Here is a 57,671-nt window from a genome sequence, read left to right as displayed (position 1 = left end):
GAGACGCCCGAAGTCGCGCGCCGCGAGGCGCTCGCGGTGCTGGAGCGGGTCGGCATGGGGCATCGCGCGAAGCATCGGCCGGGCGAGCTGTCGGGCGGCGAGCGGCAGCGCGTCGCGATTGCCCGCGCGCTGGTCACCAAGCCCGCGTGCGTGCTCGCCGACGAGCCGACCGGCAACCTCGACGGCGGCACCGCCGACACCGTCTTCAACCTGATGCTCGAACTGTCGCGCACGCTTGAAACCAGCTTCGTGATCGTCACGCACGATCAGGAACTGGCCGGCCGCTGCGACCGCATCATGCGGCTGCGCGACGGCGTGCTGCACGAGGAACCGCCGGTGCCGGTGTGAGGGCGGCATGAGTCGTGGCCTGAAGAGCGGCATCAGGCGCGGCATGATCGTTGCGCGCTGACACGCACTTGCGGGCGCCGCCGGCGCGAGCCGGGCGGCGCCTGTTCCATTGCTAGCGAGACCGCTCATGTGGATCGACACCCACTGTCATCTGGACGCTTCCGAGTTCGACCCCGACCGTGACGCGGTCGCCGCGGCGGCGCGCCGTGCCGGCGTGTCGCGCATCGTGATTCCGGCGATCGGGCGACAGAACTTCGCGGCCGTGCGTGAGTTGGCGCATCGTGTCGACGGCGGCGCGTACGCGCTCGGCATTCATCCGCTGTTCACCCCGAACGCCGCGGATAACGACCTCGACCTGCTGCGCATGGAGATCGAGGCGAGTCTCGACGATCCGCGCTTCGTCGGTATCGGCGAGATCGGGCTGGACTTTTTCGTCGAGGGGCTCGACGACGCCCGTCAGCAGTTTTTCTATAACGGCCAGTTGGAGCTTGCGCGCGAATTCGATCTGCCGGTGATCTGCCACGTGCGTAAATCGCAGGATCAGGTGATCGCGGGGCTGCGCCGCCATCAGATTCATCGCGGGATCGCGCACGCGTTCAACGGCAGCTTCCAGCAGGCCCAGGCTTATCTCGATCAGGGGATGCATCTGGGCTTCGGCGGCAATCTGACCTTCGAGCGCGCACGGCAGATCCGCCGGCTCGCCGAGCAATTGCCACTCGACGCGCTGGTGGTCGAGACCGACGCGCCGGACATCGCGCCGTCGTGGATCTACAAGCAGCGCAACTCTCCCGAGCAGATTCCCGCGATCGGCGCGGGCCTCGCGCAACTGCGCGGCCTCACTTCCGACGCAACGGCCCTTGGCACAACGGCTAACGCGCTCGCCGCGCTGCCGCGACTCGCGCTTTCGTCTGCATAATCGATCGGTTGGTCGAAGGAATACGCGCCGGGCGATTCCACGCCCGGCGGGCTCGCTGTTGCCTGTTTGCAAGCCTGAACGCCAGCGCGTGACGAAGCCGGCGCCAGCGGCGCGGAGGGCGAATGCGGACGGTGTGGAGCGGGTTTGCGTTGGGGGTGTTCTGGCTGCAGCGGCAGGCGGCGTTGCCGGAGGCGGGCGGCTGGTGGGTGCTCGGGGTGGTTGGCGGTGTGGCGGTGGGTGTTGCGGTGTGGGGGTTGCGTGGGGAGGTGGCGCGTGGAGTTGGCGGCGAACTTGCAGGCGGGTGCGGGGTAGCGAGCGTTAGCGACGGCGGACGCGAGGATTGGCGCGGGTTCGAGGGCGCGGGCAAGAGTGAGCCCGGGATTGGGCGTGGAGCCCAAGGTGGCGACGAAGGCGGACGCACTGGCGGGTGCCGGGGCGCAGGCATCGGCGAGAGTGGACGCGAGGGCGAGCGCGTCAGTGGTAGTGAACGCGGAGCCGGAAAGAGTGGCGAGAGTAGGCAACTGACGCCTACCGCTGCGTCTGCGCGCCGCGTTTGGCTTGCGGCTGCCCGCATGCGCCGCGCCGCCGGCTGGTTTGCGCTCTGCTGCGCGGCAGCGTGCATTGGCTTCGGCTACGCGGCGCTGCGCGCGCAGGCGCGCCTCGCGGTGAATCTGCCGCCCGCGTGGGAAGGGCGCGATATCGAGGTCACCGGCAGCATCAAGGGTTTGCCGTCGCGCGACGAGACGGGCGCGCGCTTTCTGTTCTCGGTCGACTCGAACGACGCGCAACTCGCCGCGTTCCCGCCGGTGATCCGGCTGTCGTGGATTATCCGTGATACGCCACCGCCCGCGCTCGAACCCGGCGAGCGCTGGCGTCTGCCGGTACGGCTCAAACGCCCGCACGGCAACGCGAACTCCGGCGTGCGCGATGCCGAAGCGAGTTTGCTCGCGCGCAATGTGCGGGCGACTGGTTACGTGAGTACGCCCGACCGCGCGATGCGGCTCGCCGGTCGCGAGCAAGGCGTCGCAGTGTCGATCGACCGCTGGCGTGCCGCGTTGCGCGCGAGGATCGATAGCGTGCTCGCGGGCGCGCCGCATCGCGGCATCGTCATCGCGCTGGCGATCGGCGCGCAGGACGACATCAGCGATGCCGACTGGCAACTGCTACGCGCCACCGGCACCAGTCATCTGGTGGCGATCTCGGGGCTGCATATCGGTATCGTCGCGGGACTGACCGGCTGGCTCGCCGCCGCGCTGTGGCGACGCTCGGGCTGGCTTGGCCGCAACTGGCCGCTGCGGCTGCCCGCGCAACTCGTCGGCGTGACGGCCGGCGCGCTGTTCGCGGTGCTGCACGCGGCGCTCGCCGGCTTCAACGTGCCCGCGCAGCGTGCGCTGTGGATGGCGATGCTGGCCGCGCTGGCGTTCGTCGGCGGCCGCCAGCTCGCGCGCTCGACGGTGTTCGCGTGGGCGCTCGGTCTCGTGCTGCTGGTGGATCCATGGGCGGTCGTGTCGGCGGGGTTCTGGCTGTCGTTCTGCGCGGTCGGCGCGATTCTGTACGCGCTGTCGGGACGGCCGCGCGTGGGCGTGAAAGAGCAGACCGAAGCCGCTTTGGATCAGCCGCGGCGCGAGCAGGATGACGAGCGGCAGGATGGGGCGCGACAGGATGAGGCGCGACAGGATGGGCGGCCGCGCGAGCGAGACGACCACCGGCAGTCCGGTCAGCGGGGCGAGCAGCACGAGGCGGCGCCGCCGCCGCGCCCGACTCTGCGCGGCGCAGCGCTCCGGCATCTGCGCGCTTTGTTCGAACGGTTGCGCAGCGCCGCGTACGTGCAGTTCGCGGTGACGATCGCGCTCGCGCCGTTGACCGTCTACTGGTTCTCGCAGATTCCGCTCGTCGGGCCGCTCGCGAACGCGTTCGCGATTCCGTGGGTGAGCGTGCTGGTCACGCCCGCGGTGCTCTTAAGTGTCGCGCTGCCCGCGCCGCTCGACGGATTCACGTGGCATGCCGCGCACGCACTTATCGAGTGGCTGATGGCGGGCTTGCAACTGCTGTCAGGGCCGAGCTGGACCGTCTGGTGGCTGCCGCAACCGTCCGCGTGGGCGCTCGCGACGGCGGCGCTCGGCGTGCTGTGGTGCCTCGCGCCGCGCGGCTGGCCGCTGCGCTGGGCCGCGCCGCTGACATGGCTGCCGTTGCTGATTCCCGCCACGGACGGCGCGCCGGCTTTGCCGGCCGGCGGCTTTCGCGTGACCGCGCTCGACGTCGGCCAGGGCACCGCGGTACTGGTGCAGACCGCGCATCACGCGTTGCTGTTCGACGCGGGGCCGGGTCCCGAATCGAGCCACGCGGGCGAACGGGTGGTCGTGCCGTTCCTGCGGGCGCACGGGGTGACGACGCTCGATACGCTGATCGTCAGTCACTCCGATTCCGATCACTCGGGCGGCGTGCCGGCGGTATTCGACGCAATCGACGTGCGGCAGATGGTGGCCGCGCTCGCGGCGGATCATCCGCTGTGGTCGGGCGCCCGGCAGCACGGCGCGCAGACCGTGCCGTGCGCGGCCGGGCAGCGCTGGCAATGGGATGGCGTCGAATTCGCGATGCTGTGGCCGGACCCGGGGCCGCTGTCCGGCAAGCCGAACGAGCATTGCTGCGTGCTCAGCGTGCGTACGGTGGCGGCGGCCGCGAGCGGCCCGCAAGGGCCGCAGCCGCAGCCGCAGAAGCAACCGCAGCCGCAGAAGCAGCAGCAACCGCAGCAGCCCGGCAACGCCCCGACGCGCTTCGCCGCGCTGCTGAGCGCGGACATCGAAGCGTCCGCCGAACGGACGCTGCTCGCGCGCGATCCCGCCGCCTTGCGCGCGCAACTGCTGATCGCGCCGCATCACGGCAGCAGGACCTCGTCGACCGAACCGTTCCTCGACTCTATCGATCCGTCCATCGCGGTATTTCAGGTAGGCTACCGAAATCGCTTTCATCACCCGCATGCGGGCGTGTATGCGCGTTACGTCGCGCGCGGCATCGAGCTGGCGCGCAGCGATCAGCACGGCGCGGTGCGGGTCGACGTGGACCCGGGCGCCGAAGGTCCGGCATTGACGCTCGAGCGTTATCGCGAGACGCAGCGGCGCTACTGGATGGACCGCTGAGCGGGGGGCGACAGAGCGCAACGCAAGCAACACCCACGGGCAGGCGGCGGCGCTGGCATCCCCGAATGCAAAAATTCGCGGTCCCCGCGCACGGCAAAGAACACAAAGAAAACACAACGAGAACACCACGGAGATAGCCGCAGTTGAAAAACATCATCCATTTCTCGCATGCGAACGGCTTTCCGGCCTCGACGTACCGGACCATCTTCGCCGAGCTCTCCGACGACTACGAGTTGCGTTCGATCGAGCGCATCGGCCATGACCCGCGCTTTCCGGTCACCCAGGACTGGCCGCATCTGGTCGAACAGCTGCTCGACGACATCGGCCGCGCGTACGAGCAGCCGGTGTGGCTGGTCGGCCATTCGCTCGGCGGTTATCTGTCGTTGATGGCGGCGCTGAAAAAGCCGCAGTGGGTGAGGGGCGTGGTGATGCTCGACTCGCCGGTGATCGCCGGCTGGCGCAGCAGCATGCTGCGGGTCTCGCAATGGACCGGGCTCGACGAGCGGCTCTCGCCGGCCGCCGCGACGCGCACCCGCCGCACCCACTGGGCGAGCCGCGACGAGGCGTGGCGCCATTTCCATTCGAAGCCCGCGTTCGCGCGCTGGGACGAGCGGATGCTGTCCGACTACATCGATTTCGGCATTCCGCAAAGCTCGCCCGACGGCGGCCGCGCGCTCGCGTTCGACCGCCGCACCGAATATCAGATCTACCGGACGCTGCCGCACACGCTCGGCTCCCGGCTTGCGCGCGGCGCGCCGGTGCCGGTCGGTTTCATAGCCGGCACGCGCTCGAAGGAAATCCGCCAGGCCGGGCTCGACGCGACCCGTCGCGCGACCGGCGGGCACGTCGAGTGGATCGAGGGCAGCCACCTGTATCCGATGGAAAAGCCGCTCGAAACCGCGCGCGCGGTGCAACGGATGTTGCGCGAACTGGAGCGGGGCGCCTGACGGCGCGGCGCCGCTCGCCGCGCCGCTTATAGCTATCTCGACTCGCGACGGCGGATGCCGCGCGAGGTGGATCGACGCGTGCGGGTCGGTCGTTTTTTGCTGGGTCGGGCCCTTGCTTTACGGTATAATCCGTTTTTCCCGCGAGCATCCAGCGATGACCAAATATGTTTTCGTCACCGGCGGCGTAGTATCTTCCCTCGGCAAGGGTATTGCCGCCGCTTCCCTCGCCGCGATCCTCGAATCGCGCGGTCTTAAAGTCACCCTCCTCAAGCTCGATCCGTACATCAACGTCGACCCCGGCACGATGAGCCCGTTCCAACACGGCGAAGTGTTCGTGACGGAAGACGGAGCGGAAACCGACCTCGACCTCGGCCACTATGAGCGCTTCATCAGCACGAAGATGCGCAAGGCCAACAACTTCACCACGGGCCAGATTTACGAATCGGTGATCCGCAAGGAACGCCGCGGCGATTATCTCGGCAAGACGGTGCAGGTGATTCCGCACATCACGAACGAAATCCAGGCTTTCGTCGAACGGGGCGCGGCTTCCGCGACCTGCGGCGAGCCGGATGTCGCGATCGTCGAAGTGGGCGGCACGGTCGGCGACATCGAATCGCTGCCGTTCCTCGAGGCCGCGCGTCAGATGAGCCTGCGCCTCGGCCGCAACAGCGCGTGCTTCGTGCACCTGACGCTGGTGCCCTGGGTCGCCACGGCCGGCGAACTGAAGACCAAGCCGACCCAGCACAGCGTGCAGAAGCTGCGCGAAATCGGTATTTCGCCGCACGTGCTGCTGTGCCGTGCCGACCGCCGCATTCCGGACGACGAGCGCGCGAAGATCTCGCTGTTCTCGAACGTGCCCGAAGACGCGGTCATTTCGGTGTGGGACGCGGACAGCATCTACAAGATTCCGCAGATGCTGCACGACCAGGGTCTGGACGCGATCATCTGCGAGGAGCTGAAGCTCACGCCGAAGCCCGCCGATCTGTCGATGTGGTCCGACCTCGTCGAAAAACTGCAGAACCCGAAGAACGAAGTGACGATCGGCATGGTCGGCAAGTACGTCGATCTGACCGAGTCGTACAAGTCGCTGATCGAAGCGCTGCGCCATGCGTCGATGCATACGTCGACGCGCGTGAACATCGAGTACATCGACTCCGAAGAGATCGAAACGCAAGGTGTCGAAAGCCTTCGCCATCTCGACGCGGTGCTGGTGCCGGGCGGCTTCGGCCGGCGCGGTACCGAAGGCAAGATCGCGGCGATCCGCTATGCGCGTGAAGCGAAGGTGCCGTACCTCGGCATCTGCCTCGGCATGCAGCTCGCAGTGATCGAATTCGCGCGCGACGTGGTCGGCCTGAAGGACGCGAACAGCACCGAGTTCGATCAGGACACGAAGAACCGCGTGGTCGCGCTGATCACCGAGTGGTACGACCGCGAAGGCCGTGTCGAGAAGCGCACCGAAGAGTCCGACCTTGGCGGCACGATGCGCCTCGGCTCGCAGCGCTGCCCGATCAAGCCGGGCACGCTCGCCGAAGAGATCTACGGCAAGGACGTGAACGAGCGCCATCGTCACCGTTATGAAGTGAATAACCGTTTCGTGCCCCAGCTCGAAGGCGGCGGCCTCATCATTAGCGCCCGTACCCCGAGCGAGGATCTGCCGGAAATGATGGAACTGCCGCGCAGCATGCACCCGTGGTTCGTCGGCGTGCAGTTCCACCCGGAATTCACGTCCACGCCGCGTGACGGTCATCCGCTGTTCAAGTCGTTCGTCGAAGCGGCGCTTGCGCATCAGCAGTCGCGGGTCGAGGAGAAAGCATGAAACTGGGCGATTTCGAAATCGGGCTCGACAAGCCGTTTTTCCTGATCGCCGGTACCTGTGTCGTCGAATCCGAACAGATGACGATCGACACGGCCGGCCGCCTGAAGGAAATCTGCGCGAAGCTGAACATTCCGTTCATCTACAAATCGTCGTACGACAAGGCCAACCGCAGCAGCGGCAAGTCGTTCCGCGGTCTGGGCATGGACGAAGGTCTGCGCATCCTGTCGGAAGTGAAGCGCCAGCTCGGCTTGCCGGTGCTGACCGACGTGCATGCCGAGCACGAGATCGAGCAGGTCGCGTCGGTGGTCGACGTGCTGCAAACGCCCGCATTCCTGTGCCGTCAGACCGACTTCATCCACGCGTGCGCGCGCTCGGGCAAGCCGGTCAACATCAAGAAAGGCCAGTTTCTCGCGCCGCACGACATGAAGAACGTGATCGACAAGGCGCGCGACGCCGCGCGTGAAGCGGGTCTGTCGGAAGACCGCTTCATGGCGTGCGAGCGCGGTGTGTCGTTCGGCTATAACAACCTCGTGTCGGACATGCGTTCGATCGCGATCATGCGCGAAACCAACGCGCCGGTCGTGTTCGACGCGACGCACTCGGTGCAGTTGCCGGGCGGCCAGGGCACAAGCTCGGGCGGCCAGCGCGAATTCGTGCCGGTACTCGCGCGCGCCGCGGTCGCGGTGGGGGTTGCGGGTCTGTTCATGGAAACGCACCCGAATCCGGCGCAGGCAAAATCGGACGGGCCCAACGCGGTGCCGCTCAATCGCATGGCCGAGCTGCTCGAAACGCTGGTCACGCTCGACCAGGCCGTCAAGCGCGGTCCGTTCCTCGAGAGCAACTTCAACTGATTCAGGCGAGCGCCGCGTGTCACGATTTCCTTCGATAATCGGCTCGCGGCGTTTTCGCATAATGGTCGTCGAACGTATCGGCGCGCAGGTTGTCTGTCGGGGAGACCGGCAAGTGCGCCATACCGTGTCACAGTAAAGAATTCAACGTCATTTCCTTGAGGAAACCATGAGTGCTATCGTAGACATCATCGGTCGAGAGATTCTCGATTCGCGAGGCAACCCCACCGTCGAATGCGACGTGCTGCTGGAGTCGGGCACGATGGGCCGCGCCGCGGTACCGTCGGGCGCGTCGACCGGTTCGCGTGAAGCGATCGAACTGCGCGACGGCGAAGCCGGCCGTTACGGCGGCAAGGGCGTGCTGAAGGCCGTCGAGCATATCAACACGGAAATCTCCGAAGCGATCATGGGCCTCGACGCTTCCGAACAGGCCTTCCTCGACAAGACCCTGCTCGAGCTCGACGGCACCGACAACAAGTCGCGTCTCGGCGCGAACGCGATGCTGGCCGTGTCGATGGCCGTCGCGAAGGCCGCCGCTGAAGAAGCCGGCCTGCCGCTGTACCGCTACTTCGGCGGTTCGGGCGCAATGCAACTGCCGGTGCCGATGATGAACATCGTCAACGGCGGCGCGCACGCGAACAACAGCCTGGACATCCAGGAATTCATGATCGTCCCGGTCAGCCAGCCGACCTTCCGCGAAGCGCTGCGCTGCGGCGCCGAAGTGTTCCATGCGCTGAAGAAGATCCTGTCGGATCGCGGCATGAGCACGGCAGTGGGCGACGAAGGCGGCTTCGCGCCGAACTTCGGCAGCAACGAAGAATGTCTGTCCACGATCCTCCAAGCTATCGAGAAGGCAGGCTACCGCGCCGGTGAAGACGTGCTGCTCGCGCTCGACTGCGCGGCCAGCGAGTTCTACCACGACGGCAAGTACCAGCTGGCGGGCGAAGGCCTGCAACTGTCGTCGACGGAATTCGCGGACTACCTTGCGAACCTCGCCGACAAGTTCCCGATCGTGTCGATCGAAGACGGGATGCACGAAGGCGACTGGGAAGGCTGGAAGGTCCTGACCGACAAGCTCGGCAAGAAGGTTCAACTGGTCGGCGACGACCTGTTTGTGACCAACACGCGGATCCTGAAGGAAGGCATCGAGAAGGGCATCGCGAACTCGATCCTGATCAAGATCAACCAGATCGGCACGCTGACGGAAACCTTCGCGGCGATCGAAATGGCCAAGCGCGCGGGCTACACGGCAGTGATCTCGCACCGCTCGGGCGAAACCGAAGACTCGACGATCGCTGACATCGCGGTCGGCCTGAACGCCGGCCAGATCAAGACCGGTTCGCTGTCGCGTTCGGACCGCATCTCGAAGTACAACCAGCTGCTGCGCATCGAGGAAGATCTCGGCGATATCGCCAGCTACCCGGGCAAGTCGGCGTTCTACAATCTGCGCTAAGTTTTCAGCCAGTTTGTTCACGCGATTCGATGAGCCGGTTTTCCTTCGTTTCTGATTGACCTCGCCGCCCTGCGTATAGCGCAGGGCGGCGCGTATTTATTGTGCTTACTTCATGCGGCTTGTCACTGCTGTACTGATTGTTCTGCTGGCGCTGATCCAGTACCCGCTCTGGTGGGGGCACGGCGGCTGGCTGCGCGTGCATGAGTTGCAACAGCAGCTCGCGCAGCAAATGCAGAAGAATGCCGACTCGAAGCTGCGCAACGAGCGGATTCAGGGCGAAGTGCAGGATCTGCAGAACGGCACGGCCGCGGTCGAAGAGCGGGCGCGCTACGAAATGGGCATGGTCAAGGACGGCGAAGTGTTCGTGCAGTTCGTGTCGCCGAATCAGCCGTTGCCGGTGCCGAGTGGTCCGTCGGCGAATACGTCGACGCGTGGCGAGGTGTCGGCCGCGCCGCTGCATGTGGTGCCGAATCCGGAATCGCGCGCGAAGCCGGATCGCCGGCATGGCGCGAAGGCGGCGGCGAAGGATAAAAAGCCGGCGCACTGATGCGAAGGTGGTTCACTGTGTCGCCTGGCCTGGTCTGGTGATAGCAGAAGACGTAAAAAAGCGCGGTTCATTTGAACCGCGCTTTTTCTTTTTGGGCGTGACCGGCGAGGCGCTTGCCACTGCCCGTGGCGGCGTCACGAAGCCCGCTCACCAACCCCAGTACGGCCCGAAGCCGACGCCAATACCGGTCCCCCAGCCGCGTCCCCAGCCACCGGTCGAGAAGCCACCGGTGAACATGACCGGCGGCGGCGCCGAGTACTGCCGCGACCAGGCGCGCGCGGCGGCGTCCGCGGCCATCGTTTGATCCTGCTCGAACAGCACCTGACGGTCGATCGCGTCATAGCGCGCGCGATCTTCGGGCGTGAGCGGTTGGCCGTGGCTGACCGCTTCCGCCTGATCGGGCGGCAAACGGCTGAGGATCGGCGACGGACCCGGCGGATCGATCGTGCAGCCGGCCAGCGCGGTGCCGCCGGCGACGATGGCCAGTACCGCGAGCGCGCGCAGCGGGCGCAGCAACGAAAGAGAATGCTTCATGTTCGAATCTCCATCGGTTCGATGCCTGAGATTACCTGAGCGGCGTCCGGGACACCCGTATCGCGTGCATCGTTGATGATTTTACGCAAGGAGCGGCGGGCAGCGGCGCGCGGGCGAAGGCCGAAGACAACACTCAAAAGCACCGCCCAAAAGCACCGCGCCGCCCGAGCCATAACAAGGCAAAGGGCGGCGCGGTGAGGATCATCGTCAGTGAGCGCGGTCAGTCAGCGGTCGTGAAGCCGTTCCGGGCGACCGTGTGCGAGAGCAAGCGCAAGAAGCGCATTAATGCCGCTGCTCGGCCGCCGGCGTCACACCCTGCGACAGCCCATCGGCGACGAAAAGCTGCGCGACGTCGACCGGATCGAACTCATAGCGCTGATTGCAGAACTCGCAATGAATCTCGACGTGGCCGCGCTCCTCGATCACGCTATCCACTTCCTCGCGACCGAGCATCTTCAGCATCGCGCCGACTTTCTCGCGCGAGCACGTGCACTCGAAGCGTGCGCCGACCGGCTCGAAATGCTGGACGTTCTCTTGCCAGAAGAGCCGCCGGAACACCGTCTCCGGTTCTTCCTTCAGCAACTCGTCTTCGGACAGCGTGCCGCCGAGCGTGCACACGCGCTCCCAGGTGTCGGCGTCGAGTTCGCCCGGATGCGGGACGATGCCGCCGTCGCCGGGCAGCTTCTGCAGCAGCATGCCGACCGCGCGCTCGGTGTTCGCCGCGAGCCACATGCGCGTGTCGAGCTGCTCGGAGTGATGCATGTAGTGCTCGAGGACCTCGCCGATCGACTGCAGCGGACCGTTGACGCCCGCGAGCGGCACGATGCTCTGGTACGGCTGCTGACCGGGCTGCTTGTCGGTCGGGTCGAGCGTGATCACGCAGCGGCCGTGACCGCTCGCGTTCAACAGATCGACGAACGGTGTGTCGTCGTCGATCAGATGGCTGCCATCGGCCGACAGCTTGGCGGTCGCGCGCATCGTCAGATTCGAGCTGCACTGCACGACCAGCATCTTGACCGGGCCGTCGCCGAAGATCTGCATGACGAGCGTGCCGTCGAACTTCAGGTTCGCCGACAGCAGCGCGCACGCGGCCATCATTTCGCCCAGAATCGTCCGCACCGGCGCCGGATAATCGCGGCGCGTCAGCACCTCCTGCCACGTATTGCGCAGGGAAACGATCTCGCCGCGCACCGGCGCCGCGCTGAACATGAATTTTTGCAACTGGTCGTTCACAACTTTTCCTCGGTGGAGTGACGCGGCCGATGCCGCGTCGTGGCGCGCCCCGTGCGCCGGCCGTCTAGCCGATGCGTACGAGCTGCGCCTTGAAGTACTCGCGGCGCCCGGCATAGCTTGCCGCGCCGCGCTGCATGTTGGCGATATCCGCTTCCGTCAGTTCGCGCACCGCCTTCGCGGGCGCGCCCAGAATCAGCGTATTGTCGGGAAACACCTTGCCCTCGGTGACGACGGCGCCCGCTCCGACCAGACAGTTGCGGCCGATCACCGCGCCATTCAAGACCACCGCCTGAATGCCGATCAGCGAGCCTTCCTTGATCGTGCAGCCGTGCAGCATCACCTGGTGGCCGATCGTCACGTTCGCCTCGACCGTCAACGGGAAGCCCGGGTCGGTGTGCAGCACCGCGCTTTCCTGCACATTGCTGCCGGCGCCGATCGTGATCGGCTCGTTGTCGCCGCGCAGTGTCGCGCCGAACCACACGCTCGCGTTTTCCTCGAGCGTCACGTTGCCGATGATGTTCGCCGAATCCGCAACGAACACGCTTTCATGGATGATCGGGGCGGCTTCGCCCAGCTTGTAAATCGTCACAATGTCTCCTGTTGATCGGTCGCCGCACGCGTGGCGCGGCGGCTTGCGCCGGCACGCGAGGGTGGGTCGGGTGTTGCCGTCCTGCCAATCGACCGACGCGTTTGTGGGCACGCCGGTCAGTCGAATCGGGTATTGTAAACGGTTGTGCGCTCCGGCCGCTTGGCGTGGCTGTGCGGCGGTTAATGGTGCTTGGGTGGGTGCTCAGGTGGGTGGCTCAGGCGGGTTTTGGGCGCTCGAGCGGTCCCGCCTCAGCAGGCTCGCCACCCGTTCCGGCCGTCGCATCCCGCCTCACAACGTTTCCCGTGGCGTTTTACGCGCGCCCACTTGATCCGTTGCCTGTCCTACTTTCCTTGCAGATCCGCTCTTCATGACGTCCGCCGCTTCGCCCGTTTGCTCCGCTTTCTCCGCATCGACTCGCGCGCAAGCGCCGTACTGCGCGCGTAGCGCCGCGCTCGCCGCGTTGTGCGAGCGCGATCCGGCCACCAAGGCGGCGGCGACCCGCGACCTTTACGCGGCGGTGCTCGACCGCCGCGCGGTCTGTCACGCGGACCTTGAACTCGCCGAACCGGCCGGTCTGCCCGGTCGTCCCAGCCGCCCCGAACTGGTCGAAGCCCGCCAGCTTGGCCGCCGCAGCATGCAGTCGCCGCAAGGCCGCGCGGTGCTGCTCCACGCGCTCGCGCACATCGAATTCAACGCGATCAACCTCGCGCTCGACGCGCTCTGGCGCTTCGTCGGCATGCCGCCGACGTTCTACACCGACTGGCTCAAGGTCGCCGCCGAAGAGGCCTACCATTACTCGCTGCTCGCCGCGCGGCTTGCCGAATACGGCCACGCGTACGGCGACTTCCCGGCGCACGGCGGGTTGTGGGACATGTGCGAGCGCACCCGCGGCGACGTGCTCGCGCGCATGGCGCTGGTGCCGCGCACGCTCGAAGCGCGCGGCCTCGACGCGTCGCCGCCGATTCGCGCGCGTTTGCAGCAGGCGGGGGACCACGAGTCCGCGGCGATTCTCGACGTGATCCTGCGCGATGAAATCGGCCACGTGCTGATCGGCAATCGCTGGTTTCGTCACCTGTGCGACGGCAGCGGGCTCGATCCGCATCAAACCTATCTGCGTCTCGCGGATCAGTATCACGCGCCGAAACTGCGCGGCCCGTTCAATTTCGAAGCGCGCCGCGATGCCGGCTTCGACGAGGCCGAACTCGCCGCTCTGGCGGGTCTGGACGCTGGGTCTGTTGAGCAACAAGCCTCGCGGCAAAACACACAGTAAGCCCGCAACGAGCGCGCACGGGCACGCAACGAGTCCGCAACGAGCCCGCCGCCAGCATCGCCGCCAGCATCGCCACCAGCATCGCCACCAGCATCGCCACCAGCATCGCCGCCAGCATCGTCGGCACCCGCCCACCGAGCCGCGCCTCGATAAACCGTTACCACTTCCGGCACGGCTATCCCTATAATCGAACGACCATTCTTTTTTGTGGGTGCGCCGTACATGAATATTTCCCGCTCTGAGTTCGTTGCCGCGCGCGGCGTCCGTCTGCATGTGCGACGGTGGGGCCGTCCCGACGCGCCGATGCTGTTCATGCTGCACGGCTGGATGGATGTCGCGGCGTCGTTCCAGTTCGTCGTCGATGCGCTCGCCGGCGACTGGCAGGTGATCGCGCCCGATATGCGCGGTTTCGGCCTGTCGGACTGGCCGGTCGCCGAGCGTGGCGGCGGCAGCTACTGGATCCAGGACTATCTCGCCGACCTCGACGCGCTGCTCGACCACTATGCGCCGGACGGCGCGGTGAACCTCGTCGGTCACAGCATGGGGGCGAACGTCGTGTGCGTGTATGCGGGCGTGCGGCCGCAGCGGGTGCGTCGGGTGGTCGATCTGGAAGGCTTCGGGCTCGCGCCGTCGCATCCGGCGCAGGCGCCCAGACGTCTGCTCAACTGGCTCGACGAGCTGCGCGATCCGCCGCAGCTGAAGCGCTATGCGTCGCTCGACGCGGTCGCCGCGCGGCTGATCAAGACCAACCCGCGGCTCGATCCGCGGCGCGCGCAATTTCTCGCGCAGCACTGGTCGAAGCCGGACGGGCAGGGGCAGTACATGCTGCTGGCCGATCCGGCGCACAAGCTGCGCGGCCCGACGCTGTACCGCATCGATGAAGTGATGGCGGTGTGGCGCAAGGTCAGCGCGAAGGTGCTGCACGTCGAGGCCGCCGGGTCGCCGACGCTCGCGCAGATCGCCGGCGAAATCCCGCTCGACGAATTCAAGGCGCGTTTCCAGGCGTTCCCCGATTGGCACGAAAAGATCATCGACGAAGCCGGTCACATGGTGCATCACGACCAGCCGGAGCAGATCGCGGCGTTGATCGAAGGCTTCTGCGCGTAACGGCGATTGTCCGGGCGGCGGTGCCTCGCCGCTGAATCGGCCTTGAATCCGCGCTGAATCCGCCCGCCAGCGGTCCTGAACTCGCGCGACGCCGACGGCCGGAACCCCCGTCGCGCGATACCCCTGCGGACCCTTACTGCGTTGCAGTAAAATGGCCGCAGAACCTTTTCAGGACCACGATGAACGCCGATCTTCACTGTCATTCCACCGTTTCCGACGGCCAGTTCGCGCCGGCCGACGTCGCGCGCCGCGCGCATGCGAACGGCGTGACGCTGTGGGCGCTCACCGATCACGACGAAGTGGGCGGCCAGCACGAGGCCCGCGCCACTGCCGAGGCGCTCGGCATGCGCTATCTGAGCGGCGTCGAGATTTCGGTCACGTGGGCGGCGCGCACCGTGCATATCGTCGGACTCGGCATCGATCCGACCAGCCAGATCCTGATCGACGGTCTCGCCCGCACCCGCGACGGCCGCGCCGCGCGCGCCGAGGCAATCGGCGAGCAACTGGCCACGCTCGGCATTCCGGATGCGTACGAAGGCGCGCTCAAATACGTATCGAATCCCGACATGATGTCGCGCACGCACTTCGCGCGCTTCATGGTCGATCACGGCCACTGCGCGACGACCCAGGAAGTGTTCGACCGCTATCTCGGCGACGGCAAGCCGGCCTATATCGCGCACCGCTGGTCCAAACTCGCCGACGCGCTCGGCTGGATCAAGGCGGCGGGCGGCGTCGCGATCGTCGCGCATCCGGGCCGCTACGCCTATTCGCAGCTCGAATTCGACGCGTTTTTCGGCGAATTCATCGACCTCGGCGGCAACGCGATCGAGGTCGTCACCGGCAGCCATACGCCCGCCCAATACCGCGAATACGCGGACGTCGCGCGCCGCTACGGCTTCGAGGCGTCGCGCGGTTCCGACTTCCACGCACCCGGTGAAGGGCGCATCGAACTCGGCGCGTTGCCGCCGCTGCCCGCCGATCTCAAGCCCGTCTGGGAACGCTGGCTGTGACGCCGGCTCGTGCCGTCGCGGCACGTCATGCGCGCGGGCCGGCCGGCTGCGGCGTGCGCTCTGCCCACCTTACGCCGTAGTCCATCCGTCGCCGCGCTTGCGCCGCCATCGTGAGTCTCCATGTCCCAATACTTCCGGCTTCATCCCGACAATCCGCAGCCGCGCCTCGTCAAGCAGGCGGTGCAGATCATCAACGACGGCGGCGTGGTCGCCTTGCCGACCGACTCGACGTACGCGCTCGCCTGCCATCTCGACGACAAGGACGCGGTCGAGCGTCTGCGGCGCATTCGCGGGCTCGACGAAAAACAGCTGCTGTCGCTGCTGGTGCGCGATCTGTCGGAGCTCGCCAATTTTGCGATGGTGGACAACCGCCAGTACCGGCTGCTTAAATCGGTGACGCCGGGGCCGTACGTGTTCGTGCTGCAGGCCACCAAGGAAGTACCACGGCGCGTGTCGCATCCGTCGCGCAAGACGATCGGTCTGCGCGTGCCCGATCACGCGATCACGCTGGCGATTCTCGAAGAACTCGGCCAGCCGCTGCTCGGCACGACGCTGATCATGCCGGGCGAAACCGAAGCGCTGAACGACCCCGAGGAAATCCGCGCGCGGCTCGAAAAGCAACTGGATCTGGTGATCGACGGCGGCGCGTGCGTGTGCGAGCCGTCCACCGTGATCGACCTGACCGGCGCCGAGCCGGTGCTGGTGCGGGCAGGGCGCGGCCCGCTCGCGCCGTTCGGCCTTGCCGAAGCGGCCTGAGCGGCTCGAGCAGCATGAGTGAAACCGGACAGACGCGCGCAGGCGCATTGTTACAATAGCGAGTTATGGATTCTTCCCTGATACAGACCATTGCGGTGTACGCGCTGCCGGTGATTTTCGCGATCACGCTGCACGAGGCCGCGCACGGTTACGTCGCGCGCTGGCTCGGCGACAACACCGCCTACGTGCTCGGCCGCGTATCGATCAACCCGATGCGCCACATCGATCCGCTCGGCACGATCGCGATTCCGCTGCTGCTGTATTTCGCGACCAGCGGCGCGTTCATGTTCGGCTATGCGAAGCCGGTGCCGGTCGCGTTCGGCAATCTGCGCAATCCGCGCTGGGGCAGCCTGTGGGTCGCGGCGGCCGGGCCGCTGTGCAACTTCATCCAGGCGTTGATCTGGGGCGTGGTCGGCGTCGCGCTCGCGGTGCTCAATGTCGACGAACCGTTTTTCACCCGCATGGCGGGCGCCGGGGTCGGCGTGAACCTGGTGCTCGGCGTGCTGAACCTGTTCCCGTTGCCGCCGCTCGACGGCGGCCGCGTGCTGATGGCGCTGTTGCCGCCGCGGCCGTCGCTGATGCTCGCGCGCCTCGAACCCTACGGCTTTTTCATCGTGATGGCGCTGGTGATGACGGGCACGCTCACCCGTTTCTGGCTCAGGCCGCTCGTCACCCTCGGCTACGGCGCGATCACCGCAATTCTGACTCCACTCGTTTCGCTCTTCTAATACAACCATGTTCCCAGACCGTATCTTCTCCGGCATGCGGCCCACCGGGTCGCTGCACCTCGGCCACTATCACGGCGTGCTGAAAAACTGGGTCAAGCTGCAGTCCGAATACCCGTGCTTCTTCTGCGTGGTCGACTGGCATGCGCTGACGACCCACTACGAAACGCCCGAAGTGATCGAAAAGAACGTGTGGGACGTGCTGATCGACTGGCTCGCTTCCGGTATCGATCCAGCCCAGGCGACGCTGTTCATCCAGAGCAAGGTGCCCGAGCACGCGGAACTCGCATTGCTGCTCGGCATGAGCACGCCGCTCGGTTGGCTCGAACGCGTGCCGACCTACAAGGAGCAGATGGAAAAGCTCAAGGACAAGGACCTGTCCACCTACGGCTTCCTCGGCTATCCGGTGCTGATGGCGGCCGACATCCTGCTGTATCGCGGCTCGCTGGTGCCGGTCGGCGAAGACCAGGTGCCGCACGTCGAGATGACGCGCGAGATCGCGCGCCGCTTCAACTATCTGTATGGGCGTGAGCCGGGCTTCGAGGAGAAGGCCAACGAAGCCGCGAAGAAGCTCGGCGGCAAGCGCGCGAAGCTCTATCACGAGCTGCGCAACGCGTATCAGCAGGAAGGCGACGACGAAGCGCTCGAACGCGCGCGCGCGATGCTGCAGGAATCGCAGAGCCTGTCGATGAGCGATCGCGAGCGGCTGTTCGGCTACCTCGAAGGTTCGCGCAAGATCATCCTCGTCGAACCGCAGGCGATGCTGACCGAAGCGTCGCGGATGCCCGGCCTCGACGGTCAGAAGATGTCGAAGTCGTACGGCAACACGATCGGTCTGCGTGAAGACGCGGAAACGATCACGAAGAAGGTCCGCACGATGCCGACCGACCCCGCGCGCGTGCGCCGCACCGATCCGGGCGATCCGGACAAGTGCCCGGTGTGGCAACTGCACCAGGTCTATACCGACGAAGCGACCCACGAGTGGGTGCAGAAGGGCTGCCGCTCGGCGGGCATCGGTTGCCTGGACTGCAAGCAGCCGGTGATCGAAGGGATTCTGCGCGAGCAGCAGCCGATGCTCGAGCGCGCGCAGAAGTACATGGACGACCCGTCGCTGCTGCGCGCGATCGTCGCCGACGGTTGCGACAAGGCGCGCCGCTTCGCGACCGAAACGATGCGCGATGTGCGCGAGGCCATGGGCCTTTCGTACAACTGAGCCGGCGCGTTAAAGCAGACCCCCGATGATGAGCACGTCCGTCGCCGTTCCGCATGGTCTCGGTGAGCCGTCGCGCTGGGTGCGTGACTGGGCGCACCTTGTCGCGCCGGGCGGCGCGGTGCTCGACGTCGCGTCGGGAGCGGGGCGGCATGCACGCTTTTTCGCGTCGCGCGGGCATCCGGTCACCGCGGTCGATCGCGACGCGGCCGCGCTCGACTTGCTGCGCGATGTGCCGCTCGTCTCGCCGCTCGTGGCCGACCTCGAAAACGCGCCGTGGCCGTTGCCCGCGGACGCGGCGTTCGCCGCGCTCGTCGTGACCAACTACCTGCACCGGCCGCTGTTCCCACAGCTACTGGGTGCGCTCGCGCCCGGCGGCGTACTGGTTTACGAGACCTTCGCGCAAGGAAACGAAAGCGTCGGCAAGCCCTCCAATCCGGCCTTTCTGCTCGCTCCGGGCGAGCTGCTGGAGCAGGTGCGCGGCCAGTTGCGGGTGGTCGCGTATCAGGACGGATTTCTTGCGCAGCCGCGTCCGGCCTACGTTCAGCGCATCTGCGCGATCCGCGAGGCCGCGGGTTCGAACAACCCCGAGCAGACAGCATTCCCACCGTGTTACGAGTTGGCGGGCTAATCCGCTACAATCGCGGTTTACCTGATCAAATTCATGGCTTTTCATGACTAACGGCAACCAGAGCGCTCACCAGGACGGTGTCAAGATTCGCGGCAGCATTCCTGCCATCATCACCCCGATGCTCGAAGACGGCAGCCTCGACCTGCCGGCGTTTCGCAAACTGATCGACTGGCATGTCGAAGAAGGCACGAACGCGCTGGTCGTGGTCGGCACCAGTGGCGAGTCGGCCACGCTGTCGGTCGAAGAACACGTACTGATGGTCAAGACCGCGGTCGAACACGCGGCGGGCCGGATTCCGGTGATCGCGGGCGCGGGCGCCAACTCGACCACCGAAGCAATCGAACTCACGCAACACGCGAAAGACGTTGGCGCGGACGCGACGCTGCAGGTCGTGCCGTACTACAACAAGCCGACCCAGGAAGGCATCTACCGCCATTTCTCGAAGATCGCCGAAAGCGTCGATCTGCCGGTGATCCTGTACAACGTGCCGGGCCGCACCGTCGCCGACATGAGCAACGAGACCATCCTGCGCTGCGCGCAGGTGCCGGGTATCGTCGGCGTGAAGGAAGCGACCGGCAACATCGACCGCGCCGCGCATCTGATCAAGGCGGCGCCGGCTCACTTCGGCATCTATAGCGGCGACGATCCGACCGCGATCGCGCTGATGCTGCTCGGCGGCCACGGCAATATCTCGGTGACCGCGAACGTCGCGCCGCGCGCGATGAGCGAGCTGTGCAAGGCCGCGCTCGCGGCCGATGCAAAGACCTCGCGCGAGATTCATCTGAAGCTCCTGTCGCTGCACAAGTACCTGTTCGCCGAAGCGAATCCGATTCCGGCGAAATGGGCGCTGCAGCAAATGGGGCGCGTGCAGGGCGGCATCCGCCTGCCGCTTACGCCGCTCGACGCGCAATACCACGAAGTGGTGCGCGGCGCGCTGCGCGAAGCGGGCCTGCTCGGCTGAGCGGCGCGTCCGCCCAGTCGCAGCGTCCGCGCAAGACCGCCACCGGCATTTCATTAACCGACGTCGCTTCAGCCCACGTTCCCGGCAGACCGAACCAGGCATCGCGTTCCAGCATCACGAAGGACTTCATGAAACGTTCCGCACTTTCCCTCCACGCAACCCGCATGGCGGCGCTGGCGCTTGCCCTGGCATCGCTCGCCGGCTGTGACACGCTGAACGACTGGTTTGCCTCCGACCGCGTCGATTACAAATCCACCGCCAGTGCGCCGCCGCTCGCGGTGCCGAGCGATCTGAGCACCTCGCCGGCTGACCAGCGCTATGTGGCGCCGCCCGCCAACCTGGCGCTGGGCGGCGCGACCGCGCGCAACGTGACGGCTGCGGGCAACGCGTCGGAAGGCCAGCCGACCGCGCAGGATCCGCTCGGCATGCACATCGAGCGCGACGGCGATCGCCGCTGGCTGGTGGTCGACGGACGTTCGCCGGAACAGCTGTGGCCGCAGTTGCAGGAGTTCTGGCAGGAGAACGGCTTTGCGCTGAAGACCGATGCGGCATCCACCGGCATCATGACGACCGACTGGGCTGAAAACCGCGCGAACATTCCGGACGACTGGTTCCGCCGCACGGTGGGCAAGCTGATCGACTTCGCGTACTCGTCGGGTACCCGCGACAGCTTCCGTACGCTGGTGTCGCGCGGTCCGAACAGCACGACGGACATTTCGATCACGCATAGCGCGATGGAAGAAGTGCTGACCGGCCAGGACAAGACCTCGTCGCGTTGGGAAGAGCGTCCGCGCGATCCGGCGCTTGAGGCGCTGTTCCTCGCCAAGCTGATGCAGAAGTTCGGCCTGACCGAAGCGCAGTCGAAGCAGTTGCTGACCGACGCGCGTCCGGCCGCCGCGCCGGCCACGATCGAGCAGAACGCGGGTGCGTCGACGCTCGACCTGCAGGAATCGTTCGACCGTGCATGGCTGCGCGTGGGCCTCGCGCTCGACCGCACCAACTTCACCGTCGACAACCGCGATCGCGAGAAGGGCATCTACTACGTGCGCTACGCGGATTCGATGCAGGAGCTGAAGAAGGAAGGGCTGTTCGGCAAGCTGTTCTACAGCGGCAATTCCGCGCGCAAGCCGGGGCAGGAATTCCTCGTCAACGTGCGCGCGAAGGGTGACTCGGTGACCCAGGTCGCGGTGCTGAACGCGAGCGGCCAGATCGATACGTCGTCGGACGCGCAGCGCATCGTGTCGCTGCTGCACTCGCAACTGAACTAGGTGGGTCGTGCGCTTCGCAAGTCTTGGCAGCGGCAGTGAAGGCAACGCGCTGCTGGTCGAAGCGCACAGCGGTACGACCACCACGCGCGTGCTGCTCGATTGCGGCTTTTCCGCGCGCGAAGTCGAGAAGCGTCTGGCGCGGCTCGGCGCGAGTGCCGAGCATCTCGACGCAATTCTGATTACCCATGAACATAGCGACCACATCGGTGGCGCGCTGACGCTGGCGCGCAAGTGGTCGATTCCGTTGTACATGAGCTGGGGCACCGCGCGCGCGGTGGGCGCCGACGAAGCCGATGTCGACCTGCAGGTGCTGTGGGGCGACGAGGCGGTGGCGATCGGCGACCTCAGCATCCTCCCCTATACCGTTCCGCACGACGCCCGCGAGCCGTTGCAATACGTGTTCTCGAATGGCGCGAGCCGGCTCGGCGTGCTGACCGACGTCGGTACGTCCACGCCGCATATCAGCTCGGTGCTGAGCGGCTGCGACGCGCTGGTGCTCGAGTGCAATCACGACGTGCAGATGCTCGCGGGCAGCCGCTATCCGCCGTCGCTGAAGGCGCGCATCGGCGGCAATCATGGCCATCTGAACAACGATGCGGCGGCGGACATTCTGGCGTCGCTCGATCGCTCGCGCTTGCGGCATCTGGTGGCCGCGCATCTGAGTCAGCAGAACAATCTGCCGGAACTGGCGCAGGCGGCGTTGGCGGGCGTACTCGGCGCGGCGCACACCGAGGTCGTGGTGGCGTCGCAAAGCGACGGATTCGCGTGGTTGTCGGTTTGATGCCGGTCTGACGACTGGCGACCGCGACACCGATTTCAGATGGTCGCGCAATAAAAAAAGCCCATAACGATTGCTCGCTATGGGCTTTTTGCTTTAAGCCACTGAAGGCGGCGCCGGGGCGCCCCGTGTCGACCGGACTTAGTTGCGGTTGCCGCCGAAGATGCCGAGCAGGGCCAGCAGGTTGACGAACACGTTGTACAGGTCGAGGTAAATCGCGAGCGTCGCGGTGATGTAGTTGGTTTCGCCGCCGTTCACCACGCGCTGCACGTCGAACATGATGTACGCGGAGAAAATCACGATCGCGAGCACCGAGACCGTCAGCATCAGCGCCGGCAGTTGCAGGAACACGTTCGCGACCGATGCCAGCAGCAGCACGATCACGCCCATGAACAGCCACTTGCCGAGACCCGAGAAGTCACGCTTGCTGACCGTGGCGATGGTGGCCATGGCCGCGAAGATCACACCAGTGCCACCGAACGCGAGCATGATCAGCGACGGACCGTTCGAGAAGCCGAGCACGAACGAGAGGATGCGCGACAGCATCAGCCCCATGAAGAACGTGAAGCCGAGCAGCACGAACACGCCCACCGCGCTGTCTTTGGTGCGCTGGATCGCGAACATGAAGCCGAACGCGATCGCGAAGAACGCCAGCATGCTCATTGCCGGGCTCGTCGCGGCGAACAGCGAGAAGCCGGTGGCGAGGCCGACCCATGCGCCGAGCACGGTCGGAATCATCGACAGCGCGAGCAGCCAGTAGGTATTGCGTAGCACCCGGTTACGCGTTTCGGCCGTGCTGACCGCGCCGTTGCGGCCAAACATATACGGATGATCGTTCATGGTCTCTCCTTACCTCGCAAGCGTGTTTCGTGATGGTGATACGGAAATTCGTGAAGTGCCGGCGGACGCGGCATTTACCCCTAAGATTAGCGCCGCGGCAGGGAGTTTCAATACCCCGCAATCCCCCACACAGCCTACGCTACCAGAATTATTAGCCTTCCTGCCAGCAACCTTTCAGTGCCGTAAGGGTTCAATCGCAATCATACACGGGAACATGCTACAATTGCGGATTCATTTGAATCTGTAACCTCTTAATTTTTTGGAGTTTTTATGGCGATCGAACGCACCCTGTCGATTATCAAGCCGGACGCAGTGGCAAAGAACGTTATCGGCCAGATCTACAGCCGCTTCGAAAACGCTGGTCTGAAGATCGCGGCATCGCGCATGGTTCATCTGTCGCGTGCTGACGCTGAGAAGTTCTACGCTGTGCACGCAGCGCGTCCGTTCTTCAAGGACCTCGTCGAATTCATGATCTCGGGTCCGGTGGTGGTGCAGGTTCTGGAAGGCGAAAACGCAATCCTGAAGCACCGCGAACTGATGGGCGCGACGGATCCGAAGAAGGCGGATGCGGGCACGATCCGCGCCGACTTCGCCGACAGCATCGACGCTAACGCAGTCCACGGCTCGGACGCAGCGGAAACGGCAGCGGTCGAAATCGCTTTCTTCTTCCCGCAAGTCAACGTCTACGCACGTTAAGCACTTACTGCGGACGCCGCATGAGCGGTGCCCCGCGGAATGTGCAGGCCGGTCCGGGGTCGTGGGTTTCGTGCAGCCGGGTTTTATCGCACGAATCGCGCGCGCGGGCCGGCAAAGTAGTAAGGTAAAAGCAGCAGGAATGGGCGCGATCGGCAGGGCGTTCATGCAGCTTGTTGCATGAATGTAGTCTCGCACTGAAATGGCAGGATTCGATATGACGAGCAGTCCCAACGTCAACCTTCTCGACCTCGACGCCCAAGGGCTCGTCGCCTATTGCGACAGCCTGGGCGAGAAACCGTTTCGCGCCAAGCAATTGCAGCGCTGGATTCACCAGTACAACGCTGCCGACTTCGACGGTATGACCGATCTCGCGAAGTCCTTGCGCGAAAAGCTCAAGGGGCGCGCGTCGATCACGATGCCCGGCATCGTCAGCGACCATATTTCGACGGACGGCACCCGCAAGTGGCTGATCGACGTCGGCAACGGCAACGCCGTTGAAACCGTGTACATCCCCGAGGAAACGCGTGGCACGCTGTGCGTGTCGTCGCAGGCCGGGTGCGCGGTCAATTGCCGGTTCTGCTCGACCGGCAAGCAGGGTTTCTCCCGCAATCTCTCCACCGGCGAAATCATCGGCCAGCTGCGCATGGCCGAATTTGCGCTGCGCGCGACGCGCGGCGATACCGGTGGGCGCGCGATGGGCGGCGACGGTAAAGGTGAACGTGTGGTCACCAACGTCGTGATGATGGGCATGGGCGAGCCGCTGCTCAATTACGATGCGGTCGTGCCGGCCATGCGGCTGATGCTCGACGACAACGCGTACGGCCTGTCGCGCCGGCGCGTGACGCTGTCCACCTCGGGCGTGGTACCAATGATGGACCGGCTCGGCGCAGACCTGCCGGTAGCGCTTGCGGTGTCGCTGCATGCGTCGAACGACGCGCTGCGCGACATGCTGGTGCCGCTGAACAAGAAGTATCCGCTACGCGAACTGATGGCTGCCTGCGAGCGCTATCTGAAGGTTGCGCCGCGCGATTTCATTACGTTCGAATATTGCATGCTCGATGGCGTGAACGACAGCGAGGCGCACGCGCGCGAACTGCTCGCCGTCACGCGCAACGTGCCGTGCAAATTCAATCTGATTCCGTTCAATCCGTTCCCAGAATCGGGCCTCATCCGCTCGAAGCCGGAACAGATCAAGCGGTTTGCGCAGGTGCTGATGGACGCGGGCGTCGTCACCACGGTGCGCAAGACCCGCGGCGACGATATCGATGCTGCCTGCGGTCAGCTGGCCGGTGCGGTGAAGGACCGCACGCGTCTTGCTGAACGCACCGGGAAGGCGGCGAAGGTCATCGAAGTTCGCGCCGTGTAATCGGGCGGCGATGGCAGGGCTGGCGGTCGCGCGAAAAGCGGCGCGCACGCAACAAAGTGCCAGATGCCCCCGCCGATTGAAAAGAAAGTTTGCAGAATCGATCAGGAGCGGCACACAAAGCCGCGCATTTTGTTATAAACGGTCTGCGATTTGGACGTGAGGCTCGAGCCCGTCCGGTTGCACCAGAAAAGAATCGACGCGAAAGGATTTGGGATGAGTGAGCCGCAGCACCCGCAGCCGCACGAGACAGACACGAACGACGGCCATCCGGCACCCGTAGCGCGTGCGGTGGTTCAGCCGGTCGTGCAGCCGGCCCTCGATTCGCTGGCGGCGGTTGGCGCGCGCTTGAACCAGTTGCGTGAGGCGAAAGGCTGGACGATCGAAGACGTGTCGGCGCGGCTGAAGGTGTCGGTCGTCAAGCTGAGTGCGCTCGAGGCGGGCGACATCAGCCATCTGCCGGATACCACTTTCGCGCTCGGCGTGGTGCGCAGCTACGCGAAGATGCTCGGCGCCGATCCGGCGCCGTTTACCGCAGCACTGCGGCGCGAAAAGGGCGTGCCCGCGCCGAATCTGTCGATGCCGGCATCGTCGGGCAAGGATCTGCCGCGCGGCAAGGTTTCGCTGACGCTCGGCGACAGCGGCCACAAAAGCCGTTCGTGGCTGTGGGGTGTCGCCGCGATTGTCGTCGCGGTCATCGCGCTCGGCATGTGGCGTACCAATGGCGGCGATTCGTCCGCGTGGCTCGCGCGTCTGAAGGCGAGCGCGAACGGTTCGACGAGTAGCGACACGGTTGCCTCGGGCGCGGTTGCGCAAGCTCCAGCGACGGCGGCGCAGGAAGGCGCGTCGACTCCGGACGCGGCAGCGCCGGCTGCCACTGCGGACAATAATGCGGCGGGCGCGGACACCGCGGCGGCATCGGCGACGCCGATGCCCACGCCGCTCGCCACCGGTACGACGGCGGGCGCGGCGCCCGCAGCGAACACGACTGCCGCCGCACCGAAGGCCGGCTCGCAGCCGCAGGCGGCCGCGAGCGCGCCGGCGGCGGTCGTCGCGGGCGCATCGGCGCCAGCGACCGTGGCGGCGCCGGGCGAAGCGGTTGTCGCGCTGCGCGTGACCCAGGACAGCTGGTTCAGCGTACGCGGCAAGGACGGCAAGGAGCTGTTCTCCGGCCTCGTGCATGCGGGCGATTCGAAGGAAGTGAGCGGCGCGGGACCGTTCAAGGTCACCGTTGGTAACAAAGCGGGTCTCGAATCGATCACGCTCGACGGCCAGCCGGTTGATCCCGCGAAATATTCGGCAGCCAAGGGCAACGTGGCGCGCTTTGCGCTGCCTTGACAGATACGGTACGCGCCGCGGCCACCCGGTCCGCGGCGCTTTTTCAATTCAGGCGCTGCGTTTTTGTGTAGCGCATGCGGCGTAAATGGGTTTTTCGATGCAATCCGAGGCTCAATCCCAATCCTGTAGCAAGATCGTTTCCGACGAGCCGGTGTTCGGCGGCCCCGCGATGCGGCGCAAGTCGCATGCGGTCAACGTCCGCTGGGGCGGCCAGCTGGTGACCATCGGCGGCGATGCGCCGGTGCGCGTCCAGTCGATGACCAACACCGACACCGCCGATGCGATCGGCACCGCGATCCAGATCAAGGAACTGGCACAGGCCGGCTCCGAACTGGTGCGCATCACCGTGAACACGCCGGAAGCCGCGGCGGCCGTGCCGGCGGTTCGCGAGCAGCTCGACCGCATGGGCGTGATGGTGCCGCTCGTCGGCGACTTCCATTACAACGGCCATCTGCTGCTGCGCGACTATCCGGCCTGCGCGGAAGCGCTGTCGAAGTACCGGATCAATCCGGGCAACGTCGGGCACGGCGCGAAGCGCGACACGCAGTTCGCGCAGATGATCGAGGCGGCGGTCAAATACGACAAGCCGGTGCGGATCGGCGTGAACTGGGGCAGTCTCGACCAGGATCTGCTCGCGAAGATGATGGACGAAAACGCTTCGCGCGCGACCCCGTGGGAAGCGCAAAGCGTGATGTACGAAGCGCTGATCCAGTCGGCGATCGGCTCGGCCGAACGCGCGGTCGAACTTGGCCTGGGCCGTGACCAGATCATCCTGTCGTGCAAGGTCAGCGGCGTGCAGGATCTGATCGCGGTGTACCGCGAACTCGCGCGCCGTTGTGATTTCGCGCTGCACCTCGGGCTGACCGAGGCGGGCATGGGATCGAAGGGCATTGTTGCGTCGACCGCGGCGCTGTCGGTGCTGCTGCAACAGGGCATCGGCGACACGATCCGGATTTCGCTGACGCCGGAACCGGGCGCATCGCGTACCGGCGAAGTGATCGTCGGTCAGGAAATCCTGCAGACGATGGGCCTGCGCTCGTTCACGCCGATGGTGATCGCGTGCCCGGGCTGCGGTCGCACCACCAGCACGCTGTTCCAGGAACTCGCGTCGCAAATCCAGACCTATCTGCGTCAGCAGATGCCGGTGTGGCGCGACCAGTTCCCCGGCGTCGAGCAGATGCACGTCGCGGTGATGGGCTGCATCGTCAATGGGCCGGGCGAATCGAAGCAGGCCAACATCGGCATCAGCCTGCCGGGCTCGGGCGAGAATCCGGCCGCACCGGTGTTCATCGACGGCGAGAAGGTCAAGACGCTGCGCGGCGACAATATCGCGCAAGAATTCCAGCAAATCGTGAGCGACTACGTCGAGCGCCGCTATGGCCGCGCCGATGCGCTCAACTAATCATCGGCTATCGAAACACAGATGACTGAACAGAAGAAAAAGCTCGAGAAGCTGTCCGGCGTGAAGGGCATGAACGACATCCTTCCGCAGGAAGCCGGGCTCTGGGAATTTTTCGAAACCACCGTCAAGTCGATGCTGCGTTCGTACGGATACCAGAATATCCGTACGCCGATCGTCGAGCATACGCAGCTGTTCACGCGCGGTATCGGCGAAGTGACCGACATCGTCGAAAAAGAGATGTACAGCTTCACCGACGCGCTGAACGGCGAAAACCTGACGATGCGCCCGGAAAACACCGCGGCCGTGGTGCGCGCAGCGATCGAGCACAACATGCTGTACGACGGCCCGAAGCGGCTGTGGTACATCGGCCCGATGTTCCGTCACGAGCGTCCGCAGCGCGGCCGCTATCGCCAGTTCCATCAGGTCGGCGTCGAGGCGCTCGGCTTTGCCGGTCCGGACACGGACGCGGAAATCATCATGATGTGCCAGCGGCTGTGGGACGACCTCGGCCTGACCGGTATCAAGCTCGAAATCAACTCGCTGGGCCTCGCTGAAGAGCGCGCCGCGCATCGCGTCGAGCTGATCGCGTACCTCGAAAAGCACATGGACGTGCTCGACGAAGACGCGAAGCGCCGTCTCTATACGAACCCGCTGCGCGTGCTCGATACGAAGAACCCGGCGCTGCAGGAAGTCGCGCAGAACGCGCCGAAGCTGATCGATTTTCTCGGCGAGGAGTCGCGTGCGCACTTCGAAGGTCTGCAGCGCATTCTGAAGTCGAACAACATCCCGTTCACGATCAACCCGCGCCTCGTGCGCGGTCTCGATTACTACAATCTGACCGTGTTCGAATGGGTGACCGACAAGCTCGGCGCGCAGGGTACGGTGGCGGCGGGCGGCCGTTACGATCCGCTGATCGAGCAGCTCGGCGGCAAGCCGACCGCCGCGTGCGGCTGGGCGATGGGCGTCGAGCGGATTCTCGAGTTGCTGAAGGAAGAGCAACTGGTGCCGGAAGCGGAAGGCTGTGACGTGTATGTCGTCCATCAGGGCGACGCCGCGCGTGAGCAGGCTTTCATCATCGCCGAGCGTCTGCGCGATACCGGTCTCGATGTGATCCTGCATTGCAGCGCGGACGGCCAGAGCGCCAGCTTCAAGTCGCAGATGAAACGCGCCGATGCGAGCGGCGCCGCGTTCGCGGTGGTGCTCGGCGAAGACGAGATCGCGAACGGCACGGTCGGCGTCAAATCGCTGCGCGATACGCAAGCCGGCGGCGGTAAGAACGAGCAACAGAACGTGCCGGCCGAAGACTTGACCGAATATCTAATCAATGCGATGGTTGCAACCGCCGAAGACGGCGACGACTGATCGCGCTGTCGTCGGGCCGGCTGGCTCGACACACGTCAGTATCAAGAAAGAGGAAATCGCCGGGCGATGAGTTACCACGACGAACAAGAATCGATTGAAAGTCTGAAGGCATGGTGGAAGCAGTGGGGCAATGCAACCACGTGGATCCTGCTGGTGGTGTTGCTGGCAGGTGCGGCTTATAACGGCTGGAATTTCTGGCAGCGGCGTCAGGCGGCGGAAGCCGCGGTGCTGTATGACCAGGTGCAGCAGGCCGTGGCCGCGGGCGACAAAGCGCAGGTCCTGCGCGTCGCCGCCGACATGGAAGACAAGTTCGGCCGCACCGCGTATGCACAGATGACCGCGCTCGGCGCCGCCAAGGCGCTGTACGCCGCCGGCGACCAAACCGGCGCGAAGGCGCAACTGCAATGGACGATCGATCACGCGAAGGACGACGAGTTCAAGCAGATCGCCAAGCTGCGCATGGCGTCGCTGCTGCTCGACGAAAAAGCCTACGATCAGGGCCTCGCGCTGCTGGCCGAGCCGCAGGCGGAGGCCTTCAAGGGCATCGTCGCGGATCGCCGTGGCGACCTGCTTGCCGCCCAGGGCAAGCGCGATGACGCACGCGCGGCCTATAAAGTCGCGCTCGATTCGCTGTCAAAGACCGACAGCTCCGCGCGTCAGCTGATCCAGTTCAAGCTGGACGCGCTCGGCGGTTGAGTGTTGCGCGCGGCGTGCCGCGCGCCACCACCGTAAGACGATCTCCTTTAATCCATTTCCTGAATGCTTCGTCCACCGATGAATCTGCTGAAACGTTACGCCGTGCCCGTTATCTGTGCGATGACCGTTCTGACGCTGGCGGCTTGCTCATCCACGAAAGACGAGCGCCGTGTGCCGACGCCGCTCACCGAGTTCAAACCCGTGCTCGACGTGCAGCAGTCGTGGTCCGCGAGCGTCGGCAAGGCGGGCCGCTATCTGTTCTCGCCGGTGGCGGTCGGCAATGCCGTGTTCGCTGCCGCCGCAAACGGCACGGTCGCCAAGATCGACGCGCAAACCGGCAAGGACGTGTGGCGCATCAAGCTGCATGACGATCTGTCGGCAGGGGTCGGCAGCGATGGCACGCTGACCGCGGTCGGCGGCCTGAAGGGCGATGTCTACGTGCTCGGCGCGGACGGCAAGCAGCTGTGGACCGCCAAGGCGCCGGGCGAGATCATCTCGCCGCCGCTGGTCGGCAACGGTCTCGTGGTGGTGCGCACGATCGACGGTCAGATCGTCGCGTTCAACGCGCAGACGGGCGAGCAGAAGTGGAACTACCGCAACCGCGCGGTGCCGCTGAACCTGCGCGTGTCGTCGGGCATGACCTTCGCGGGCGACGCCGCGGTGCTGGCCGGTTTCCCGGGCGGCTCGTTCGCTGCGATCAACCTGCAGACCGGCGAAGCCTACTGGCAGACGCCGGTGTCGTATCCGAAGGGCGTGACCGAAGTCGAGCGTATCAACGACGTGACGGGCCCGCCCACGCTGGTCGGTTCGCAAACCTGCGCGGTCACCTTCCAGGGCCAGATCGGCTGCTTCGACGCGAACTCGGGTCGCGCGCTGTGGGGCAAGCCGTTCTCGAGCGCGAGCGGCCTCGCGCAGGATGAGCGCAGCGTCGTCGCCGCCGACGACTGGTCAGTCGTGTCCTCGTTCGACGGGAACAACGGCTCGGTGCTGTGGAAGAACGAAGCGCTGAAGAACCGCGACCTGAGCGTGCCGATGCTGCTCGGCCGCGCGGCCGTGTTCGGCGACTATCAGGGCTACGTGCATTTCCTGTCAGCCGCCGACGGTACGCTGGTCGCGCGGGTGAAGACCGATGGCAGCGCGATCGTCGCGGCACCGGTGCTGGCCGGCGACACGCTGGTCGTGCAGACGCGTAACGGCGGGCTGTACGGTTTGCGTCCGCGCTGATCCCGCGGCATACGGTTGTCTGGCGCGCAGGCCGGCTTTGCCGGCCGCGCGCTTTTTAATTGAGGTTGGCGCCGGCCTTGACGCCGGCCGGGGGTAAGCAGGCGAGGCAACGCCTGCCTGTCTGTCCGTCGTCGCGGCGGGCAGGCTCACCAGAAAAAATCGCCGGACGGGCTGGTCCGGCAAGTCGGCTCGAGAGTCGTGCCGGTCGCCCGCGCGGCGTCCCGCGAATCTTCTCGCCGATGCCGCGAACAAGCGTGCTCGAGCGGATCGGTGAGCCGCCGGGCCGCCGGATCTGCAGCGGGCGGCCGCCGGTGCCGTCTGTACAGCCCATTCCCGTCCGCCCGGATGCGCGTCGTAAGCGCCTATCCGGAGTTGGCTGAATTCGTGATAATTTCGTCGGAACACCGCCACCTGGCGGCCACCCGGCGTCGCTACGCGGGTGCGCAATTTTTCGCTCCCGCGTTCACTGTGAACAAGATCAGATGAAACCCGTTATTGCCCTCGTCGGGCGCCCCAATGTGGGGAAATCCACGCTGTTCAACCGCCTCACGCGCTCGCGTGACGCGCTGGTTGCCGACCTGCCCGGTCTCACCCGCGATCGCCATTACGGCGAAGGGCGCACCGGCGAGCGGCCGTATCTGGTCGTCGATACCGGCGGCTTCGAGCCGGTCGCGAAAGACGGCATCCTGCACGAGATGGCGCGTCAGACCCGTCAGGCGGTCGAGGAGTCGGACATCGTCGTGTTCATCGTCGACGGCCGTAACGGGCTCGCGCCGCAGGACAAGTCGATCGCCGACTATCTGCGCAAGGTCGGCCGGCCGATCTTCCTCGTCGTCAACAAGGCGGAAGGGATGCGCTACACGACGGTCGCCGCCGACTTCTACGAGCTCGGCCTCGGCGATCCGCGGGCGATCTCGGCCGCGCACGGCGACGGCGTGACCGAGATGATCAACGAAGCGCTCGAAGTCGCGTACGCCGGCCAGCCGGAAGAAAGCGACGAAGACAAGGAAACGCGCGGCGTGAAGATCGCGATCGTCGGCCGGCCGAACGTCGGCAAGTCGACGCTGATCAACGCGCTGGTCGGCGAAGAGCGGGTGATCGCATTCGACATGCCGGGCACCACGCGCGACTCGATCTATGTCGATTTCGAGCGCCAGGGCAAGCCCTACACGCTGATCGACACAGCCGGCCTGCGCCGCCGCGGCAAGGTGTTCGAGGCGATCGAGAAGTTCTCGGTGGTGAAAACGCTGCAGTCGATCTCCGACGCGAACGTCGTGATCCTGCTGCTCGACGCGCGTCAGGACATTTCGGAGCAGGACGCGCACATCGCCGGCTTCGTGGTCGAACAGGGCCGCGCGCTGGTGGTCGGCGTGAACAAGTGGGACGGTCTCGATCCGCATGTGCGCGAGCGCACCAAAGCCGACCTCGAGCGCAAACTAAAATTTCTGGACTTCGCCAAATTCCACTTCATTTCCGCAGCGGAAAAAACCGGAATCGGCCCGCTGATGCGTTCGGTCGACGACGCCTACACGGCCGCGATGTCGAAGCTGCCGACGCCGAAGCTCACGCGCGCGTTGATCGAGGCCGTCGAGTTCCAGCAGCCGCGCCGTCGCGGTCCGGTGCGGCCGAAGCTGCGTTACGCGCACCAGGGCGGTCAGAATCCGCCGATCATCGTGATTCACGGCAATGCGCTCGACGCGATCACCGACACGTATAAGCGCTACCTCGAGAATCGCTTCCGGGAAACTTTCAAGCTGACGGGCACTCCATTGCGAATAGAGTTCAGATCGTCGACGAACCCTTACGCGGACAAGGGCTGACGCGGGGCCGGGAAAGCGCTTTAAACCGGGCCTCGAAGTCAGGCTGAAACCCGCGTGTGTGTTGGCTTTGGCCGCCTGGCCAGGGCCCGCGCGCCGAAATGAAAATCAGCTATAGTGTAGCGGTTGGCGGTGGATCTCTTTTTCTTCCCCGCCAATTTAGTCAACCTGCAAAAAAATACGGAGTTTGCTATGAGCAACAAAGGGCAATTGTTACAAGACCCGTTTTTGAACGCACTGCGTAAAGAGCACGTGCCGGTGTCGATCTACCTGGTCAACGGCATCAAGCTTCAAGGGAACATCGAATCGTTCGACCAGTACGTCGTGTTGCTCCGGAATACGGTCACCCAGATGGTCTACAAGCACGCCATTTCGACGGTTGTGCCGGCCCGCCCGGTGAATTTCCACCCGGATTCCGAACAGTCCTAACCCTCGTCGCGGCCGGCCCAGCGTCGCCCGTTGGCGATCATTCCCGGCCGCGTCATTTTGATACCCTCCAATTTGATCAATGCAGCGCTCGTCGGCATCGACTTCGGCAAGATCGATTTCGAAGCCAGTCTCGAAGAACTCAGCCTGCTCGCGCAAAGCGCGGGCGCGAATCCCGTAGTCACCCTCACCGGGCGGCGTTCCAGCCCCGACGCGAAGATGTTCGTCGGCAGCGGCAAGGCAGAAGAACTGCGTCTTGCGTGCGAAGCGAACGACATCGAACTCGTGATCTTCAACCATGCTCTGGCACCTGCGCAGCAGCGCAATCTGGAGCGGGCGCTTAACCGGCGCGTGGTCGATCGCACCAGCCTGATCCTCGACATTTTTGCGCAACGCGCCCGCAGCCACGAAGGCAAGCTGCAGGTCGAACTCGCGCAGCTGCAGTATCTGTCGACCCGGCTGATTCGCGCGTGGACTCACCTCGAACGGCAGAAGGGCGGTATCGGTCTGCGCGGCCCGGGCGAAACCCAGCTCGAAACCGACCGCCGGCTGATCGGCGAGCGCATCAAGGCGCTCAAGATCCGGCTCGACAAGCTGCGCCGTCAGCATGGCACGCAGCGTCGCGCGCGCAGTCGCAATCAGACCATGTCGGTGTCGCTGGTCGGCTATACGAACGCGGGTAAATCGACGCTGTTCAATGCGCTGACCAAGGCCCAGGCGTATGCGGCGGACCAGCTGTTCGCGACGCTCGACACGACCTCGCGGCGCGTCTATCTCGGCGACGAGGCGGGTCAGGTGGTAGTGTCCGACACGGTCGGCTTCATTCGCGAACTTCCGCACCAACTGGTCGCCGCGTTTCGCGCGACGCTCGAGGAAACCATTCACGCTGACCTGCTGCTGCATGTCGTCGATGCGTCGAGCGCGGTGCGGCTCGACCAGATCGATCAGGTCAACGAGGTGCTGCACGCGATCGGCGCGGACAACATCCGTCAGGTGCTGGTGTTCAACAAGATCGACGCGGTGCCCGAGTTGGCGGCCCGTGGCGACGCGGTCGAGCGGGATGAGTATGGTAATATTTCGCGCGTCTTTTTGAGCGCGCGCACGGGGCAGGGGCTTGATACGCTGCGCGCTGCCATCGCTGAAATCGCTACTGCCGAACCGCTTACCGATATGCCGCTCGACGCGTCGAAAGACGACCGCACGGCGGAACCGAACGAAAATCACAAGGTTCCAGAACTCGGGCACTGACCCGTTCCAATTGCACTGACCCGCTGTCTACTCTGGTGAACGAACACAGGTGAACGATTACAACGAGCGGAGTACCTGGCTGCGTATGCGCGCCTTGCTTTCACTGAACGATCCGCGCTGGGGCCGGGGCGACGGCAATGGCGACCGGCAACGGCCGAACGATCCGAAGCGTCCGGGGCGCGACGGCGAAGGCCCCCCCGACCTCGACGAAATGTGGCGCGACTTCAACCGCCGCTTGAGCCGGATGTTCGGGCGTAAGGGCAACGGCGGTGGTGTCGGCGGCGGTCGTCCGGATAACGGACGCGGCGCGCGTATCGGCGTCGGGATCGTGATCGGCGTGCTGATCGCGATCTATCTGGGCAGCGGCGTGTTCGTCGTGCAGGACGGCCAGCAGGCCGTCGTGATGCAATTCGGCAAGTATCGCTACACCGCGAGTCAGGGTGTGCATTGGCGCTTGCCGTATCCGTTCGAGTCCCACGAGTTCGTGAACGTCGCGCAGATCCGCCAGGTCGAGATCGGCCGCAGCAACGTGGTGCGTCTCGCGAACGTGAAGGACGCGTCGATGCTCACGCACGACGGCGATATCGTCGACGTGCGCTTCGCGGTGCAATACCAGATCCGCAAACCCACCGACTATCTGTTTCGCGGCGTCGATGCCGAGCAGAGCGTGACCAGCGCCGCGCAGGCTGCGGTGCGCGGGATCGTCGGCGCCCGTGGCACCAGCGAGATTCTCGATCAGGATCACGAAGCATTGCGCCAGCAACTGATGACGGCGATCCAGCAATCGCTCGATCAGTACGAGTCCGGTCTCGCGGTTACCGGCGTGACGATCCAGAGCGTGCGGGTGCCCGAGCAGGTGCAGCCCGCGTTCGACGCGGCCGCCAAGGTCCACGACGAAAACGAGCGCGCGAAGCGCGATGCGCAGGCGTACGTGGCGGATCTGTTGCCGCGCGCGCAGGCCGACGTTGCGCGTCAGGTCGAAGAGGCGAAGACCTATAGCGCGAACACGGTCGCCCAGGCGCAGGCCGAGGCCGAGCGCTTCAAGCAGGTCTACGCGCAATACGCGAAGGCGCCCGCGGTGGTGCGCTTCCGTCTGTACATGGAAACCATGCAGCAGATCTACTCGAAGGCGACCAAGGTGTTCGTCGACGCGAAGAACGGCAACAACGTGCTGTATCTGCCGCTCGACCGGCTGGTTGAGCAGAATCGCGAGCGCCAGGCCGCGGCGGCTGCCGGTGCGAGCGCGCCGCAGGCCGCGAGCGCAGCCGTGCCGGCGCCGGCACAGTCCGGTGCCGCGGCGGCGGACAGCGGTGCCGCCACAGGCGCCGCAGCCGGCGCTTCGGCCGATGCCGCGTCCGCCCCCGCAGCTTCCGCGCCTGCCGCCGCGAGCCGGCCGAGCGCCGCATCGCTGCGTTCGCGCGAAGCATTCCGCAATCGCATGCGCGAAGACGACGTCCAATAAGGAGCGCACGGAAATATGAACAGAATCATCGCGCTCGTCGTCGCCATCGTCATCGTGCTGTTCGCGGCATCATCGATGGTGTTCGTCGTCGATCAACGCCATATGGCCGTGCTGTCCGCGCGCGGCGACGCGGCGCCGACGCTGCTCGGCCCCGGCCTGCACGTGAAATTGCCGCCGCCGCTGCAAACGGTCACGCTGGTCGATAACCGCATCCAGTCGCTCGACGCGCCGGACGAAGACCATTACGTGACTTCCGATAAAACCGAGTTGCTGGTCAACCCGGTCATCAAGTTCCGCGTCACCGATCCGCTCAAGCTGCTCGCCGAAACGAAGGGCGACGTGCAGAGCCTGCCGGAACGTCTCGCGTTGCTGTCGCGCGGCGCGCTGGGCGACGCGTTCGGCCAGTTCACGCTGGCCGACGCGCTGGCCAAACAGCAGGCCGTCGCCGAACAGGCGCGCGGCGCGCTGGACAAGGGCGCGGCTTCGCTGGGCGTGTCGGTGGTCGACGTGCGGTTGACCCGCATCGATTTCCCGGCCGCGCAGGCCGACACGGTGTTCAAGCGAATGATCGCCGCGCGCGATCAGATCGCCGCCGACGAGCGCGCGAAGGGCACCGCCGAAGCGGACCAGATTCGCGCCGACGCGCTCGCCAAGCAGCAGGCGGTGCTGGCCGAAGGCCTCGCGCAGGCGCAGGGCATTCGCGGCGAAGGCGATGCGAAGGCCGCGGAAATCGCCGCCGAAGCGTTCGGCAAGGACCCGCAGTTCTATCAGTTTTATCTGAGCATGCAGGCGTACCGGAAGACCTTCAAGCCGGGCGATCTGATCGTGGTCGACTCGAACAGCGAGTTCTTCCGCTTCATGCGTAGCCCGACCGGCGGCGCCGCCCCGGACGCCCCCGCGACGACCCCGCGCAAACGCTGATTACCGACGGCCGCGGCACCCGCATCGCGGCCGCTTCACTCGCATGGACATAGCCGGCTCGTTATTGCTCGCGATCGCCCTGATGCTGATTATCGAGGGGATGTTTCCCTTCGTTTTTCCGAGCGCCTGGCGCGACACGTTCCGTAAAATAGCGGAACGGCCGCCCCATCATATTCGCGTCGGTGGGCTGATCGTGATGCTGCTCGGGCTGGTGTTGCTGTTCATCGTGACCTGACACAGCGGCGCCGCGAATCCCGCTGCGGCGCGCGCCGCTCACGGCACCTCGCGGTGCGCCTCCGGTGGCGACCCGCCAGAATCAAGGCGCTGCACGCCACTCACACCCATTTATCGGCGCTTCAAGACGCCGTGTTCAACGCCGTAGGACTGTATCGATGTCGACCTGGTTGCTTCCCGAGAATATTGCCGACGTGCTGCCGTCGGAGGCCCGCAAGATCGAAGAATTGCGGCGCCATTTGCTGGACCGTTTCCGCTCGTACGGCTACGAGATGGTGATGCCGCCGCTGCTCGAATACCTCGAGTCGCTGCTGACGGGCGGCGGCCAGGATCTGAATCTGCGCACCTTCAAGCTCGTCGATCAGCTGTCGGGCCGCACGCTCGGTCTGCGCGCCGACATCACGCCGCAGGTCGCGCGGATCGACGCGCATCTGCTGAATCGCCAGGGTGTTACGCGCCTGTGCTACGCGGGCAATGTTGCGCATACGCGGCCGCGCGGTCTGCATGCAACCCGCGAGCAGATCCAGATCGGCGCTGAAATCTACGGCCACGCGGGCCTCGAAGCGGACCTCGAAATCCAGCAACTGATGCTCGACGCGCTGCGTCTGGCCGGCCTCGGCAAGGTGCGCCTCGATCTGTGCCACGCGGGCGTGCTCGCGGCGCTCATCGAAGCGGAGCCGGCCGCCGCGCAGCTCGGTCAGGCGCTGTACGACGCGCTCGCCGGCAAAGACGTGCCGCGCCTCGTCGAGATGACCGCGCAGTTCTCGCCGGTGATCCGCGACGCGCTGCGCGCGTTGCCCACGCTGTACGGCGACGCGTCGGTGCTCGAGGAAGCCCGCGCGCGGCTGCCGAACTCGCCGGCGATCGCCCGCGCGCTCGACGATCTCGCGTTCCTCGCGACCCAGGTCGACGGCGCCGAAGTGATGATCGATCTCGCCGATCTGCGCGGCTACGCGTATCACAGCGGTGTGATGTTCTCCGCGTATGTGGACGGCGTGCCGAACGCGGTCGCGCGCGGCGGCCGTTACGACCACGTCGGCCAGGCCTACGGCCGCGCGCGCGCGGCCACTGGCTTCTCGCTCGATCTGCGCGAAGTCGCGCGGATCTCGCCGATCGAAGCGCGCAGCAGCGCGATTCTCGCGCCGTGGCGGCACGACGAGTCGCTGCGTGTGGCGGTCGCGGCACTTCGCGACGCGGGCGAAGTGGTGATTCAGGCGCTGCCTGGCCACAAGCACGATCTCGATGAATTCGCGGCCGACCGCGTGCTGGTCGAGCGCAACGGCGTATGGGTGGTCGAGCCGCGCGCCTGAGCCGCGCGTTGCCCACACACTTCGCAATACTCAACATAACGTCCATACCGTTGAGCGGAAACGGAAAAAATCCGGAAGCTTCCGCGAACATAGGTAAAATACGTTTTTAACCAGCTTACGAAACAACATGTCTGCCAGCGCAGTGAATGTGAACCCCGGGCGTAACGTCGTCGTCGTGGGTACCCAGTGGGGTGATGAGGGCAAGGGCAAGATCGTCGACTGGCTGACGGACCACGCTCAGGGCGTCGTTCGCTTCCAGGGCGGTCACAATGCCGGTCACACGCTCATCATCGGCGGCAAGAAAACCATCTTGCGTCTGATTCCGTCGGGCATCATGCGCCCCGGCGTCGCGTGCTACATCGGCAATGGCGTCGTGTTGTCGCCGGAAGCGCTGTTCAAGGAAATCGGCGAACTCGAAGCCGCCGGCATCGACGTTCAGAAACGCCTGTTCATTTCCGAAGCCACCACGCTGATCCTGCCGTATCACATCGCGATCGACCAGGGCCGCGAAGCGCGCCGCGGCGCGAGCAAGATCGGCACGACCGGCCGCGGTATCGGCCCGGCATACGAAGACAAGGTTGCACGCCGCGGTCTGCGCGTGCAGGACCTGTTCGACGCGACCGAATTCGCCGCCCGTCTGCGCGAAAACCTCGACTATCACAACTTCGTGCTGACGCAATACCTCGGCGTCGCCGCGGTCGACTTCCAGCAAACGCTCGACACGATGCTCAGCTATGCCGACCGTCTGAAGCCGATGGTCACCGACGTGTCGCGCCGTCTGTACGACGCGAACGCGAACGGCGGCAACCTGCTGTTCGAAGGCGCGCAGGGCACGCTGCTCGACATCGATCACGGCACCTATCCGTACGTGACGTCGAGCAACTGCGTCGCGGGTGCCGCTACGGCGGGCGCCGGCGTCGGTCCGCAGAAGCTGAACTACATCCTCGGCATCACCAAGGCGTATTGCACGCGCGTCGGTTCGGGCCCGTTCCCGAGCGAACTGTACGACGCCGACAACGCATCGCGTCAGGAGCCGATCGGTCTTGAACTGGCTACCGTCGGCAAGGAATTCGGTTCGGTCACCGGCCGTCCGCGCCGCACCGGCTGGCTCGACGTCGCCGCGCTGCGCCGCTCGATCCAGATCAACGGCGTGTCGGGTCTGTGCATGACCAAGCTCGACGTGCTCGACGGCCTTGACGAAGTGAAGCTGTGCGTCGGCTACACCGTGGACGGTCAGCCGGTCGATCTGCTGCCGCGCGGCGCGTCGGAAGTCGCGCGCTGCGAGCCGGTCTACGAAACGTTCGCGGGCTGGAAGGAAAGCACGGTCGGCATCAGCGACTGGGACAAGCTGCCCGCCAACGCACGTGCGTACCTGTCGCGCGTGGAAGAAGTCGCGGGTATCCCGATCGACATGGTGTCCACCGGTCCGGATCGCGACGAAACGATTCTGCGCCGTCATCCGTTCAAGGTTTAAGTAATGCAAGGTGTACCGATGATCGCGATGAAAGATCCGCGTAACGACGACAAGAACCTGTGGGTCGGCTGGGACGAATATCACCGGCTGATCGAGGTGCTCGCACTTGCCGTGCACGAATCGGGCTGGAAATTCGATCAGATCCTCTGTCTCGCGCGCGGCGGTCTGCGCGTCGGCGATCAGCTCTCGCGTATTTACGATCTACCGCTGGCGATTCTCGCCACCAGCTCGTATCGCGAGGCGGCCGGCACGGAGCAGGGCGAACTCGACATCGCGCAATACATCACGATGACGCGCGGCGAACTGCACGGCAACGTGCTGCTCGTCGACGATCTCGTCGATTCGGGCGTCACGCTCGCGCGCGTGCAGCAGCATCTGAAGGAACGCTATCCGGCGATCACCGCGGTGCGCTCGGCGGTGCTGTGGTACAAGGGCTGCTCGAAGGTCAAGCCCGATTACCACGTGCAGTATCTGCCGACCAATCCGTGGATTCATCAGCCGTTCGAGGAGTGGGACACGGTGCGTCCGCACAACCTCGGCGCGTGGATCAAGCGCGGGATCGCGCAGGCCGAGGAATCGGCCGGCAAGTAACACTCGGGTGAGCGCGTCGCGGCAGTTTTGCTTTCTGCAATGAAATCCGCGTCGCGCGTTGCTGTGAGCCAGGTGCTTGCCGCAAGAGTTCTCAGTGCGACGATATCCGCAAGACGGAGCCCTCCCGGGCTCCGTTTTTTTTTGCGCGCGGGCGCATCGGACAGGGCCCGCGGGCCGCGTAAGCGGACGCTTCACACTCGAGCGCGCTGGCCGCCGACGCGGCAGACGCGGCCATATCGCAGTGCTACACTGCGCGGGACGTCCACGTGGCGTATCCACAACAAGCCGGGCGGTACCGGAAGGGCAGTTTAGAATAGCGGTCGTTTTTTCCGCCCGGGAACGGATTTCCTCGCGTCTATGACAGATAACAATCACGCACATAAGCAGCCGCTGCCTTCCCTTGCGATTGCCGCGATCGGAGTGGTGTTCGGCGACATCGGCACGAGCCCGTTGTATTCGCTCAAAGAGGCGTTCAGCCCGTCGCACGGCATCCCCCTGACCGATCAATCGATCCTCGGCGTGATCTCGCTGCTGTTCTGGGCGATCATGATCGTGGTCGGCGTCAAATACGTGCTGTTCGTGATGCGTGCCGACAATAACGGCGAGGGCGGTGTGCTCGCGCTGATGGCGTTGGCGCTGCGCTCGATCGACCAGAAGTCGAGAGTGGCCGGCCTGCTGATGATGCTCGGCATCTTCGGCGCCTGCATGTTCTACGGCGATGCGGTGATCACGCCGGCGATCTCGGTGATTTCGGCGGTCGAGGGTCTCGAAATCGCCGCGCCGCATCTATCGCATCTGGTGCTGCCGCTGACCATCGTGATCCTGATCGCGCTGTTCTGGATTCAACGTCACGGCACCGCGACGGTCGGCCGGCTGTTTGGGCCGATCATGGTGCTGTGGTTTCTGGTGCTTGCCGCGCTCGGCTTGTGGCACATCGTGCAGTCCCCCAGCGTGATCCGCGCGCTCAATCCGTACTACGCGTACTCGTTCATGGCTGCGCACGTGCTGCAGGCCTACGTGGTGCTCGGCTCGGTCGTGCTGGTGCTGACCGGCGCCGAAGCGCTGTACGCGGACATGGGTCACTTCGGCGCGAAGCCGATCCGGATGGCGTGGTACTTCCTCGTGATGCCGTCGCTGGTGCTGAACTACTTCGGCCAGGGCGCGCTGCTGATGCACGACTCGAAGGCGATCGAAAACCCGTTCTTCCTGCTCGCGCCGGACTGGGCGCTGCTGCCGCTCGTCGTGCTGTCGACGGTGGCGACCGTGATCGCGTCGCAGGCGGTGATCTCGGGTGCGTACTCGCTGACCAGTCAGGCGATCCAGCTCGGCTACGTGCCGCGGATGAAGATCCTGCACACGTCCGAACTCGCGATCGGGCAGATCTATGTGCCGGTCGTCAACTGGATGCTGCTGTTCATCATCCTGTGCATCGTGATCGCGTTCAAGAGTTCGGATAATCTCGCCGCCGCGTACGGTATCGCGGTGACCGCGACGATGGTGACCACCACGATTCTCGCGTGCGTGGTGATGGTCAAGGTATGGAAGTGGAACAAGATTCTGGTGGGGCTGATCATCGGCGTGTTCCTGATGATCGACCTCGGCTTCTTCGGCGCGAACCTGCTGAAGGTCGAAGAGGGCGGCTGGCTGCCGCTGTGTATCGGCGCGCTGCTGTTCTTCCTGCTGATGACATGGTTCAAGGGCCGAATGCTCGTCAAGGAGCGCACGGCCGCCGACGGTATTCCGTTGATGCCGTTCCTGCAGGGGCTGCTCGCGCATCCGCCGCATCGCGTGTCGGGCACCGCGATCTATCTGACCGGCAGCGATACGCTGGTACCGGTAGGTCTCCTGCACAATCTGAAGCACAACAAGGTGCTGCATGAGCGCACCATTTTCCTGACCTTCATCACGCGCGACATTCCGTACGTGAACGACGCGGATCGCGTGACGGTCAAGGATATGGACGGCGGGCTGTATCTGGTGAAGGCGGCCTACGGGTTCAATGAAACGCCGGACGTGAAGGCGGTGCTGCTCGACGTGGGCCACACGCACGACATGACCTTCGAGATGATGGACACGTCGTTCTTCCTCGCGCGCGAAACGGTGGTGCCGACGCAATTGCCGGGGATGTCGGTGTGGCGCGAGCGGGTGTTCGCGTGGATGCATCAGAACGCCGCGAAGCCGACGGACTTCTTCAGTATTCCGGCAAACCGCGTGGTCGAGCTGGGGACCAAGATCGAGATCTGAGCGCGGTGCCCGCCGCGTTCGATGTCCGGTAGTGCCAACAAAAAGCCCACGCATTGCGTGGGCTTTTTGTTTATCGCGAGCGGCGCGCGCGGGTCGAGATACCCCGCGTTCGCCGCGTGCTTACTTCTGCTTGAGCTTCGCAAACGCGGCCGCCATCGCGCCGGCCGGTTCCGCGTCGCGCGAGCGCTGCGGCGCACCGCGTCCGCCGCCGCCACGGTTGAAGTTGCCGCCGGCGCCGCCGCGGTCCTGTTGCGCACCGCCGCCGCTGCGAGCTGCCGCCGCACCCGGTTCGTCGTCCATCCGCATCGTCAGCGCAATGCGTTGGCGCTTCACGTCGACTTCGAGCACCTTGACCTTGACGATCTGTCCGGCCTTCACGACTTCGTGCGGATCCTTGATGAACTTGGTCGACATCGCCGACACGTGCACGAGGCCATCCTGATGCACGCCGACGTCGATGAACGCGCCGAACGCCGCGACGTTGGTCACGACGCCTTCGAGCACCATCCCCGGGATCAGGTCGCTGACCTTTTCGACGCCTTCACGGAACGTCGCGGTCTTGAACTCCGGACGAGGATCGCGGCCCGGCTTTTCGAGTTCGCCGAGAATGTCGCGCACCGTCGGCAGACCGAAACGTTCGTCGACGAATTCAGTCGGCGACAGTCCGCGCAATGCGTCACGATTGCCGAGCACCTCGCCGACCTGTTTGCTGATCTTCGCGAGAATCCGCTGGACGACCGGATACGCTTCCGGGTGCACCGACGAACGGTCGAGCGGGTTCTCGCCGTTGTTGATGCGCAGGAAGCCGGCGGCCTGTTCGAAGGTCTTGTCGCCCAGGCGCGGCACCTTGCGCAGATGCTCGCGCGACGGGAACGGACCGTTCGCATCGCGATAGTCGACGATATTGCGCGCGAGCGTCGCATTGAGACCCGACACGCGCGCGAGCAACGCGACCGACGCGGTGTTCGCATCGACGCCCACCGCGTTCACGCAGTCTTCGACGACCGCATCGAGCGAGCGCGCGAGTTCGCGCTGGTTCACGTCGTGCTGATACTGGCCGACGCCGATCGCCTTCGGTTCGATCTTCACGAGTTCGGCGAGCGGGTCCTGCAGACGCCGCGCGATCGATACCGCGCCGCGCAGCGACACGTCCATGTCGGGGAATTCCTTCGCCGCGAGCTCGGACGCCGAGTACACCGACGCGCCCGCTTCGGACACGACGATCTTCTGCAGCTTCAGCTCCGGATGCCGCGCGATCAGCTCGCTCGCGAGCTTGTCGGTTTCACGCGACGCGGTGCCGTTGCCGATACTGATCAGTTCTGCCTGGGTTTGCGCGGCGATGCGCGCGAGCTTCGCGAGCGAGCCGTCCCAGTCGCGGCGCGGCTCGTGCGGGTAGATCGTGTCGGTCGCGAGCACCTTGCCGGTGCGATCGACCACCGCCACCTTCACACCGGTGCGCAGGCCCGGGTCGAGACCGATCACCGCCTTCGGGCCGGCCGGCGCGGCCAGCAGCAGGTCCTTCAGATTGCGTGCGAACACGCGGATCGCCTCGTGTTCGGCTTCATCGCGCAGATTGGTCAGCAGCTCGTTCTCGAGATGCGGCTGCACCTTCACGCGCCAGCACCAGCGGCACACGTCGGACAGCCACTTGTCGGCCGGGCGGCTCTGGTTGGCGATGCCGAAGTGACGCGCGATCAGCGCTTCGCCCGGATGCGGGACCTGCGCGTCGAGTTCCTCGCCCAGGCCGAGCTTGATCATCAGCACGCCGGCATTGCGGCCGCGGAACAGCGCGAGCGCGCGATGCGACGGCACCGTGCGGATCGTTTCGGCGTAGTCGTAGTAATCGCGGAATTTTTCTTCTTCCGCATTTTCCTTGCCTTCCACGACCTTCGACGACACCACGCCCTGGCTGAACAGGTAGTCGCGCAGCTTGCCGAGCAGCTCGGCGGTTTCGCCAAATTGTTCGGAGAGGATGTCGCGCGCGCCGTCGAGCGCGGCCTTCACATCGGCGACGCCTTTCCCGGCATCCACGTACGCGGCGGCTTCGGTCTGCGGATCGAGCAGCGGGTTGCCGAGCAGTGCATCGGCGAGCGGCTGCAGACCGGCCTCGCGGGCGATCTGCGCGCGCGTGCGGCGCTTCGGCTTGTACGGCAGATAGAGGTCTTCCAGCACCTGCTTGCTGTCGGCGCCTTCGATTGCGCCGCGCAGCTCGTCGGTGAGCTTGCCCTGTTCGTCGATGCTCGCGATGATCGTCGCGCGGCGCTCTTCCAGCTCGCGCAGATACAGCAGGCGTTCCTCGAGATTACGCAGTTGCGTGTCGTCGAGATTGTCGGTCACTTCCTTGCGGTAACGGGCGATGAACGGAACGGTCGCGCCTTCGTCGAGAAGTTCCACCGCGGCCGCGACCTGGCGCGGCTGGACGGACAGTTCGGCGGCGATGCGCTGGACGATCTTGAGTGCTACGGTTTCCGTCATAAGGTCTTGGTGTTCCTGCGGACTCAGTGATGGGCCGCGCGTGGGCGGCAGGTCGGACAGGCCGGGCGTGCGCCGCGACCAGGAGCGGGGCATTTTGCCATAAATGCCAAAGGGCTCAACCGCGCGGTGTTAGAATTTCGGCCATATTCCGTTGACCCTCTACGACGTTGCCAATCTCCTTGCCGCTCAACCGCCTGGTCCCTTTTCTGTCGTCGGATTCGCTGCCGGGCTCGGCTCGGGGTTCGTTTCAGTCGCCACTGGTTTCGTCGCGTGTTGCGCGCGCATCGTCGCACTCGCTCGCGGCACTGAGCGCGGCGTGGGTTATCGCCGGCGTGATGGCAATGCCGGCGCCGGCCGTTGCACAGACCGCGACGCCCGCGCAAAGCGCGGCACCGGTCGCGGCGCCCGCCGCAAGCGCGCAGGGCGCCAACCCGGCCGCCTCCGCGGACGGCGCCCAGAGCGCGAGCGAAGCAGCCGCGCTGGACAAATCGTTCGACGAGCGGCAACAGGCGCTCAACGAGCGTAGCGACGACAACAACTATCAATTCGCGGTCGCGCAGCACAACTGCTACAGCCGCTTCTTCGTCAATCACTGCCTGAACCGCGCGCGTGACTCGATGCGTACCGTGCAGGCGCAAATCCGCAAGGAACAGCTTGCGCTCGACGCCGAACAGCGTGCGCAACGCGCGCGCGAGCGCGACGAGCGCACTGCGTTGCGGCGTGCGCGCGCCGAGGCGGAAGCGCCGCAGCGGGCCGCCGAAGACGCGCGCAACGAGCAGGCCTATCAGGACCGGCTGCGCCAGCACGAAATCGATCAGGCGCAGCGCACTGCCGAGGCGCCGCAGCGCGCGGCCAACGCACAGGCTTACGAGGACAAGCAACGTCAGCACGCGCTCGATCAGGCTCGACGTAACGCCGAGGCGCCGCAGCGTGCTGCCAATGCGCAGAGCTACGAGGACAAGCAGCACCAGCATGCGCTCGAGCAGGCGCAACGCGGCAGCGCGCCGGCCCAGGGTGCGGCCGCTCAGAACGCTGCCGGCCAGAAGCAGAGCGACTTCCAGCGGCAGCTTGAAGAAGCGCGTCAGCAGGGCGCGCAGCAAGCGGCCGAGCGTCAGCAGAAGCAGGCCGATTTCGAGCGCAAGCAGGAGACCGCCGCGCAGCACAAGCTCGACGTCGAAGCGCGCCAGAAACAGGCGGCCGAGAAGGCCGAGCAGCGGCGCGAGGAGCAGCTGAAGCAGCAGCAACTCGAAGAGCAGCAGAAGCAGCAGCAACAACAGCAGTAAATCGGCCGTAGGGCTTGTGCTGTAGAGTGAACCCGGCCGCTCGAGCGTGGCCGGGACCGAGGTAGTCGCCGTAACGCGTTTTGAGCCGGACAGCAATCTCAGGCAGCGGACCGTGCACGAGGTCCGGGCCGCAGACGAGGGGAGGCGAGCATGCGCGATCGTCATCACGTCATCGACGCGAATACACTTCGCGACCGCATTCTGCAGCTGGAATCGGAGCATAGCGGGCTCGACCGGTTGATCGACCGGATTGCGGATGAGCCCGGCATCGACGACTTCGAGTTGCAGCGCCTGAAAAAGCGCAAACTCAAAGTCAAGGACACCATCATCTTGCTGCAATTGCAGCTCGAACCGGACGCGCGCGCCTGAGTTCGCGGCCTGGCAGGCGCCGGGCGCGCAGCGCGCGAGCCGGACCTAGCAGGAAACGCTTGCCTTGAATTCACCGCATGACACTTCATCCCGGACCGCGTCGGGCGACGCGGCTTCCAGCGCCGGCGCGCCGGCGCCGCGCGCGGCTGCCTCGCTAACGGGCGGATCGTTGAGCCGGCGCCGCGCGAGCGAGCTCGACGAAATCTTCGCTGACAACGGCCTGCTTGCGCGGCAGATCGACGGCTACCGGCCGCGCGCGTCGCAGGTCGAAATGGCCCGCGCGGTCGCCGCCGCAATGGAGGCGTCGGGTCGCGCGATGCCCGAGCCCGCGATGTTCGAAGCACAGAAGCGCCCGGCGCGGCGCCTGCAGCAGACGGGCGCCGACAGCGCTGCCGAGACGAGCGATAACGACGCGGCCGAAGGCGCCGACGCCGGCGAGAACACGCTGATCGTCGAGGCCGGCACCGGCACCGGCAAGACCTATGCGTATCTCGTGCCGGCGATGCTGTGGGGCGGCAAGGTGATCGTCTCGACCGGCACCAAGCATCTGCAGGACCAGCTGTTCCAGCGCGACATTCCGACCGTGCGCGACGCGCTCGCGGTGCCGGTGTCGGTCGCGATGCTCAAGGGCCGCGCGAACTATCTGTGCCACTACTACCTGCAACGCACCGCGGACAATGGCCGCTTGCCGTCGCGTCAGGAGACCTCGTACCTGCAGGACATCGTGCGCTTCGCGAAGATCACGCGCACCGGCGACAAGGCGGAACTCGCGAGCGTGCCGGAGACGGCGGCGGTGTGGTCGATGGTGACGTCGACGCGCGACAACTGCCTCGGCCAGGAGTGTCCGCACTACAAGGAATGCTTCGTGATGCAGGCGCGCCGCGAAGCGCAGCAGGCCGATATCGTGGTGGTCAATCACCATCTGTTCTTCGCCGACATCATGTTGCGCGATACCGGCATGGCCGAGCTGCTGCCGACCGCCAACACGGTGATTTTCGACGAAGCGCATCAGTTGCCCGAAACCGCGACGCTGTTTTTCGGCGAGACGCTGTCGACCACGCAGTTTCTCGAACTCGCGCGCGACTCGGTTGCGGAAGGTCTGGGTCATGCGCGTGATGCGGTCGACTGGGTCAAGCTCGGCGCGACGCTCGAGCGCGCTGCGCGCGACGTACGGCTCGCGTTCAAGGAAGACTCGGTGCGGCTGTCGATCGGCCAGTTGCCCGACGATCATCCGTTGTTCCCCGCGCTGGAGACGCTCGAAACCGAGCTCGATGCATTGGCATCGGCGCTCGCGGGGCAGGCCGAGCGCGCCGAATCGCTGGGCGCATGTCTGCGGCGCGCGCGTGAATTGCAGGACGTGCTGAGCGGCTGGACCACGCCGCCCACCAGCACCGAACGCGACGCCGCGGCTGGCGCGTCCAACGGCGAACGCACCGAACGCACCGAACGCACCGATCCGAACGAGAAGGTGCGCTGGATCGAAGTGTTCTCGCACACGGTGCAATTGCACGAAACGCCGCTGTCGGTCGCGCCGATTTTCGCGAAGCAGCGCGCGGGCGTGCCGCGCGCGTGGATCTTCACGTCTGCGACGCTGTCGGTGCGCGGCGACTTCACGCACTACGCGGCGCAGATGGGCCTGAATTCGAAGCGTTCGATGACGCTGCCGAGCCCGTTCGACTACCCATCGCAGGGGCTGCTGTACGTGCCGCGCAATCTGCCGCAGCCGTCGTCGCCGATGTTCACCGACGCCGTGTTCGACGCCGCGTTGCCCGCGATCGAAGCATCGGGTGGCGGCGTCTTCATGCTGTGCACGACGCTGCGCGCGGTGGACCGGATCTCGGCGAAACTGCGCGACGCGATCGAGGCGCGCGGCTGGGACTATCCGCTGCTGGTGCAGGGCGATGCGAGCCGTACCGAATTGCTCGATCGCTTCCGTGCGTACGGCAACGCGATCCTGGTCGGCAGTCAGAGCTTCTGGGAAGGGGTGGACGTGCGTGGCGATGCATTGTCGCTGGTGGTGATCGACAAGCTGCCGTTCGCACCGCCCGACGATCCGGTGCTGTCCGCGCGGCTCGATGCGCTGACCAAGAAGGGCTTGAGCCCGTTCGCCGTGCATCAGCTGCCGCAGGCGGTGATCACGCTGAAGCAGGGGGCTGGCCGGCTGATTCGCGCGGAGACCGATCGCGGCGTGCTGATGATCTGCGATACGCGTCTCGTCGATAAACCGTATGGCCGCCGGATCTGGCAGAGCCTGCCGCCGTTCAAGCGAACTCGCGAAATCGATGTGGTGCGGGAGTTTTTCGAAGAAAACGCAGTGCCGGGTTCCACCGCGTGAATGCGCGAATCCGAGTTAATGCAAAAAAGCCGCTTTTAAAGCGGCTTTTTTTCGAATCTCTTCGAGTGGGTCGGCGTAAGCGTCAACAAAAGCAAAATCTGAAAACCGGAGCCAAAAAGCAAAACGCCACGGAGATGAATCCGTGGCGTTTCGCCGGACTGCCCGGGAAACCGAAACGATTTCCCGAAACAGTTTTCGCCCAGAGGCGAACCCTACGCGACAGCTTACTGGCTTGCGCCCGAAGCCGGAGCAGCAGCCGAAGCAGCAGCGTCCGAAGCGGCAGCGCCAGCGTCCGAAGCAGCAGCCGAAGCCGAAGCAGCAGCGTCGCTCGCAGCAGCAGCAGCACCCGAAGCCGAAGCAGCAGCGTCGGAAGCTGCAGCAGCCGGTGCCGAAGCAGCAGCTGCGTCGCTAGCCGGTGCAGCGGCCTGGTCGTTGCTCTTGTTGCATGCAGCCAGTGCCACAGCTGCCAACAGGGATGCTACGAGGAGGGATTTCTTCATGATCACGTCCTTTTATGGTTTAAAGGTAAGCAACAGCGCAAAATAAAACCGGTAATGTGCTCCAACACCGACCTGGGCCGCTGGTGGAGAAGCTCTTTTGACGAGCTGGATTCTTCCCTACGGCTTGGGCGGAAATTATATGCACTTTCGTACTGACAGTCGATAAATCCGGGGTCAATACGTTGTCTTTCTCATACAAAATTTCACTGTACGGTATAGCACGTGGGCAGAGTTACGCAAGCTCGCCCACCTGTATCCAGCCCGCACAATACCACTCGTGTAGCAGTGCTGTCACCGAGGAATCGTGCGATAGTGTTACAAAGCGTTTCGCACTCATACAGCGGTGATTGGCGAGATCAAACAGCCATTTTTTCGCGCCGTCCCACGCCATTTCCTCTCCATTTACAAAGAAAAAGCGGCGTTCATACAACAAGTTAGTCTTGCGATCGAGCCTGAGACCCTGTTTCGACGCCGCACTGACGAAACGCGCGTCGTTGAGCGGCCGCTGCGGCGGATCGAAGACGACACTCGGCTTGGGTTCGCTGAGGTACGTACCAAGGAACGACGCAATGTCCTGCTCATTCCATTTGACCCGAGCAAGGATCGCGCCCACCCGTTCGATCAGCGCCGCGGGCAACTGGGCCGGCGTTTCGACGGCCGGCTGCTGCGGATCGCGATAGTGCGCGCCGGACTTGCCCGCGGCTTCGCCGCGCTCGGCCAGATGGTAGAGGAACTGCGCGGTCAACTCGTGCTCCGACGGCGCGCGAAAACCGATCGAGCAGGTCATGCATTCGCCTTCCGCGATGCCGTCGTGCGCGATGTGCGGCGGCAGGTACAGCATGTCGCCGGGTTCCAGCACCCACTCCTGTTCCGCTTCGAAGTTCTGTAAAACTTTCAACGGCAAGCCGGGCTGCAGCGTCAGATCCTTTTGCGCGCTGATGCGCCAGCGGCGCTTGCCTTTTACTTGCAAAAGAAACACATCGTAGGAATCGAAGTGCGGGCCGACGCCGCCGCCATCACTCGCGTACGAGATCATCAGGTCGTCAAGACGCGCATCCGGCACGAAGCGGAAGCGGTCGAGCAACGCGCGCGCGTGGTCGTCGTGTAAATCCACGCCCTGCACCAGCAGCGTCCATGCGCGCTGTTTGACCGACGGCAGTTCGTCGGCCGCGAACGGGCCGTGCTCGAGTTGCCACTTGTTGCGGAAGTGAGTGATCAGCCGCGCTTCGACGTCGTCCTGATTGGCGAGTTCGAACAGCGCGTCGCGCGAGAGCGGCGCCTCGATGCCGGGGATCGCCTGCCGGATCAGCAGCGGCTTTTTCTGCCAGTAGCGGCGCATGAATTGCGACGGGCTCAGATCGCCGAGCAACGCAGTCGGAAGATCGGGCGCGGGAGGCGTAACGGGCAGGGTGACCGGCTTTGCAGCGGACGACGAATTGGCCGCCGAAGCTGCATCGGCCGGGGGGTGAGTGGGCCGCCTGGGCATCGTATAATGTGAGTTGTATTCTGGAGAATCGAATGAAAATCGCAAAGAACACCGTCGTCTCGGTCGCCTACAAGCTGTCGGATGCACAGGGCAATCTGATTGAGGAAAGCGACGAGCCGATGGTCTATCTGCACGGCGGCTATGATGGCACGTTCCCCAAGATCGAGGAAGAGCTCGACGGCCACGAGACCGGCTTCGAGACGCAGATCCAGCTCGAGCCGCAAGACGCGTTCGGCGAATACGATCCCGAACTCGTGAAGATCGAGCCGCGCGATCGTTTCCCGGAACCGCTCGAAGTCGGCATGCAGTTTGAAGGCACCCCGGAAGACGGCGACGAGGAAATCGATTCGCTGGTCTATGTGGTGACCGACGTCGCGGAAGACAAAGTCGTGCTCGACGGCAATCATCCGCTCGCCGGCATGGCGCTGCGTTTCGCGTTGACCGTGAAAGACGTGCGCCCGGCTACCGAAGACGAAATCGAACACGAGCACGCGCACGGCGCGGATGGCCTCGAAGTCCTCGATGACGATGAAGACGAGGACGAAGACAACTCAAAACCGACCCTGCACTGAACTCGCGGGTATCCCGGGTGCGCCTGACGCGGCACCCGGTATCCGGGGCGCCGTCGCGGGGGCAGGCGGCGCCGACGCAGGCGAGGCGGGCAGTATCGAACCCGGCGGCATCGAGATCGCCGGACCGTAGCCGCCATCGGGCGTCTGCAACAAGGGCGGCGTTTCGGACGCCGGCCCGAACCCTTCCACATTAGGCATATCCGGCACGCCCGGTTCCGACGCACCCGGTTCTTCGCGCGGCGGTGCGGCCGGCAAGAGCGGCGGCACAGCCGGCAGCGGCATCTGCTTCGGCACGTCGCGCACACTGACGCGGAACGGCGGCTTCCTGCCGAAATCCGCTTCGACCTCGATCCACTGGTTCAGACGATCACGCGGCGCAAGTGCGATACGCGTGAGATTCGTCACGACCATCCCTTTATCGTTGCGTAACGGCTGATCGATCACGAAGCCGCCGGCCGCGCGTTCGTCGTCCGCATGAATGACGACCACCGGTCCCTTGAAACTCTGCGCGAGCTTGACAAGGCTGCGCTTGAATTCGAGGAAGCCGTCGCGGCGCGAACTGTGCGCGAAGTGCAGCCATGCGAACCGTTCGGGCCGCTCGTAACGCTCCGGATCGAAATCACCCTGAATGAACACGACGATCGCGCGTGCATCGCGGCGTTTTGCGTACTCGCCCGCATGCTCGAGCCAGAACGCATTGGCGATCACTCGATCCTCGAACTCGCCGTTGCGCCCGCCCGCGGTCAGATAGTGATTGTTCGGGCCCGGCGCGTTCAGACCGACGAACACGACGTCGCCGGCTTTGTCGTTGACGACCCAGCGCACGTTTTCGCGGAACTGCCGGAAGCGCGACACTTCGCTCTCGCGCGTCAACGCGAGCGGATTCTGGCCCATCGAGGTCGCGTCGGCGAACAGTGTCTGACGCAGCAGATCGAGCCGCTCGACCGGATCGAAGCCGCCGGCTTCGGCGGTATTGCAATCGACCCAGTCGTGCTGGCCGGGGATAAAGAATAGCGGGGGCCGCGCGCTTTCGAGCAGCGTATGACGGCGCTCGAACAGCGCGTCGCGGCAGGTTTCCTTCGGGCCCTTCAGATTGCCGTTGTAGACGATGAAGCGCACGTCGCGATCGCGGCCGATCGCATCCAGTAGCCGCTGCGTCGAGGCTTCGTCGGCGGGGGCGCGCAGTGTGTCGGCGATGACCGCGAAGGTGAGGCGTGGGGACGCTGCATAGGCCGGCGCGCTGGGCGCGCAGAGCGCGGCCGCGAGTGAAGCAGCGAGGCCGCCCGCTAACGCGAGCGTGTGGTGCAGCGCCGCGCGAAATCCGCGCGGGCGCCGCGTTTGCCTCGGTGTGTCAATGGTCCGCATCCGGCGCGACGGCCAGTTCGTGCAGTTCGTACAGCAGATCGAGTGCTTCGCGCGGACGCAGATCGTTCGGATCGATGCCGCGTAGACGTTCGACCAACGCCTGCATTGCCGGCGACACGGACGGCGTCGCCGCGGCGGGCTCGTCGTAGTCGTCCGCGTCTTCGACCAGCATCGGCTGCGGCGCGGCGAACAGATCGAGCTGCGGCGCGGGCTGCGCGGCCGACTGTTGCTCGAGATGCGCGAGATGCTTGCGCGCCGCGCGGATCACCGCGTTCGGCACGCCGGCGAGCTGCGCGACCTGCAGACCGTAGCTCTGATTGGCCGGGCCCTCGTCCACCGCGTGCAGGAACACAATGCCGTGGCCATGCTCGACTGCGGACAGATGCACGTTCGTCGCATGCGGAAATTCCGCCGGCAACTGCGTCAGTTCGAAGTAGTGCGTCGCGAACAGCGTATAGCAGCCATTGTGCGTCAGCAGATGGCGGGCGATCGCCCACGCGAGCGCGAGGCCGTCGAACGTCGAGGTGCCGCGGCCGATCTCGTCCATCAGCACGAGGCTGTGCGGGCTCGCGTCGTTGAGGATCGCGGCCGCTTCGGTCATCTCGACCATGAAGGTCGAGCGGCCGCCGGCGAGGTCGTCGGCCGCGCCGATGCGCGTGAAGATGCGGTCGATCGGCCCGAACGCCGCGCGCTGCGCCGGCACGTAGCTGCCCACGTAGGCGAGCAGCGCGATCAGCGCGGTCTGGCGCATGAAGGTCGACTTACCGCCCATGTTCGGGCCGGTGATCAGCAGCAGTTTGCGCTCGGCCGCGAGCGTGCAGTCGTTGGCGATGAAGCGCTCGACCTGCGCTTCGACGACCGGATGGCGGCCCTGTTCGATGTCGATGCCCGCGTCGGCCGAGAAGCTCGGCGCGACCCAGTCGAGCGCGCGCGCGCGTTCCGCGAACGCGGCCAGCAGATCGAGTTCGGCGAGCGCCATTGCAACGCGCTGGCAATCCGGAATGAACGGCAGCAACGCCTGCAGCAACGCGTCGTACAGCGCGCGTTCGCGGGCCAGCGCGCGTTCCTGCGCGGACAACGCCTTGTCCTCGAAGGTCTTCAGCTCGGGCGTGATGTAGCGCTCGGCATTCTTCAGCGTCTGGCGGCGCCGGTAGTCGTCGGGCACCTTGTCGGTCTGGCCGCGTGTGACTTCGATATAGAAGCCATGCACCTTGTTGAATTCGACGCGCAGATTGCCGATGCCGGTGCGCGCGCGTTCGCGCGTTTCCAGATCGATCAGGAACTGTCCGCAGTTCTCCGAAATATCGCGCAGTTCGTCGAGCTCCGCGTCATAGCCGCGCGCGATCACGCCACCGTCGCGCACCATCGCGGCCGGTTCCGGCGCGACCGCGCGCTTGAGCAGTTCGACGCAGTCCTGCGGCGGTTCGAGCGCCGCGTCGATGCGCGCGAGCGACTCCGCGTTCGACGCGACCGCCGCGAGCTGCGCGCGCAATTCGGGCAGCGCAATGAAGGTATCGCGCAGGCTCGACAGATCGCGCGGCCGGGCCGACAGCAGCGCGAGCCGGCCGGTAATCCGTTCGATGTCCGAAACCCGCCGCAACGCGCCGCGCAGCGTATCGAGATCGGCGCCGGGCGGAGCGTCGAGCAGCACGCCGATCGCCTGCTGGCGCGCCTGGGCGTACCCCGGATCGCGCGGCGGGTGATGCAGCCAGTGACGCAGCAGGCGGCTGCCCATCGTCGTGCAGCAGGTGTCGAGCAGCGAGCACAGCGTCGGCGACTCGGTGCCGCGCAGCGTTTCGGTCAGCTCGAGATTGCGGCGCGTGGCCGGGTCGAGGCCGATATATTCGGATTCCGATTCGACTTTCAGGCTGCGCACGTGGCGCAACTGCTGGCCTTGCGTGGACGCCGCATACAGCAGCAACGCGCCGGCCGCGCCGCATGCGCAGGTGAGCGAGTGCGCGCCGAAGCCGTCGAGGCTCGCGACGCCGAGTTGATCGCGCAGGCGCTGGGTACCCGAGCTGATGTCGAAGTGCCAGGCCGGCATGCGGGTCAGCGCGCCGGCGTTGACGGGCGGGGTCCAGCTGGACGACTCGGTGGTGCTGTCGGCGACCAGAATTTCGGCGGGGCGGATGCGTTCGAGCGCGGCGGCGACCTGATCGGGCGCGACTTCGGCAAGGCGCAGCGCGCCGCTCGCCAGATTGAGCCACGCGAGGCCGACGCTGATCGCGACGCCGCGGCGGTTGTGCGCGACGCACATCGCGAGCAGGTAGACGTCGTTCTTGTCGGACAGCAGCGCCGCGTCGGTCAGCGTGCCGGGCGTAACGACGCGCACGACCTTGCGCTCGACCGGGCCTTTCGATGTGGCCGGATCGCCGATCTGTTCGCAGATTGCGACCGATTCGCCGAGCTTCACGAGCTTGGCCAGGTACTGTTCGACCGCGTGATGCGGGACGCCGGCCATCTTGATCGGATTGCCCCCCGACGCGCCGCGTTGCGTGAGCGTCAGATCGAGCAGGCGTGCGGCTTTTTCCGCGTCGTCGAAAAAGAGTTCGTAGAAGTCGCCCATCCGGTAGAACACCAGCGTGCCCGGATGCTCCGCTTTGATGCGTAAATACTGCTGCATCATTGGAGTGTGTTGTGCGACGTCGGTGGCCGCTGCGGTTTGATTGCCCATCCTTGGTGTCTTCTTGCGGTAGATGCTCAGGGCGTGAGTTTAACCCGCCGGCGCGGCGAGCGGACCCTGGCCGAATGGGCGATGCCCGGCGCGGAAGCGGGGTGGCAACATGAGCGAACCGCTGGCCATGGCGCCGCTCACTAGTGCGGCGCTGCGGCTCCTGTCGATGCCGGTACGCGGGACCACCGCGGAAGGACCCTCATGCGCTTATTCCTCGACCATCGCCCGCATATCCATCACACGCTCGTTCGCGGCGCTGCGCCGCTTCGCGAGCCACATCATCAGCGTGATGAAGCTGCCGAATACGACGATGATCCACTGCGCGGGCAACTGCGCGGTGAGCAGCAGCGCGTACGCGCCGAGCATCAGCAGCACCGCGAGGTTCTGGTTGAAATTTTGCACGGCGATCGAATGACCGGCCGACAGCAGCGTCGCGCCGCGGTGCTGCAGGATCGCGTTCATCGGCACGATGAAAAAGCCCGACAACGTGCCGAGCACGATCATCAGCGGATAGGCGAACAGGATGTAGAACGGCACGACGTGCGCGCCGAAGTGCAGCCCTGCGCCGGCCGGGAACAGGTCCTTGTTGTAGAACGCCATCGCGATCGCTACCGCACCGGTCAGTACGCCGATCGGCAGCACCCGCAACGACTGGCGCAGCGGAATCAGCGCGGCCGCGCCCGCCGCGCCGAGCGCGATGCCCACGCCGGTCACGCCCTGCATCACCGCCGCCTTGGAGAGCGACAGCCCCAGATTCACGTTCGCCCACTTGAGCACCAGCAGCTGCATCGTCACCGCGGCGCCCCACAGCAGCGTCGTGACCCACAGCGCGATCTGCGCGAGCTTGTCGGCCCACAGCACGTGAAAGCAGTGATGGAAGTCGCTGACCAGTTTTTTCGGTTCGGTCAGCCGGTTCGGATAGCGCGCGCCGGTATCGGGAATGAACACGTTGATCGCGGCGGCGAGCGCATACGTGAGCATCACCGCGAACATCGCGAGATCGGCGGCGGAGCCGATCAACGGCAGATGCGCGTGCGCGACGAAGCGCTCGACGACCGCGCTGATCAGCGCGCCGCCGAGCATTGTGCCGACGATCGTCGAGAGCACCGTCGCCGATTCGAGCCACGCGTTCGCCTTGACGAGTTTCGCGGCCGGCAGCAGTTCGGTGAGGATCCCGTACTTGGCGGGCGAATACGCGGCGGCGCCGAAGCCGACCACGCCGTACGCGATCATCGGATGAACGCCGGCGATCATCATCAGGCAGCCGCTCGCCTTCAGCGCGTTGGAGATGAACATCACGTGGCGCTTTTGCAGCGCATCGGCGAACGCGCCGACGAACGGCGCGAGCAGCACGTAGGAGATCGTGAAGAAAATCTGCAGCAGCGGCGTGACCCACGCGGCCGATCTGATCACGGACAGCAGCGCGATCGCGGCGATCAGCAGCGCATTGTCGGCCAGCGATGAAACGAACTGCGCGGCGATGATCGTGTAGAAGCCTTTTTTCATGAGGCGGGTGGAAAGCTGAACGCAGAGCGGCGGGAGGGCGACGTGACGAAGTCACAGACGGGGCAAGTCGAAGCTGCCCGAAGCAGGGAACGGTCCCGCTCGTCGCGCGAGGGGGCGGGTGGGGCGTGGCAAGACTTTGCGCAAGCGGCCGACCGGTGTCCCGCTTGCCTCTGTCACTGGCGCCGGCTCTGCACGGTTTCCCGTTTTGTAGCACGAAGCTCCGCGCGCTGCATGCGCACGGCCAGGCCAATGAAAAAAGCGGCCGAAGCCGCTTTTTCATACTACCTGAAGGCGCGGCCGCGAACCGGTCGCGGCGGCGCGGCTTAAGCCGACTGCTGACGCGTGCGGCTGTAGCGCGACAGCACCGGGATCAT

At 65.4% G+C, this 57,671-nt stretch carries 50 protein-coding genes (2 of these 50 cut by a window edge); 39 read left to right on the top strand and 11 right to left on the bottom strand.

Annotation, left to right across the window (positions count from 1 at the left end; all coding sequences use genetic code 11):
* From lolD to ftsB, 8 genes are all read left to right on the top strand, one after another.
* A protein-coding gene (gene lolD / locus BTH42_RS16725; RefSeq protein ID WP_143752093.1) for a lipoprotein-releasing ABC transporter ATP-binding protein LolD crosses the window boundary here: on the top strand, positions 1–348 show its final stretch. Its footprint begins 393 nt before the window's first position; only the last 348 of its 741 coding nucleotides appear in the window; the start codon falls outside the window, past its left edge; it ends in the stop codon at positions 346–348.
* 127 nt (positions 349–475) lie between these two features.
* Positions 476–1,264: a TatD family hydrolase gene (locus tag BTH42_RS16720; RefSeq protein ID WP_075301337.1), complete on the top strand. Its 789-nt coding sequence runs from the start codon at positions 476–478 to the stop codon at positions 1,262–1,264.
* A 122-nt stretch (positions 1,265–1,386) separates the two neighbouring features.
* Positions 1,387–4,401 carry a ComEC/Rec2 family competence protein gene (locus tag BTH42_RS16715; protein ID WP_075301335.1) on the top strand — a complete coding sequence of 1,005 codons (3,015 nt, stop codon included), beginning with the start codon at positions 1,387–1,389 and terminating at the stop codon, positions 4,399–4,401.
* A 143-nt stretch (positions 4,402–4,544) separates the two neighbouring features.
* Complete coding sequence (locus BTH42_RS16710; protein ID WP_075301333.1) at positions 4,545–5,348, top strand: alpha/beta fold hydrolase; 804 nt, start codon at positions 4,545–4,547, stop codon at positions 5,346–5,348.
* A 154-nt stretch (positions 5,349–5,502) separates the two neighbouring features.
* Positions 5,503–7,164, top strand: coding sequence for a CTP synthase (locus BTH42_RS16705; RefSeq protein WP_075301331.1), 1,662 nt, complete (start codon positions 5,503–5,505; stop codon positions 7,162–7,164).
* Positions 7,161–8,015 (top strand): 3-deoxy-8-phosphooctulonate synthase, encoded by an 855-nt coding sequence (kdsA, locus tag BTH42_RS16700; RefSeq protein ID WP_075301329.1) that lies wholly within the window; start codon positions 7,161–7,163, stop codon positions 8,013–8,015. The genes BTH42_RS16705 and kdsA overlap by 4 nt, the downstream gene beginning before the upstream one ends.
* 166 nt (positions 8,016–8,181) lie before the next feature.
* On the top strand, positions 8,182–9,465 hold the full coding sequence (gene eno / locus BTH42_RS16695; RefSeq protein ID WP_075301327.1) for a phosphopyruvate hydratase: 1,284 nt from the start codon (positions 8,182–8,184) through the stop codon (positions 9,463–9,465).
* Between the two features lie 112 nt (positions 9,466–9,577).
* On the top strand, positions 9,578–10,012 hold the full coding sequence (gene ftsB / locus BTH42_RS16690) for a cell division protein FtsB (protein WP_075301325.1): 435 nt from the start codon (positions 9,578–9,580) through the stop codon (positions 10,010–10,012).
* A gap of 147 nt (positions 10,013–10,159) precedes the next feature.
* Here ftsB and BTH42_RS16685 read toward each other — a convergent pair whose 3' ends face one another.
* From BTH42_RS16685 to BTH42_RS16675, 3 genes are all read right to left on the bottom strand, one after another.
* On the bottom strand, positions 10,160–10,546 hold the full coding sequence (locus BTH42_RS16685) for a hypothetical protein (protein WP_075301323.1): 387 nt from the start codon (positions 10,544–10,546) through the stop codon (positions 10,160–10,162).
* Positions 10,547–10,828: 282 nt separating this feature from the next.
* Entirely contained in the window at positions 10,829–11,779 is a 951-nt protein-coding gene (gene hslO, locus BTH42_RS16680; RefSeq protein WP_075301321.1) for an Hsp33 family molecular chaperone HslO, read from the bottom strand.
* Positions 11,780–11,843: 64 nt separating this feature from the next.
* Positions 11,844–12,368: a gamma carbonic anhydrase family protein gene (locus BTH42_RS16675; RefSeq protein ID WP_075301319.1), complete on the bottom strand. Its 525-nt coding sequence runs from the start codon at positions 12,366–12,368 to the stop codon at positions 11,844–11,846.
* A gap of 367 nt (positions 12,369–12,735) precedes the next feature.
* Between BTH42_RS16675 and BTH42_RS16670 the strand changes: the two genes are divergently transcribed.
* The 10 genes from BTH42_RS16670 (at position 12,736) to BTH42_RS16625 (ending at position 22,087) form a co-directional block, all read left to right on the top strand.
* A complete protein-coding gene (locus tag BTH42_RS16670; RefSeq protein ID WP_075301317.1) occupies positions 12,736–13,638 on the top strand; it encodes a ferritin-like domain-containing protein in 903 nt (300 codons plus the stop codon).
* A gap of 222 nt (positions 13,639–13,860) precedes the next feature.
* A complete protein-coding gene (locus tag BTH42_RS16665; RefSeq protein WP_075301315.1) occupies positions 13,861–14,745 on the top strand; it encodes an alpha/beta fold hydrolase in 885 nt (294 codons plus the stop codon).
* Between the two features lie 179 nt (positions 14,746–14,924).
* Positions 14,925–15,755 carry a 3',5'-nucleoside bisphosphate phosphatase gene (locus BTH42_RS16660; RefSeq protein ID WP_075301313.1) on the top strand — a complete coding sequence of 277 codons (831 nt, stop codon included), beginning with the start codon at positions 14,925–14,927 and terminating at the stop codon, positions 15,753–15,755.
* Positions 15,756–15,875: 120 nt separating this feature from the next.
* Positions 15,876–16,511 carry an L-threonylcarbamoyladenylate synthase gene (locus tag BTH42_RS16655; protein ID WP_075301311.1) on the top strand — a complete coding sequence of 212 codons (636 nt, stop codon included), beginning with the start codon at positions 15,876–15,878 and terminating at the stop codon, positions 16,509–16,511.
* A 65-nt stretch (positions 16,512–16,576) separates the two neighbouring features.
* Complete coding sequence (locus tag BTH42_RS16650) at positions 16,577–17,239, top strand: site-2 protease family protein (protein ID WP_075301309.1); 663 nt, start codon at positions 16,577–16,579, stop codon at positions 17,237–17,239.
* Between the two features lie 7 nt (positions 17,240–17,246).
* Positions 17,247–18,449, top strand: coding sequence for a tryptophan--tRNA ligase (locus BTH42_RS16645; protein ID WP_075301307.1), 1,203 nt, complete (start codon positions 17,247–17,249; stop codon positions 18,447–18,449).
* A 28-nt stretch (positions 18,450–18,477) separates the two neighbouring features.
* Positions 18,478–19,077 carry a bifunctional 2-polyprenyl-6-hydroxyphenol methylase/3-demethylubiquinol 3-O-methyltransferase UbiG gene (locus BTH42_RS16640; RefSeq protein WP_075301379.1) on the top strand — a complete coding sequence of 200 codons (600 nt, stop codon included), beginning with the start codon at positions 18,478–18,480 and terminating at the stop codon, positions 19,075–19,077.
* 43 nt (positions 19,078–19,120) lie between these two features.
* On the top strand, positions 19,121–20,038 hold the full coding sequence (gene dapA, locus BTH42_RS16635) for a 4-hydroxy-tetrahydrodipicolinate synthase (RefSeq protein ID WP_075301305.1): 918 nt from the start codon (positions 19,121–19,123) through the stop codon (positions 20,036–20,038).
* 128 nt (positions 20,039–20,166) lie between these two features.
* Entirely contained in the window at positions 20,167–21,306 is a 1,140-nt protein-coding gene (bamC, locus tag BTH42_RS16630) for an outer membrane protein assembly factor BamC (RefSeq protein WP_075301303.1), read from the top strand.
* Between the two features lie 7 nt (positions 21,307–21,313).
* Complete coding sequence (locus BTH42_RS16625) at positions 21,314–22,087, top strand: MBL fold metallo-hydrolase (protein WP_075301301.1); 774 nt, start codon at positions 21,314–21,316, stop codon at positions 22,085–22,087.
* A gap of 138 nt (positions 22,088–22,225) precedes the next feature.
* Here BTH42_RS16625 and BTH42_RS16620 read toward each other — a convergent pair whose 3' ends face one another.
* Positions 22,226–22,924 (bottom strand): Bax inhibitor-1/YccA family protein, encoded by a 699-nt coding sequence (locus tag BTH42_RS16620; RefSeq protein WP_075301299.1) that lies wholly within the window; start codon positions 22,922–22,924, stop codon positions 22,226–22,228.
* Between the two features lie 270 nt (positions 22,925–23,194).
* Here BTH42_RS16620 and ndk point away from each other — a divergent pair, with 270 nt between their 5' ends.
* The 17 genes from ndk to BTH42_RS16535 all read left to right on the top strand — a co-directional run bounded on the left by ndk (position 23,195) and on the right by BTH42_RS16535 (position 42,732).
* Entirely contained in the window at positions 23,195–23,620 is a 426-nt protein-coding gene (gene ndk, locus BTH42_RS16615; protein WP_075301297.1) for a nucleoside-diphosphate kinase, read from the top strand.
* A 214-nt stretch (positions 23,621–23,834) separates the two neighbouring features.
* Positions 23,835–24,986 (top strand): 23S rRNA (adenine(2503)-C(2))-methyltransferase RlmN, encoded by a 1,152-nt coding sequence (rlmN, locus tag BTH42_RS16610; protein WP_075301295.1) that lies wholly within the window; start codon positions 23,835–23,837, stop codon positions 24,984–24,986.
* 213 nt (positions 24,987–25,199) lie between these two features.
* The gene (locus BTH42_RS16605; protein ID WP_075301293.1) at positions 25,200–26,321 is read left to right on the top strand and encodes a helix-turn-helix domain-containing protein; all 1,122 of its coding nucleotides are present in this window, start codon (positions 25,200–25,202) and stop codon (positions 26,319–26,321) included.
* Positions 26,322–26,406: 85 nt separating this feature from the next.
* On the top strand, positions 26,407–27,723 hold the full coding sequence (gene ispG, locus BTH42_RS16600) for a flavodoxin-dependent (E)-4-hydroxy-3-methylbut-2-enyl-diphosphate synthase (RefSeq protein ID WP_075301291.1): 1,317 nt from the start codon (positions 26,407–26,409) through the stop codon (positions 27,721–27,723).
* Between the two features lie 21 nt (positions 27,724–27,744).
* Complete coding sequence (gene hisS / locus BTH42_RS16595; protein WP_075301289.1) at positions 27,745–29,085, top strand: histidine--tRNA ligase; 1,341 nt, start codon at positions 27,745–27,747, stop codon at positions 29,083–29,085.
* Between the two features lie 66 nt (positions 29,086–29,151).
* Positions 29,152–29,781: a tetratricopeptide repeat protein gene (locus BTH42_RS16590; protein WP_075301287.1), complete on the top strand. Its 630-nt coding sequence runs from the start codon at positions 29,152–29,154 to the stop codon at positions 29,779–29,781.
* A 78-nt stretch (positions 29,782–29,859) separates the two neighbouring features.
* Positions 29,860–31,005, top strand: a complete 1,146-nt coding sequence (gene bamB, locus BTH42_RS16585) for an outer membrane protein assembly factor BamB (protein ID WP_075301285.1) — start codon at positions 29,860–29,862, stop codon at positions 31,003–31,005.
* Between the two features lie 482 nt (positions 31,006–31,487).
* Entirely contained in the window at positions 31,488–32,825 is a 1,338-nt protein-coding gene (gene der, locus BTH42_RS16580) for a ribosome biogenesis GTPase Der (RefSeq protein ID WP_075301283.1), read from the top strand.
* Positions 32,826–33,014: 189 nt separating this feature from the next.
* Positions 33,015–33,251 carry an RNA chaperone Hfq gene (hfq, locus tag BTH42_RS16575; RefSeq protein WP_006051315.1) on the top strand — a complete coding sequence of 79 codons (237 nt, stop codon included), beginning with the start codon at positions 33,015–33,017 and terminating at the stop codon, positions 33,249–33,251.
* Positions 33,252–33,308: 57 nt separating this feature from the next.
* A complete protein-coding gene (gene hflX, locus BTH42_RS16570; protein ID WP_178392185.1) occupies positions 33,309–34,496 on the top strand; it encodes a GTPase HflX in 1,188 nt (395 codons plus the stop codon).
* A gap of 49 nt (positions 34,497–34,545) precedes the next feature.
* Entirely contained in the window at positions 34,546–35,958 is a 1,413-nt protein-coding gene (gene hflK, locus BTH42_RS16565; protein ID WP_075301279.1) for an FtsH protease activity modulator HflK, read from the top strand.
* 15 nt (positions 35,959–35,973) lie between these two features.
* Positions 35,974–36,879 carry a protease modulator HflC gene (gene hflC / locus BTH42_RS16560; RefSeq protein WP_075301277.1) on the top strand — a complete coding sequence of 302 codons (906 nt, stop codon included), beginning with the start codon at positions 35,974–35,976 and terminating at the stop codon, positions 36,877–36,879.
* 43 nt (positions 36,880–36,922) lie between these two features.
* The gene (locus BTH42_RS16555; RefSeq protein WP_075301275.1) at positions 36,923–37,114 is read left to right on the top strand and encodes a DUF2065 domain-containing protein; all 192 of its coding nucleotides are present in this window, start codon (positions 36,923–36,925) and stop codon (positions 37,112–37,114) included.
* 157 nt (positions 37,115–37,271) lie between these two features.
* Positions 37,272–38,423 (top strand): ATP phosphoribosyltransferase regulatory subunit, encoded by a 1,152-nt coding sequence (locus BTH42_RS16550; RefSeq protein ID WP_075301273.1) that lies wholly within the window; start codon positions 37,272–37,274, stop codon positions 38,421–38,423.
* A 127-nt stretch (positions 38,424–38,550) separates the two neighbouring features.
* On the top strand, positions 38,551–39,897 hold the full coding sequence (locus BTH42_RS16545) for an adenylosuccinate synthase (RefSeq protein ID WP_075301271.1): 1,347 nt from the start codon (positions 38,551–38,553) through the stop codon (positions 39,895–39,897).
* An 18-nt stretch (positions 39,898–39,915) separates the two neighbouring features.
* Positions 39,916–40,488: a phosphoribosyltransferase gene (locus BTH42_RS16540; RefSeq protein WP_075301377.1), complete on the top strand. Its 573-nt coding sequence runs from the start codon at positions 39,916–39,918 to the stop codon at positions 40,486–40,488.
* Between the two features lie 357 nt (positions 40,489–40,845).
* Positions 40,846–42,732 (top strand): potassium transporter Kup, encoded by a 1,887-nt coding sequence (locus BTH42_RS16535; protein WP_075301269.1) that lies wholly within the window; start codon positions 40,846–40,848, stop codon positions 42,730–42,732.
* 120 nt (positions 42,733–42,852) lie between these two features.
* On the opposite strand, the gene BTH42_RS16530 is transcribed toward BTH42_RS16535, so the two are convergent.
* Positions 42,853–45,207, bottom strand: a complete 2,355-nt coding sequence (locus tag BTH42_RS16530; RefSeq protein ID WP_075301267.1) for a Tex family protein — start codon at positions 45,205–45,207, stop codon at positions 42,853–42,855.
* A 179-nt stretch (positions 45,208–45,386) separates the two neighbouring features.
* Between BTH42_RS16530 and BTH42_RS16525 the strand changes: the two genes are divergently transcribed.
* From BTH42_RS16525 to BTH42_RS16515, 3 genes are all read left to right on the top strand, one after another.
* Positions 45,387–46,490, top strand: coding sequence for a hypothetical protein (locus BTH42_RS16525; RefSeq protein ID WP_178392184.1), 1,104 nt, complete (start codon positions 45,387–45,389; stop codon positions 46,488–46,490).
* Between the two features lie 150 nt (positions 46,491–46,640).
* Positions 46,641–46,859: a DUF465 domain-containing protein gene (locus tag BTH42_RS16520; protein WP_075301265.1), complete on the top strand. Its 219-nt coding sequence runs from the start codon at positions 46,641–46,643 to the stop codon at positions 46,857–46,859.
* A 64-nt stretch (positions 46,860–46,923) separates the two neighbouring features.
* Positions 46,924–49,194, top strand: a complete 2,271-nt coding sequence (locus tag BTH42_RS16515; RefSeq protein WP_075301263.1) for an ATP-dependent DNA helicase — start codon at positions 46,924–46,926, stop codon at positions 49,192–49,194.
* Positions 49,195–49,418: 224 nt separating this feature from the next.
* Here the strand turns inward: BTH42_RS16515 and BTH42_RS36045 are convergent, their stop codons facing one another.
* Together BTH42_RS36045 and BTH42_RS16500 are read right to left on the bottom strand one after the other, a co-directional pair.
* A complete protein-coding gene (locus BTH42_RS36045; RefSeq protein ID WP_075301261.1) occupies positions 49,419–49,694 on the bottom strand; it encodes a hypothetical protein in 276 nt (91 codons plus the stop codon).
* A gap of 232 nt (positions 49,695–49,926) precedes the next feature.
* A complete protein-coding gene (locus BTH42_RS16500) occupies positions 49,927–51,180 on the bottom strand; it encodes a cupin domain-containing protein (protein WP_075301259.1) in 1,254 nt (417 codons plus the stop codon).
* Positions 51,181–51,212: 32 nt separating this feature from the next.
* Here BTH42_RS16500 and BTH42_RS16495 point away from each other — a divergent pair, with 32 nt between their 5' ends.
* On the top strand, positions 51,213–51,752 hold the full coding sequence (locus tag BTH42_RS16495) for a peptidylprolyl isomerase (RefSeq protein ID WP_075301257.1): 540 nt from the start codon (positions 51,213–51,215) through the stop codon (positions 51,750–51,752).
* On the opposite strand, the gene BTH42_RS16490 is transcribed toward BTH42_RS16495, so the two are convergent.
* The 4 genes from BTH42_RS16490 to BTH42_RS16475 all read right to left on the bottom strand — a co-directional run.
* Positions 51,732–53,117, bottom strand: a complete 1,386-nt coding sequence (locus BTH42_RS16490; protein ID WP_075301255.1) for a hypothetical protein — start codon at positions 53,115–53,117, stop codon at positions 51,732–51,734. The two genes, BTH42_RS16495 and BTH42_RS16490, sit on opposite strands and share 21 nt — an antisense overlap.
* Positions 53,104–55,791: a DNA mismatch repair protein MutS gene (gene mutS / locus BTH42_RS16485; protein ID WP_075301253.1), complete on the bottom strand. Its 2,688-nt coding sequence runs from the start codon at positions 55,789–55,791 to the stop codon at positions 53,104–53,106. Before mutS ends, BTH42_RS16490 begins: the two co-directional genes overlap by 14 nt.
* Positions 55,792–55,998: 207 nt before the next feature.
* A complete protein-coding gene (lplT, locus tag BTH42_RS16480) occupies positions 55,999–57,297 on the bottom strand; it encodes a lysophospholipid transporter LplT (RefSeq protein ID WP_075301251.1) in 1,299 nt (432 codons plus the stop codon).
* A 323-nt stretch (positions 57,298–57,620) separates the two neighbouring features.
* A protein-coding gene (locus BTH42_RS16475) for an inositol monophosphatase family protein (RefSeq protein ID WP_075301249.1) crosses the window boundary here: on the bottom strand, positions 57,621–57,671 show its final stretch. 753 nt of this gene lie beyond the right edge of the window; 51 of the gene's 804 nt are visible here — the last part of the coding sequence; its start codon lies off the right edge, out of view; its stop codon occupies positions 57,621–57,623.

The organism is Burkholderia sp. SRS-W-2-2016, assembly GCF_001931485.1.
Lineage (GTDB): Bacteria > Pseudomonadota > Gammaproteobacteria > Burkholderiales > Burkholderiaceae > Paraburkholderia.
The sequence above is the reverse complement of the archived record's forward strand: the minus strand, read 5'-3'. Positions and strand labels throughout refer to the sequence as shown.

Coding starts and splice junctions, on each gene's coding strand:
- BTH42_RS16720 (WP_075301337.1), top strand. CDS start 476: ATGTGGATCGACACCCACTGTCATCTGGACGCTTCCGAGTTCGACCCC.
- BTH42_RS16715 (WP_075301335.1), top strand. CDS start 1,387: ATGCGGACGGTGTGGAGCGGGTTTGCGTTGGGGGTGTTCTGGCTGCAG.
- BTH42_RS16705 (WP_075301331.1), top strand. CDS start 5,503: ATGACCAAATATGTTTTCGTCACCGGCGGCGTAGTATCTTCCCTCGGC.
- kdsA (WP_075301329.1), top strand. CDS start 7,161: ATGAAACTGGGCGATTTCGAAATCGGGCTCGACAAGCCGTTTTTCCTG.
- eno (WP_075301327.1), top strand. CDS start 8,182: ATGAGTGCTATCGTAGACATCATCGGTCGAGAGATTCTCGATTCGCGA.
- ftsB (WP_075301325.1), top strand. CDS start 9,578: ATGCGGCTTGTCACTGCTGTACTGATTGTTCTGCTGGCGCTGATCCAG.
- BTH42_RS16685 (WP_075301323.1), bottom strand. CDS start 10,546: ATGAAGCATTCTCTTTCGTTGCTGCGCCCGCTGCGCGCGCTCGCGGTA.
- BTH42_RS16670 (WP_075301317.1), top strand. CDS start 12,736: ATGACGTCCGCCGCTTCGCCCGTTTGCTCCGCTTTCTCCGCATCGACT.
- BTH42_RS16665 (WP_075301315.1), top strand. CDS start 13,861: ATGAATATTTCCCGCTCTGAGTTCGTTGCCGCGCGCGGCGTCCGTCTG.
- BTH42_RS16660 (WP_075301313.1), top strand. CDS start 14,925: ATGAACGCCGATCTTCACTGTCATTCCACCGTTTCCGACGGCCAGTTC.
- BTH42_RS16655 (WP_075301311.1), top strand. CDS start 15,876: ATGTCCCAATACTTCCGGCTTCATCCCGACAATCCGCAGCCGCGCCTC.
- BTH42_RS16650 (WP_075301309.1), top strand. CDS start 16,577: ATGGATTCTTCCCTGATACAGACCATTGCGGTGTACGCGCTGCCGGTG.
- BTH42_RS16645 (WP_075301307.1), top strand. CDS start 17,247: ATGTTCCCAGACCGTATCTTCTCCGGCATGCGGCCCACCGGGTCGCTG.
- BTH42_RS16640 (WP_075301379.1), top strand. CDS start 18,478: ATGAGCACGTCCGTCGCCGTTCCGCATGGTCTCGGTGAGCCGTCGCGC.
- dapA (WP_075301305.1), top strand. CDS start 19,121: ATGACTAACGGCAACCAGAGCGCTCACCAGGACGGTGTCAAGATTCGC.
- bamC (WP_075301303.1), top strand. CDS start 20,167: ATGAAACGTTCCGCACTTTCCCTCCACGCAACCCGCATGGCGGCGCTG.
- BTH42_RS16620 (WP_075301299.1), bottom strand. CDS start 22,924: ATGAACGATCATCCGTATATGTTTGGCCGCAACGGCGCGGTCAGCACG.
- ndk (WP_075301297.1), top strand. CDS start 23,195: ATGGCGATCGAACGCACCCTGTCGATTATCAAGCCGGACGCAGTGGCA.
- rlmN (WP_075301295.1), top strand. CDS start 23,835: ATGACGAGCAGTCCCAACGTCAACCTTCTCGACCTCGACGCCCAAGGG.
- BTH42_RS16605 (WP_075301293.1), top strand. CDS start 25,200: ATGAGTGAGCCGCAGCACCCGCAGCCGCACGAGACAGACACGAACGAC.
- ispG (WP_075301291.1), top strand. CDS start 26,407: ATGGGTTTTTCGATGCAATCCGAGGCTCAATCCCAATCCTGTAGCAAG.
- hisS (WP_075301289.1), top strand. CDS start 27,745: ATGACTGAACAGAAGAAAAAGCTCGAGAAGCTGTCCGGCGTGAAGGGC.
- BTH42_RS16590 (WP_075301287.1), top strand. CDS start 29,152: ATGAGTTACCACGACGAACAAGAATCGATTGAAAGTCTGAAGGCATGG.
- bamB (WP_075301285.1), top strand. CDS start 29,860: ATGAATCTGCTGAAACGTTACGCCGTGCCCGTTATCTGTGCGATGACC.
- der (WP_075301283.1), top strand. CDS start 31,488: ATGAAACCCGTTATTGCCCTCGTCGGGCGCCCCAATGTGGGGAAATCC.
- hfq (WP_006051315.1), top strand. CDS start 33,015: ATGAGCAACAAAGGGCAATTGTTACAAGACCCGTTTTTGAACGCACTG.
- hflC (WP_075301277.1), top strand. CDS start 35,974: ATGAACAGAATCATCGCGCTCGTCGTCGCCATCGTCATCGTGCTGTTC.
- BTH42_RS16555 (WP_075301275.1), top strand. CDS start 36,923: ATGGACATAGCCGGCTCGTTATTGCTCGCGATCGCCCTGATGCTGATT.
- BTH42_RS16550 (WP_075301273.1), top strand. CDS start 37,272: ATGTCGACCTGGTTGCTTCCCGAGAATATTGCCGACGTGCTGCCGTCG.
- BTH42_RS16545 (WP_075301271.1), top strand. CDS start 38,551: ATGTCTGCCAGCGCAGTGAATGTGAACCCCGGGCGTAACGTCGTCGTC.
- BTH42_RS16540 (WP_075301377.1), top strand. CDS start 39,916: ATGATCGCGATGAAAGATCCGCGTAACGACGACAAGAACCTGTGGGTC.
- BTH42_RS16535 (WP_075301269.1), top strand. CDS start 40,846: ATGACAGATAACAATCACGCACATAAGCAGCCGCTGCCTTCCCTTGCG.
- BTH42_RS16530 (WP_075301267.1), bottom strand. CDS start 45,207: ATGACGGAAACCGTAGCACTCAAGATCGTCCAGCGCATCGCCGCCGAA.
- BTH42_RS16520 (WP_075301265.1), top strand. CDS start 46,641: ATGCGCGATCGTCATCACGTCATCGACGCGAATACACTTCGCGACCGC.
- BTH42_RS36045 (WP_075301261.1), bottom strand. CDS start 49,694: ATGAAGAAATCCCTCCTCGTAGCATCCCTGTTGGCAGCTGTGGCACTG.
- BTH42_RS16500 (WP_075301259.1), bottom strand. CDS start 51,180: ATGCCCAGGCGGCCCACTCACCCCCCGGCCGATGCAGCTTCGGCGGCC.
- BTH42_RS16495 (WP_075301257.1), top strand. CDS start 51,213: ATGAAAATCGCAAAGAACACCGTCGTCTCGGTCGCCTACAAGCTGTCG.
- BTH42_RS16490 (WP_075301255.1), bottom strand. CDS start 53,117: ATGCGGACCATTGACACACCGAGGCAAACGCGGCGCCCGCGCGGATTT.
- mutS (WP_075301253.1), bottom strand. CDS start 55,791: ATGGGCAATCAAACCGCAGCGGCCACCGACGTCGCACAACACACTCCA.
- lplT (WP_075301251.1), bottom strand. CDS start 57,297: ATGAAAAAAGGCTTCTACACGATCATCGCCGCGCAGTTCGTTTCATCG.